This window comes from Pseudalkalibacillus sp. NRS-1564, from assembly GCF_050467905.1.
Lineage (GTDB): Bacteria > Bacillota > Bacilli > Bacillales > Guptibacillaceae > Guptibacillus > Guptibacillus hwajinpoensis_B.
The window spans coordinates 56960-114630 of record NZ_JBITPM010000026.1 but is presented as its reverse complement, the minus strand read 5'-3'; the positions used below and the strand labels follow the sequence as shown (position 1 = coordinate 114630).

The 57671-nt window shown below is 41.6% G+C and carries 61 protein-coding genes, 1 tRNA gene and 1 other RNA gene (2 of these 63 running past the window's edge); 49 read left to right on the top strand and 14 right to left on the bottom strand.

The annotated features are described in order from the left end of the window. From uvrB to ACIFPW_RS13390, 14 genes are all read left to right on the top strand, one after another. A protein-coding gene (gene uvrB / locus ACIFPW_RS13455) for an excinuclease ABC subunit UvrB (protein ID WP_430244942.1) crosses the window boundary here: on the top strand, positions 1-235 show its end. The gene continues 1742 nt to the left of window position 1, outside the view; the window shows 235 of its 1977 coding nt (coding positions 1743-1977); its start codon lies off the left edge, out of view; its stop codon occupies positions 233-235. A 7-nt stretch (positions 236-242) separates the two neighbouring features. Then, on the top strand, positions 243-3110 hold the full coding sequence (gene uvrA, locus ACIFPW_RS13450) for an excinuclease ABC subunit UvrA (RefSeq protein WP_430244940.1): 2868 nt from the start codon (positions 243-245) through the stop codon (positions 3108-3110). A 108-nt stretch (positions 3111-3218) separates the two neighbouring features. Continuing rightward, complete coding sequence (locus ACIFPW_RS13445) at positions 3219-3512, top strand: DUF4870 domain-containing protein (RefSeq protein ID WP_194218760.1); 294 nt, start codon at positions 3219-3221, stop codon at positions 3510-3512. A gap of 43 nt (positions 3513-3555) precedes the next feature. Next, on the top strand, positions 3556-4608 hold the full coding sequence (locus ACIFPW_RS13440; protein ID WP_430244938.1) for a DUF4097 family beta strand repeat-containing protein: 1053 nt from the start codon (positions 3556-3558) through the stop codon (positions 4606-4608). 63 nt (positions 4609-4671) lie between these two features. Continuing rightward, a complete protein-coding gene (locus ACIFPW_RS13435) occupies positions 4672-5034 on the top strand; it encodes a phage holin family protein (protein WP_430244936.1) in 363 nt (120 codons plus the stop codon). An 85-nt stretch (positions 5035-5119) separates the two neighbouring features. Then, positions 5120-5680 carry a glycerol-3-phosphate responsive antiterminator gene (locus tag ACIFPW_RS13430; RefSeq protein WP_430244934.1) on the top strand — a complete coding sequence of 187 codons (561 nt, stop codon included), beginning with the start codon at positions 5120-5122 and terminating at the stop codon, positions 5678-5680. 202 nt (positions 5681-5882) lie between these two features. After that, positions 5883-6710, top strand: a complete 828-nt coding sequence (locus ACIFPW_RS13425) for an MIP/aquaporin family protein (protein ID WP_430244962.1) — start codon at positions 5883-5885, stop codon at positions 6708-6710. A 31-nt stretch (positions 6711-6741) separates the two neighbouring features. Then, complete coding sequence (gene glpK / locus ACIFPW_RS13420) at positions 6742-8238, top strand: glycerol kinase GlpK (RefSeq protein ID WP_430244932.1); 1497 nt, start codon at positions 6742-6744, stop codon at positions 8236-8238. 272 nt (positions 8239-8510) lie between these two features. Next, a complete protein-coding gene (locus ACIFPW_RS13415) occupies positions 8511-10187 on the top strand; it encodes a glycerol-3-phosphate dehydrogenase/oxidase (RefSeq protein WP_430244960.1) in 1677 nt (558 codons plus the stop codon). 205 nt (positions 10188-10392) lie between these two features. Continuing rightward, positions 10393-11331 (top strand): HPr(Ser) kinase/phosphatase, encoded by a 939-nt coding sequence (gene hprK, locus ACIFPW_RS13410; RefSeq protein WP_194218766.1) that lies wholly within the window; start codon positions 10393-10395, stop codon positions 11329-11331. 36 nt (positions 11332-11367) lie between these two features. Beyond that, positions 11368-12180, top strand: a complete 813-nt coding sequence (lgt, locus tag ACIFPW_RS13405) for a prolipoprotein diacylglyceryl transferase (protein ID WP_430244929.1) — start codon at positions 11368-11370, stop codon at positions 12178-12180. A 10-nt stretch (positions 12181-12190) separates the two neighbouring features. Beyond that, positions 12191-13141: a nucleoside recognition domain-containing protein gene (locus ACIFPW_RS13400; protein ID WP_430244958.1), complete on the top strand. Its 951-nt coding sequence runs from the start codon at positions 12191-12193 to the stop codon at positions 13139-13141. Beyond that, positions 13131-13775 carry a pyrophosphatase PpaX gene (ppaX, locus tag ACIFPW_RS13395; RefSeq protein ID WP_226615267.1) on the top strand — a complete coding sequence of 215 codons (645 nt, stop codon included), beginning with the start codon at positions 13131-13133 and terminating at the stop codon, positions 13773-13775. The genes ACIFPW_RS13400 and ppaX overlap by 11 nt, the downstream gene beginning before the upstream one ends. Next, positions 13772-14278: an acyltransferase gene (locus ACIFPW_RS13390; RefSeq protein ID WP_430244926.1), complete on the top strand. Its 507-nt coding sequence runs from the start codon at positions 13772-13774 to the stop codon at positions 14276-14278. The genes ppaX and ACIFPW_RS13390 overlap by 4 nt, the downstream gene beginning before the upstream one ends. Before the next feature lie 36 nt (positions 14279-14314). Here the strand turns inward: ACIFPW_RS13390 and map are convergent, their stop codons facing one another. Then, positions 14315-15070 carry a type I methionyl aminopeptidase gene (map, locus tag ACIFPW_RS13385; RefSeq protein ID WP_194219587.1) on the bottom strand — a complete coding sequence of 252 codons (756 nt, stop codon included), beginning with the start codon at positions 15068-15070 and terminating at the stop codon, positions 14315-14317. A gap of 212 nt (positions 15071-15282) precedes the next feature. After that, positions 15283-16356, bottom strand: coding sequence for a calcium/proton exchanger (gene cax, locus ACIFPW_RS13380; protein WP_430244923.1), 1074 nt, complete (start codon positions 16354-16356; stop codon positions 15283-15285). 305 nt (positions 16357-16661) lie between these two features. On the opposite strand from cax, the gene ACIFPW_RS13375 reads away from it, so the two are divergent. From ACIFPW_RS13375 to ACIFPW_RS13300, 16 genes are all read left to right on the top strand, one after another. Beyond that, entirely contained in the window at positions 16662-17843 is a 1182-nt protein-coding gene (locus tag ACIFPW_RS13375) for an ATP phosphoribosyltransferase regulatory subunit (protein WP_430244921.1), read from the top strand. Further along, positions 17843-18484: an ATP phosphoribosyltransferase gene (gene hisG, locus ACIFPW_RS13370; protein WP_427391271.1), complete on the top strand. Its 642-nt coding sequence runs from the start codon at positions 17843-17845 to the stop codon at positions 18482-18484. The genes ACIFPW_RS13375 and hisG overlap by 1 nt, the downstream gene beginning before the upstream one ends. Then, entirely contained in the window at positions 18471-19742 is a 1272-nt protein-coding gene (gene hisD, locus ACIFPW_RS13365) for a histidinol dehydrogenase (RefSeq protein WP_430244919.1), read from the top strand. Before hisG ends, hisD begins: the two co-directional genes overlap by 14 nt. After that, on the top strand, positions 19742-20335 hold the full coding sequence (gene hisB, locus ACIFPW_RS13360) for an imidazoleglycerol-phosphate dehydratase HisB (RefSeq protein WP_430244917.1): 594 nt from the start codon (positions 19742-19744) through the stop codon (positions 20333-20335). The genes hisD and hisB overlap by 1 nt, the downstream gene beginning before the upstream one ends. Further along, complete coding sequence (gene hisH / locus ACIFPW_RS13355) at positions 20336-20971, top strand: imidazole glycerol phosphate synthase subunit HisH (protein ID WP_404683306.1); 636 nt, start codon at positions 20336-20338, stop codon at positions 20969-20971. Between the two features lies 1 nt (position 20972). Then, complete coding sequence (hisA, locus tag ACIFPW_RS13350) at positions 20973-21692, top strand: 1-(5-phosphoribosyl)-5-[(5-phosphoribosylamino)methylideneamino]imidazole-4-carboxamide isomerase (RefSeq protein ID WP_430244914.1); 720 nt, start codon at positions 20973-20975, stop codon at positions 21690-21692. A gap of 2 nt (positions 21693-21694) precedes the next feature. Then, complete coding sequence (gene hisF / locus ACIFPW_RS13345) at positions 21695-22453, top strand: imidazole glycerol phosphate synthase subunit HisF (RefSeq protein WP_430244910.1); 759 nt, start codon at positions 21695-21697, stop codon at positions 22451-22453. After that, positions 22450-23079 (top strand): bifunctional phosphoribosyl-AMP cyclohydrolase/phosphoribosyl-ATP diphosphatase HisIE, encoded by a 630-nt coding sequence (gene hisIE / locus ACIFPW_RS13340; RefSeq protein WP_430244908.1) that lies wholly within the window; start codon positions 22450-22452, stop codon positions 23077-23079. The genes hisF and hisIE overlap by 4 nt, the downstream gene beginning before the upstream one ends. 67 nt (positions 23080-23146) lie before the next feature. Further along, complete coding sequence (locus ACIFPW_RS13335) at positions 23147-23284, top strand: hypothetical protein (protein WP_165994973.1); 138 nt, start codon at positions 23147-23149, stop codon at positions 23282-23284. Between the two features lie 191 nt (positions 23285-23475). Beyond that, positions 23476-25056 carry a tetratricopeptide repeat protein gene (locus ACIFPW_RS13330; protein ID WP_430244906.1) on the top strand — a complete coding sequence of 527 codons (1581 nt, stop codon included), beginning with the start codon at positions 23476-23478 and terminating at the stop codon, positions 25054-25056. A 112-nt stretch (positions 25057-25168) separates the two neighbouring features. Further along, complete coding sequence (gene trxB, locus ACIFPW_RS13325) at positions 25169-26137, top strand: thioredoxin-disulfide reductase (protein WP_303535194.1); 969 nt, start codon at positions 25169-25171, stop codon at positions 26135-26137. 368 nt (positions 26138-26505) lie between these two features. After that, entirely contained in the window at positions 26506-26979 is a 474-nt protein-coding gene (locus ACIFPW_RS13320; protein ID WP_303535196.1) for an 8-oxo-dGTP diphosphatase, read from the top strand. A gap of 45 nt (positions 26980-27024) precedes the next feature. Further along, positions 27025-27915 (top strand): RNase adapter RapZ, encoded by an 891-nt coding sequence (gene rapZ, locus ACIFPW_RS13315; RefSeq protein WP_430244903.1) that lies wholly within the window; start codon positions 27025-27027, stop codon positions 27913-27915. Between the two features lies 1 nt (position 27916). Next, positions 27917-28885, top strand: coding sequence for a gluconeogenesis factor YvcK family protein (locus tag ACIFPW_RS13310; protein ID WP_226615241.1), 969 nt, complete (start codon positions 27917-27919; stop codon positions 28883-28885). Between the two features lie 40 nt (positions 28886-28925). After that, complete coding sequence (whiA, locus tag ACIFPW_RS13305; protein WP_194218784.1) at positions 28926-29867, top strand: DNA-binding protein WhiA; 942 nt, start codon at positions 28926-28928, stop codon at positions 29865-29867. A 322-nt stretch (positions 29868-30189) separates the two neighbouring features. Further along, a complete protein-coding gene (locus tag ACIFPW_RS13300) occupies positions 30190-30444 on the top strand; it encodes an HPr family phosphocarrier protein (RefSeq protein ID WP_430244900.1) in 255 nt (84 codons plus the stop codon). A 206-nt stretch (positions 30445-30650) separates the two neighbouring features. Here ACIFPW_RS13300 and clpP read toward each other — a convergent pair whose 3' ends face one another. Together clpP and ACIFPW_RS13290 are read right to left on the bottom strand one after the other, a co-directional pair. Continuing rightward, a complete protein-coding gene (clpP, locus tag ACIFPW_RS13295; protein ID WP_098445023.1) occupies positions 30651-31235 on the bottom strand; it encodes an ATP-dependent Clp endopeptidase proteolytic subunit ClpP in 585 nt (194 codons plus the stop codon). 159 nt (positions 31236-31394) lie between these two features. Next, positions 31395-31787, bottom strand: coding sequence for a hypothetical protein (locus tag ACIFPW_RS13290; protein WP_430244898.1), 393 nt, complete (start codon positions 31785-31787; stop codon positions 31395-31397). A gap of 302 nt (positions 31788-32089) precedes the next feature. On the opposite strand from ACIFPW_RS13290, the gene ACIFPW_RS13285 reads away from it, so the two are divergent. Continuing rightward, positions 32090-32168, top strand: a tRNA-Arg gene (locus ACIFPW_RS13285). Between the two features lie 161 nt (positions 32169-32329). Here the strand turns inward: ACIFPW_RS13285 and ACIFPW_RS13280 are convergent. Further along, positions 32330-32611 (bottom strand): hypothetical protein, encoded by a 282-nt coding sequence (locus ACIFPW_RS13280; protein ID WP_283153603.1) that lies wholly within the window; start codon positions 32609-32611, stop codon positions 32330-32332. 192 nt (positions 32612-32803) lie between these two features. Between ACIFPW_RS13280 and rpoN the strand changes: the two genes are divergently transcribed. The 13 genes from rpoN to ssrA all read left to right on the top strand — a co-directional run bounded on the left by rpoN (position 32804) and on the right by ssrA (position 46645). Then, entirely contained in the window at positions 32804-34099 is a 1296-nt protein-coding gene (rpoN, locus tag ACIFPW_RS13275) for an RNA polymerase factor sigma-54 (protein WP_430244896.1), read from the top strand. Between the two features lie 81 nt (positions 34100-34180). After that, on the top strand, positions 34181-34417 hold the full coding sequence (locus ACIFPW_RS13270; protein ID WP_430244894.1) for a glutaredoxin family protein: 237 nt from the start codon (positions 34181-34183) through the stop codon (positions 34415-34417). Between the two features lie 149 nt (positions 34418-34566). Then, positions 34567-35598: a sugar-binding transcriptional regulator gene (locus tag ACIFPW_RS13265; RefSeq protein ID WP_430244892.1), complete on the top strand. Its 1032-nt coding sequence runs from the start codon at positions 34567-34569 to the stop codon at positions 35596-35598. A 47-nt stretch (positions 35599-35645) separates the two neighbouring features. Beyond that, positions 35646-36653 carry a type I glyceraldehyde-3-phosphate dehydrogenase gene (gene gap, locus ACIFPW_RS13260; protein WP_404683297.1) on the top strand — a complete coding sequence of 336 codons (1008 nt, stop codon included), beginning with the start codon at positions 35646-35648 and terminating at the stop codon, positions 36651-36653. Between the two features lie 133 nt (positions 36654-36786). Next, entirely contained in the window at positions 36787-37971 is a 1185-nt protein-coding gene (locus ACIFPW_RS13255) for a phosphoglycerate kinase (RefSeq protein ID WP_430244889.1), read from the top strand. 41 nt (positions 37972-38012) lie between these two features. Then, positions 38013-38774, top strand: coding sequence for a triose-phosphate isomerase (gene tpiA, locus ACIFPW_RS13250; protein ID WP_194218792.1), 762 nt, complete (start codon positions 38013-38015; stop codon positions 38772-38774). Then, on the top strand, positions 38767-40299 hold the full coding sequence (gpmI, locus tag ACIFPW_RS13245; protein WP_194218793.1) for a 2,3-bisphosphoglycerate-independent phosphoglycerate mutase: 1533 nt from the start codon (positions 38767-38769) through the stop codon (positions 40297-40299). The genes tpiA and gpmI overlap by 8 nt, the downstream gene beginning before the upstream one ends. A gap of 26 nt (positions 40300-40325) precedes the next feature. Next, complete coding sequence (eno, locus tag ACIFPW_RS13240; protein WP_224882172.1) at positions 40326-41615, top strand: phosphopyruvate hydratase; 1290 nt, start codon at positions 40326-40328, stop codon at positions 41613-41615. A 299-nt stretch (positions 41616-41914) separates the two neighbouring features. Then, positions 41915-42145 carry a preprotein translocase subunit SecG gene (gene secG, locus ACIFPW_RS13235; protein WP_098445013.1) on the top strand — a complete coding sequence of 77 codons (231 nt, stop codon included), beginning with the start codon at positions 41915-41917 and terminating at the stop codon, positions 42143-42145. 362 nt (positions 42146-42507) lie between these two features. Next, complete coding sequence (locus tag ACIFPW_RS13230; protein ID WP_430244886.1) at positions 42508-43254, top strand: alpha/beta hydrolase; 747 nt, start codon at positions 42508-42510, stop codon at positions 43252-43254. A 38-nt stretch (positions 43255-43292) separates the two neighbouring features. Beyond that, complete coding sequence (gene rnr, locus ACIFPW_RS13225; RefSeq protein WP_430244884.1) at positions 43293-45620, top strand: ribonuclease R; 2328 nt, start codon at positions 43293-43295, stop codon at positions 45618-45620. 98 nt (positions 45621-45718) lie between these two features. Continuing rightward, positions 45719-46186 carry an SsrA-binding protein SmpB gene (gene smpB / locus ACIFPW_RS13220; protein ID WP_194218797.1) on the top strand — a complete coding sequence of 156 codons (468 nt, stop codon included), beginning with the start codon at positions 45719-45721 and terminating at the stop codon, positions 46184-46186. Between the two features lie 100 nt (positions 46187-46286). Beyond that, positions 46287-46645, top strand: a transfer-messenger RNA (tmRNA) gene (ssrA, locus tag ACIFPW_RS13215). An 85-nt stretch (positions 46646-46730) separates the two neighbouring features. On the opposite strand, the gene ACIFPW_RS13210 is transcribed toward ssrA, so the two are convergent. From ACIFPW_RS13210 to ACIFPW_RS13195, 4 genes are all read right to left on the bottom strand, one after another. Beyond that, the gene (locus tag ACIFPW_RS13210; RefSeq protein WP_430244882.1) at positions 46731-47216 is read right to left on the bottom strand and encodes a DUF4188 domain-containing protein; all 486 of its coding nucleotides are present in this window, start codon (positions 47214-47216) and stop codon (positions 46731-46733) included. Positions 47217-47230: 14 nt separating this feature from the next. Next, on the bottom strand, positions 47231-47770 hold the full coding sequence (locus tag ACIFPW_RS13205; RefSeq protein ID WP_430244880.1) for a PadR family transcriptional regulator: 540 nt from the start codon (positions 47768-47770) through the stop codon (positions 47231-47233). Between the two features lie 174 nt (positions 47771-47944). Next, on the bottom strand, positions 47945-48376 hold the full coding sequence (locus ACIFPW_RS13200; RefSeq protein ID WP_430244878.1) for a carboxymuconolactone decarboxylase family protein: 432 nt from the start codon (positions 48374-48376) through the stop codon (positions 47945-47947). 116 nt (positions 48377-48492) lie between these two features. Then, on the bottom strand, positions 48493-49371 hold the full coding sequence (locus ACIFPW_RS13195) for a LysR family transcriptional regulator (protein WP_430244876.1): 879 nt from the start codon (positions 49369-49371) through the stop codon (positions 48493-48495). A 184-nt stretch (positions 49372-49555) separates the two neighbouring features. On the opposite strand from ACIFPW_RS13195, the gene ACIFPW_RS13190 reads away from it, so the two are divergent. Next, on the top strand, positions 49556-50107 hold the full coding sequence (locus ACIFPW_RS13190) for a DJ-1/PfpI family protein (protein ID WP_430244874.1): 552 nt from the start codon (positions 49556-49558) through the stop codon (positions 50105-50107). A 40-nt stretch (positions 50108-50147) separates the two neighbouring features. Here ACIFPW_RS13190 and ACIFPW_RS13185 read toward each other — a convergent pair whose 3' ends face one another. Together ACIFPW_RS13185 and ACIFPW_RS13180 are read right to left on the bottom strand one after the other, a co-directional pair. Then, a complete protein-coding gene (locus ACIFPW_RS13185) occupies positions 50148-50690 on the bottom strand; it encodes a DUF6944 family repetitive protein (RefSeq protein ID WP_194218806.1) in 543 nt (180 codons plus the stop codon). An 89-nt stretch (positions 50691-50779) separates the two neighbouring features. Further along, a complete protein-coding gene (locus ACIFPW_RS13180) occupies positions 50780-51979 on the bottom strand; it encodes an MFS transporter (RefSeq protein WP_430244872.1) in 1200 nt (399 codons plus the stop codon). A gap of 171 nt (positions 51980-52150) precedes the next feature. Between ACIFPW_RS13180 and ACIFPW_RS13175 the strand changes: the two genes are divergently transcribed. Beyond that, entirely contained in the window at positions 52151-52309 is a 159-nt protein-coding gene (locus ACIFPW_RS13175) for a DUF1540 domain-containing protein (protein WP_194218808.1), read from the top strand. Between the two features lie 57 nt (positions 52310-52366). On the opposite strand, the gene ACIFPW_RS13170 is transcribed toward ACIFPW_RS13175, so the two are convergent. Both ACIFPW_RS13170 and ACIFPW_RS13165 read right to left on the bottom strand, forming a co-directional pair. Beyond that, positions 52367-52807, bottom strand: a complete 441-nt coding sequence (locus ACIFPW_RS13170; RefSeq protein ID WP_430244871.1) for an SRPBCC family protein — start codon at positions 52805-52807, stop codon at positions 52367-52369. Further along, entirely contained in the window at positions 52797-53447 is a 651-nt protein-coding gene (locus ACIFPW_RS13165) for an SRPBCC domain-containing protein (RefSeq protein WP_430244869.1), read from the bottom strand. The genes ACIFPW_RS13170 and ACIFPW_RS13165 overlap by 11 nt, the downstream gene beginning before the upstream one ends. Before the next feature lie 387 nt (positions 53448-53834). Here ACIFPW_RS13165 and ilvD point away from each other — a divergent pair, with 387 nt between their 5' ends. After that, positions 53835-55529, top strand: coding sequence for a dihydroxy-acid dehydratase (gene ilvD, locus ACIFPW_RS13160; RefSeq protein ID WP_430244867.1), 1695 nt, complete (start codon positions 53835-53837; stop codon positions 55527-55529). Between the two features lie 139 nt (positions 55530-55668). Further along, on the top strand, positions 55669-56649 hold the full coding sequence (locus ACIFPW_RS13155; RefSeq protein ID WP_430244956.1) for an NERD domain-containing protein: 981 nt from the start codon (positions 55669-55671) through the stop codon (positions 56647-56649). A gap of 144 nt (positions 56650-56793) precedes the next feature. Here ACIFPW_RS13155 and ACIFPW_RS13150 read toward each other — a convergent pair whose 3' ends face one another. Further along, on the bottom strand, positions 56794-57216 hold the full coding sequence (locus tag ACIFPW_RS13150) for a VOC family protein (protein WP_430244865.1): 423 nt from the start codon (positions 57214-57216) through the stop codon (positions 56794-56796). Positions 57217-57425: 209 nt separating this feature from the next. On the opposite strand from ACIFPW_RS13150, the gene ACIFPW_RS13145 reads away from it, so the two are divergent. After that, positions 57426-57671: the 5' portion of an acyl-CoA thioesterase gene (locus ACIFPW_RS13145; RefSeq protein ID WP_430244862.1), read on the top strand. The gene runs 168 nt beyond the window's last position; the window shows 246 of its 414 coding nt (coding positions 1-246); the start codon lies at positions 57426-57428; the stop codon falls past the right edge of the window.

The window sequence follows — 57671 nt, the reverse complement described above, 5'->3', positions numbered from 1 at the left end:
CGGCATTACGCCTACAACAATTCAAAAGAAAGTGCGTGAAGGTATAAGAGCAACGGTTGCAGCTGAAGATGGAGAAGAATACAAGATTCCTAAGCAAGGTAAGATGACGAAGCAAGAGCGTGCTAAAGTGATTGAAAATGTGGAAACTGAAATGAAGGAAGCTGCACGAGAACTGAATTTCGAACGTGCTGCAGAACTTCGTGACCTACTATTAGAGCTTAAAGCGGAAGGATGACGAACAGATGGCAAACGATGAGATCGTCGTCAAAGGGGCCAGAGCCCATAATTTAAAAAATATAGATGTATCGATCCCAAGAGATAAGCTTGTTGTTGTAACAGGCTTGTCAGGATCAGGGAAATCATCTCTAGCATTTGATACGATTTATGCAGAAGGACAGAGACGGTATGTTGAATCGTTATCAGCATATGCAAGACAATTCCTTGGACAGATGGATAAGCCGGATGTAGATGCTATTGAAGGTCTGTCTCCCGCCATTTCCATTGATCAAAAGACAACGAGTCGTAACCCTCGTTCAACGGTTGGAACGGTAACCGAGATTTATGACTACCTCCGTCTCCTATTTGCAAGAATCGGACGTCCTGTTTGTCCACGTCATGGCGTAGAAATTACGTCACAGACGATCGAGCAAATGGTTGATCGGATACTGACTTATGAAGAGCGAACTAAGCTCCAAATTCTATCCCCAGTCGTTTCAGGTCGTAAAGGCGAACATGTGAAAGTATTAGAAGATATTAAGAAGCAAGGCTATGTTCGCGTACGAGTAGATGGAGAGATGATGGAAGTTGCGGATGAGATCTCGCTAGAAAAAAACAAGAAACATTCCATTGAAGTTGTGATTGATCGTATTGTAGTGAAAGAAGGCGTTCAATCAAGATTAGCAGATTCACTTGAAACCGCCCTTAATCTTGGTGGTGGCCAGGTGATCGTAGATGTGATGGGGCAGGAAGAGCTTCTTTTCAATCAGCATCATTCCTGTCCGTACTGTGGTTTTTCAATCGGGGAATTGGAGCCGAGATTATTTTCTTTTAACAGTCCATTTGGTGCTTGTCCTTCTTGTGACGGCTTAGGACTGAAACTTGAAGTGGATCTTGACCTAGTCATACCGGATTGGGACAAATCCCTTCGAGAACATGCCATTGCACCTTGGGAGCCGGTAAGTTCCAATTACTACCCGCAGCTACTTCAAAGTGTTTGTAATCATTTTGGAATTGATATGGATACCCCAGTAGACAAAATTCCTAGAGCACAGCTCGATAAAGTGCTTTATGGTAGCGATGGGGAAAAAGTTTACTTCCGTTATGAAAATGATTTTGGGCAGGTTCGTGAAAATAACGTTCCTTTTGAAGGAGTTATTCCAAACGTTGAACGACGCTATCGTGAAACTAGTTCTGATTATATCCGTGAGCAAATGGAAGCCTATATGGCACAAAAACCTTGTCCAACTTGTAAAGGTTATCGATTAAAGAAAGAAGCTCGCTCTGTCTTAATTAATGGGAAGCATATTGGCGAAGCAACGGAGTATGCGATTAAAGATGCTGCTGGCTTTTTTGATCAGTTAGATTTAACTGCAAAAGAAGCTACAATCGGGAAAATGATTTTACGAGAAATCCAGGATCGACTTGGCTTCCTTGTCAATGTTGGTTTGGATTATTTAACGCTTAACCGATCAGCTGGTACATTATCCGGTGGTGAAGCGCAGCGGATTAGACTTGCAACACAGGTTGGATCAAGATTAATGGGTGTACTGTATATATTGGATGAACCGTCTATCGGACTACATCAGCGTGATAACGATCGTTTAATATCAACGCTTCAGAACATGAGGGATCTTGGAAATACACTTATCGTTGTGGAGCATGATGAAGATACGATGTTAGCGGCAGATCATATTATTGATATAGGACCTGGTGCAGGAGCCCATGGTGGATACATTACGTCAGAAGGCTCGCCTGCTGAAATAATGGATGACCAGGATTCTTTAACAGGGGAATATTTATCAGGCAAGAAATTTATCCCTGTTCCGAGTGAGCGTCGAAAACCAGACGGTCGATATATTGAAATAGTAGGGGCAAAAGAAAATAATCTAAAAAACACTAAGGCGAAGATTCCAATTGGATTATTCACCTGTGTAACGGGTGTATCTGGCTCTGGTAAAAGTACACTTATTAATGAAATTTTATATAAGGCACTTGCTCAGAAACTCCATAAAGCAAAGGATAAACCAGGTGAGCATAAGAAAATAAATGGACTCGAGAATGTGGATAAAGTCATTGATATCGATCAGTCTCCAATTGGCCGCACGCCACGTTCAAATCCTGCAACATATACAGGAGTTTTTGATGACATTCGTGATGTTTTTGCACAAACAAATGAAGCGAAAGTTCGCGGGTATAAGAAGGGACGATTCAGCTTTAACGTCAAAGGTGGACGTTGTGAAGCCTGTCGTGGTGATGGGATTATTAAAATTGAAATGCACTTCTTGCCAGACGTTTATGTGCCGTGTGAAGTATGTCATGGCAAACGCTATAATCGTGAAACGCTTGAAATTGAATACAAGGGTATGAATATTGCCGATATTCTTGAGATGACGGTAGAAGATGGTCTAGATTTCTTTAAAAACATTCCAAAGATTAATCGTAAGCTACAAACGCTTTATGATGTCGGGTTAAGCTATATTAAATTAGGTCAGCCTGCAACAACCGTATCCGGTGGTGAAGCACAGCGTGTGAAGCTAGCTTCACAACTTTACAAACGTTCAACGGGTAAAACCCTATATATTCTTGATGAACCGACTACGGGATTACATGTAGACGATATTTCAAGGTTACTGGAAGTTTTACAGAGACTTGTTGAAAACGGTGATTCTGTCCTCATTATTGAGCATAATCTAGATGTCATCAAAACCGCTGATTACCTCATTGATCTTGGACCTGAAGGTGGCGACGGTGGTGGTGAAATCATTGCAACCGGCACACCAGAAAAAATTGTAAAAGAAGAGCGTTCCTATACGGGAAGTTACCTTGCCCCAATTCTAGAGCGTGATAAGAATCGGATGAAGAAAAGATTAGAACAAACACAGTCAGTATAATTGGAAAAGACAGCGATCGCTGTCTTTTCGTTTTTCTTTTTCATTTTTGAAACTTTCTTTTTGACGAATCGTATAGATAGTTAGAGAATATTGAAAGGGGAAGCAATTATGTCTGTTGAGAAAGTGATGTCCTCCCTTTGTTATTTTAGCGTTTTTTTCGCACCGTTTCTTTTCCCAATCATCGTTTATTTTGTGGTGAAGGATGAAGAAGTTTCTTACCATGCGAAGCGCTCGATTGTTTCTCATCTCCTTCCATTCCTCACTATCCTTCTTGCGTTAGTGGCTGTTTTTATGATGGATATAGGAGTTGTGATCATTTTAGGTTTTCTATTGTTTAGTTTACTAAATGTCATTGTGTTTGTTTGGAACATTGTCAAAGGTATTCAGGTTCTCCGCTGGTAATCGTACAGGGGTTCACACGAATTTAAAAAAGGAGATGTTTTGAATGAATGAAGAACGTAGAATGATTTTGAAAATGATTGAAGACGGTAAAATATCAGCTGATGAGGGTGCGAAACTGTTAAAAGCTCTTGGCACAAACGAAAAATCCGAAGAAACGAAGCAAGAGAAGTCTTCAGATTCTAACGCAGATCGGTCGGCTCCAGCATATAGAGTAGGTCAATTCGTTGAGTCGCTCATTCAAAAAGTAAAGGATATGGATCTTGATTTCAACTTTGGTTCTTCTGAAGAGGTTTCCCATGTTTTTGAACAATCAGAGGTTTCGACGGATACACTTGATGTTCATGTTCGAAATGGGGAAATTTCATTTCAGACTTGGGACCGCAACGAAGTAAAAATTGATTGTCGCGCTAATGTTTACAGAGTGTCTAATCAGAAAGATGCCATGGATAAGCTTCTCCGTGAAACGTACTTTTCCGTTGATAATGATAAAGTAACTTTTAAATCAGAACGTGCCGATGTGAAAGTGAATTTAGTTATTTATGTTCCTGCAAAAGAATATCAAGGTGTATGGATAACGACCTTCAATGGTGACGTTACCGGTGAAGGAATGAACTCTGCGAAAGCGAAGTTAAAAACAGGGAATGGGAAAATTGGCATTCGAAAATCTACGGTGAAAGTGCTTGAAGCTGAGACCGGAAACGGCGCAATTTCTGTAGAAGATACAAATGGAGAAGTTTGTGAGCTCGAGACAGCAAACGGCCCAATTACAATTGATGGGACATTTGTTGAAGCGGATGCACAATCCATGAACGGAGCTATTCGTCATACTCTTACCAATCCAGTAAGCGGAAGTGCAGACCTTAAAACAGTAAACGGTACGATTCAAATTGTTGTGCCAAAGGGTATAAATATTAAAGGTGATCTAAAATCGACGATTGGAGCGATTACGACTGACCTTGATCATATGAGTATTATTCGCGAGAAGAAAGAAATTTCTCACCGATTGAAGAAGTTTAGAACAGAAGAAGAATCAGAACATAACTATCGAATTGAAGCCAATTCGACTGCTGGTTCGATTTCAGTGTCGTATCTTTAATGGCTCGAATAAGGTGTAATTAACAGTTTATACTATTAAGGTCAATTGTAAGGAGGAATCGTGATGCGTCACTGGATTGTAAGCTTACTCGTCAACAGTATAGTATTAATGGTCGTAGCAGGATATTTTGAAGGTTTTTACCTTCAAGGAATCGGGTCGGCTATACTGGCAAGCGTGCTCCTTGCAATTGTGAATGTTTTTGTGAAGCCAATATTAATTTTACTTACGCTTCCCGTTACGATTGTCACTCTGGGTCTGTTTCTCATTGTCATTAATGCTATTACGCTTATGATAACGGCCTTTTTAATGGGAGAAGCTTTCGTAATTAATGGTTTTATGATGGCCATTCTTGCTGCGCTTATTATAGGTTTGTTGAACTTGTTAATTGATAAAGTGATTATCGAACCTATTCGTAATAAAGCCTAAAAGCACGCCCTCTTGTGAGGGCGTGTTTTTCGTCGCATTCGGAAGTGCTTTTTCTGGTAAGATAATAAGAAAAGGAGGGGTGTGCATGTCATTTCATAACCAGAGCATTTTGCCTGCTGTTAGGAAGATGCGTGATTTTGAAACATTATTGAACAGTAAGTATACATATATCGTGCTTTTAGATACGCACATTGGTCAGTTGAAATCGGTGATAAAGGAAGGGAATCGAGCAGGGAAAAAGATTCTTCTTCATGCTGATTTAGTTCAAGGGTTAAGGAATGATGAACACGGTGCAGAATTTCTCTGTCAGGAAGTAAAGCCTGCTGGATTAATTTCTACAAGATCGAGCGTTCTTTCCGTAGCTAAACGTAGAGGCATTCTTTCTGTACAGCGTTTATTTATGCTTGATTCAATGGCTCTTGATACTAGTTACAGTATGGTTAGGAATACGAAGCCAGACTGTGTCGAGGTATTGCCTGGTATCATTCCACAGGTTTTTGAAGAGCTACATGAACAAATTAAAGTACCCATTTTCGCAGGAGGATTTATTCGTTCAGTAGAGGATGTGGAAGCGGCGTTAAGTGGTGGTGCTGCTGCTGTAACGACCTCGAAGAAAGACTTATGGAAACATTTTCAACCTGATTAAACAACTTGACATCGCTTACATTGTTTTGGTTTAATAGTAGATAAGTTAATAGCTCGTGCCTGAGATGAGGAGAACCACACGCATATCTTATCAATTGATAAGATCGATTGTTGTGGTTTTTTTAATTTCCCTTTTAGAACGACAGAAAGAGGGAATAGACTCAAAGAAGAGTTTTAGCTAAAATCAAAGGAAGGTGATTAAATTGACCCCATTTATTGGTGAAATATTAGGAACTATGATTTTAATTATTTTTGGTGGTGGCGTTGTTGCAAACGTTAACTTAAAAGATTCTAAAGCTCAGGGAGGTGGATGGATCGTTGTAGCCCTCGGTTGGGGACTTGGTGTTGCGATGGGTGTTTATGCTGTTGGACAAGTTAGTGGGGCTCACCTCAATCCAGCTGCAACATTAGGACTAGCTTCCGTTGGCGATTTTCCATGGAGCGATGTACCGAGCTACATAGCGGCGCAAATGATTGGTGCATTTCTCGGTGGATGTATTGTGTATTTTCATTTTCTACCTCATTTTCGTAGAGAAGATGATAAAGCGCTTAAATTAGCTGTATTTTCTACTGACCCTGCTATACCGCATACGTTCAGCAACTTTTTAAGTGAGTTTATTGGGACGGCTATGCTGTTAATTGGGTTACTAGCGATTGGTTCTAATGAATTTACAGATGGACTAAATCCATTCATCGTTGGTTTTCTCATTGTAGCGATTGGTCTATCACTAGGCGGTACGACTGGTTACGCCATTAACCCTGCTCGTGATCTTGGTCCAAGAATCGCACACTTTTTCTTACCTATTCCAGGTAAAGGTGATTCGAATTGGCAATATGCATGGATTCCAGTTATAGGGCCAGTGTGTGGGGGAATGTATGGAGCCATTCTTTTTAAAGCGGTAACAGAAGCAAGTTATGGTATGATTTTCTGGATAGCTACAGTGATTACAGCCATTTTATTTATTGTGCTGTATCAGCTTAGTGATAAACTTCAAGATTCTGTTCACTCTTCTTCAGAGGCTAAAAATTAATCTTCATAACTATATTTAGGGAGGAATTATTATGTCAGAGAAGTTCATTCTATCATTAGACCAAGGAACTACGAGTTCACGTGCCATTTTGTTTAATAAGAAAGGTGAAATTGTAAACGTTGCTCAAAAAGAATTTAAGCAGTATTTTCCTAAGGCTGGTTGGGTTGAGCACGATGCTCAAGAAATCTGGAGCTCAATTCTTTCGGTAATGGCTCAAGTACTTTCGTCCACTTCTGAGTTGTCTGCGAAAGATATTGAAGCCATCGGGATTACAAATCAACGTGAAACAACAGTAGTTTGGGATAAGAATACTGGTAAGCCAATTTATCATGCAGTTGTATGGCAGTCTCGCCAAACAGCCGGAATCGTCAATGAATTAAAAGAACAGGGTTATGGAGAGATGGTTCGAGATAAAACTGGTCTTCTAATCGATGCTTACTTTTCTGGAACGAAAGTTAAATGGATTCTGGATAATGTTGATGGTGCACGCGAGAAGGCTGAGAATGGGGATCTTCTCTTTGGTACAATCGATTCCTGGTTGATCTGGAAACTATCAGGCGGAAAAGCACACGTGACGGATTATACAAATGCTTCTCGTACGATGATGTATAACATTTATGACTTGAAATGGGACGATGAGTTGCTTGAAATGCTGAATGTTCCTAAGTCAATGCTTCCTGAAGTTCGCCCATCTTCTGAAGTATATGCTAATACAGTTGATTACCACTTCTTCGGTCAGAATGTCCCAATTGCTGGGGTGGCCGGAGACCAGCAAGCAGCATTATTTGGCCAGGCATGTTATGAAAAAGGAATGGCTAAGAACACATATGGTACAGGTTGTTTCATGCTTATGAATACAGGTGAAAAAGCGGTTAAGTCAGATAATGGACTTCTCACGACAATCGCATGGGGCGTTGATGGAAAAGTGGAATATGCTCTTGAAGGAAGTATTTTCGTCGCGGGATCAGCGATTCAATGGTTAAGAGACGGATTACGCATGTTTAACGAAGCGCCAGAAAGTGAGCGTTATGCAGAACGCGTTGAGTCGACAGACGGTGTGTATATGGTACCTGCCTTCGTTGGTCTTGGTACACCTTATTGGGATAGCGATGTAAAAGGTGCTGTATTTGGATTAACAAGAGGAACGAGTAAGGAGCACTTTGTTCGTGCAACTCTTGAATCACTTGCTTATCAAACAAGAGATGTTCTTGATGCGATGACAGCTGATTCTGGCATCGATTTGAAAACACTTCGCGTCGATGGAGGCGTAGTAAACAATAGCTTCTTGATGCAATTCCAAAGCGATATCATTGGTGTACCTGTTGAGCGCCCGACTGTTAGTGAGACGACTGCACTTGGTGCAGCTTATCTTGCAGGACTTGCGACAGGATATTGGAAGAATAAAGAAGAGATCAAAAAGCAGTGGATGATTGACCATACATTTGATCCTGAAATGAAAGAAGATCAGAGAGAAGAGCTTTATGGAGGATGGAAGAAAGCTGTAAATGCTACAATGGCTTTTAAATAATCCTTTTTTGTAGGCACAGTCTTCTAACTGTGCTACAATGGAGACAAGTTAATATAGTTCTGGTCGGAGAATAGGAGAAGACCACAGCGCCCAAGCATAGTTTGTTATGCTCTGGTGTGTTGTGGTCTTTTTTTGTCCTTTAAACCAGTTTTCTTAGTAGGAATGTTCAATCTTATGCTTAAGAAGCCCTACATTAGGGGTAAAGTACTGAAGAGGTATTAATTAATCATTTTAAAAATGTAAGTGTTTATATAACAAAAGGGAGTGTGTTCATCTTGGTTAAACCATTTTCAGGATTACAAAGAAGCGTTGTGCTTGATCAAATTGTATCAGAGGAGTTAGATGTACTCGTTGTTGGAGGCGGAATTACAGGGGCAGGTATCTTGCTTGATTCTGCATCTCGTGGAATGAACTCGGCTGTTATCGAAATGCAGGATTTTGCTGCTGGTACGTCAAGTCGTTCAACGAAACTTGTTCACGGTGGATTGCGTTATTTGAAAAATCTCGAAATTGGATTAGTCGCTGAAGTTGGGAAAGAGCGAGCGATCGTTTATGAAAATGCTCCTCACGTTACAACACCTGAATGGATGCTACTACCAATTATTAAAGGCGGTACATTCGGCAAATTTTCTACTGGAGCTGGTCTTGCACTTTATGACAGACTGGCTGGTGTTAAACGGAAAGAAAGAAGAAGCATGCTTTCTAAGAAGGAAGCGCTAGACAAAGAGCCACTTCTTCGTAAAAGTGATGTAAAGGGCGGCGGATATTATGTTGAATATCGCACAGATGACGCTCGTCTCACGCTTGAAATTATGAAAGAAGCCGTTCATCGCGGTGGAAAAGCTGTAAACTATGTGAAAGCAGAACAGCTTTTATATGAAGATGGTAAGATTGTTGGTGTACGAGCTAAAGACGTAGTAACAGGTGAAACACGTGAAATTAGAGCGAAAAAAGTTGTGAATGCAGCTGGCCCATGGGTCGATGAAATTCGTGATCTTGATCAATCAAAAAAAGGTAAGCACATGTTCCTGACTAAAGGGGTTCATTTAGTATTTGATCAATCTAAATTCCCACTTCAACAAGCCGTTTATTTCGACACGCCTTTTAATGACGGGCGAATGATGTTTGCAATCCCACGCGCCGGCAAAACGTATATCGGTACAACGGATACGCATTATACGAAAAATCCTGTACATCCTCAGATGACAGTAGAAGACAGAGATTATATTGTTGATGCAGCGAACTATATGTTCCCAAGCATTAATGTAACAAAAGAAGATGTGGAATCAAGCTGGTCAGGTGTACGTCCGTTGATTCACGAAGAAGGAAAAGACCCATCTGAAATTTCTCGTAAAGATGAGATTTTCCTATCAGATTCCGGTTTGATTACCATTGCTGGTGGTAAATTAACGGGCTATCGCAAAATGGCTGAAAAAGTCGTTAGTCTGATTGCGGATCAATTTAAAGAAGAAAAATATAAGAAATTCCCTGCTTCTACTACAAAGAATATGGTTCTCTCTGGTGGCTATGTAGGAGGAAGCAAAGGCTTTAAGGAATATGCAACAGAACAAGTTCGTAGAGGTACAACACTTGGTCTTAGTGTTAATGAAGCAGAAACCCTCGTGCAGCGATATGGTTCTAACATTGAACGAATTTATCAAATCATTGAAACGGTCGGAACGGAAGCGAATTTCCATAACTTAAGTCTTGAAGTATTCGCTACCCTTATCTATGGTATTGAAGAAGAAATGGTGGCAACTCCACTTGATTACTTCAATCGTAGAACAAGTGCCCTTTACTTTGACATTGATTGGGTTCGTCGCTGGAAAGAGCCAGTTATCGAGTATATGGCTAAGCGACTTAACTGGTCAAATGACATGAAACAAGCACACATTCAAGAGCTAGATAAGCAAATGCATGATGCTGTTGTGCCATTAAAAGTAAAATAAGCTTTTCAAACCGAAGCATTCGCTTCGGTTTTTTTGTATTTTAAGGAGTGTTAATCTTTTGGAGAGTGAGAGTGGGGTCAGGTACGTACCTGACCCCACTCACAAAAAGGGCTTTAAATCTGTATGTGCTTTGAAATAGGAAATGGTACAATAGGGGAAGTTGAAATGGAACCGTCTTTTTGGTTCTTACATAGGAGGTTTACGAATGGTTAAAGTTCGTATGAAAGATGTCATTGAGAAGTTCAGTCTTGAGCTTGTGAGTGGGGAGGAAGGGATTCATCGTCCGATCACAACGAGTGATATTTCACGACCGGGACTAGAAATGGCTGGTTTTTTCACTTATTATCCAGCAGAACGTTTGCAGCTACTCGGAAAGACAGAGATGTCCTTCTTTCATGGTTTAACAGATGAGCAGAAAGTAGAGCGGATGCAGAAGCTCTGTACAGACGAAACACCTGGGATAGTTCTTTCTAGAGATATGGAAGTTCCTGAGGAATTGATCGCGTCATCTAAAGAAAAAGATGTTCCTATTTTACGATCGAATATGACAACGACTCGCTTAAGCAGCCGCTTAACGAATTATCTTGAGAGTCAGCTTGCGCCGAACACTGCAATTCACGGTGTTCTTGTGGATATTTATGGCGTAGGTGTACTCATTACAGGCTCGAGTGGCGTAGGGAAAAGTGAAACAGCTCTTGAGCTTGTGAAGCGTGGTCATCGTCTTGTAGCAGATGATTCCGTGGAAATCCGTCAGGAAGCGGAAAATACGCTAGTCGGTAGCGCTCCTGAATTAATTCAACATTTACTTGAAATAAGAGGCCTCGGCATCATTAACGTCATGACATTGTTTGGTGCAGGTGCGATTCGAAACTACAAAAAGATCTCCCTAGTGATGAATCTAGAACTTTGGGATTCGAAAAAGGTTTATGATCGTCTTGGTCTTGAAGAGGAGTATATGAAAATCATTGATTCGAATGTGCCAAGACTTGTTGTGCCAGTTCGTCCAGGACGAAACCTTGCAATCATTATAGAAGTAGCAGCGATGAATTTCCGTCTGAAAAATATGGGGATGAATGCAGCAAAGCAATTTTCAGAAAGACTGACAAGAGAGATAGAAGATGGAGACGAGCACGACAGCATCTAATCTTGATCAAGATATGGATAAAGGAGAGACAACGACATGCTAGCCTCAATACAGCCTCTTGATCGCGTCGCGCTAGAGCTGGGACCGATCTCGATTTACTGGTACGGCATTATCATTGCTTTTGGAGCTTACCTTGGCTTGCTTCTAGCTATGAGAGAAACAAAGCGCCAGGGCCTGCCAAAAGAAACCTTTGTTGATCTAATTTTATGGGCTGTCCCCATAGCCATTATTTCAGCGCGTATTTACTATGTTATTTTCCAGTGGAGCTACTACAAGGATAATCCTGGTGACATCTTTGCCATTTGGGAAGGTGGTATCGCCATTCACGGTGCATTAATTGGTTCTGTTATTACAGCTATTATTTTCACTAGAAAGCGTGGACTATCTTTCTGGAAAATTGCTGACATCGCTGCTCCGAGTATTATACTAGGGCAAGCGATCGGACGTTGGGGTAACTTTATGAACCAGGAAGCGCATGGGGGACCTGTCACAAGAGCATTTCTCGAGAACCTGATGCTTCCGGATTTTATTATTAATCAAATGTATATTGACGGGACTTATTATCACCCGACATTTCTTTACGAATCACTTTGGAACATAGCTGGAGTCGTGCTGCTTGTAATTCTTCAAAGAACGGGCGTTAAGCGAGGAGAAGTTTTCCTTACTTACGTAACATGGTATTCTATTGGTCGCCTTTATATTGAGGGACTACGTACAGATAGTCTAATGTTAACGGAATCTTTAAGGGTAGCACAGGTGATTTCAGTCGTATTAATTATTGTGTCGATTGCCTTAATCATTTATCGACGCAAAGTAATGAAAGCAAAGCCATATAACGAAAAAGGATAGGAGGAGTTTCATTGTGGGCATTTTGCGACGGGGCTTAAAAGCAGGGCTCATGACAACGTGGGACCTTGGGAAAATTATTTTTCCAATCACCTTAGTAATGACCCTCCTTCGTTATACACCTGTTCTCGAATGGATCGTTACGTTAATCGCTCCTGTCATGAAATGGATTGGCTTGTCTGGAGACACAGCTATTCCTCTTGTGGTAGGGAATTTCTTGAATCTTTATGCGGGGATCGGAGCCATTCTTACACTCGATTTAACGGTCAAAGAGGTGTTTATTTTGGCTGTTATGCTTTCCTTCTCACACAATTTGCTAATTGAGTCAGGCGTAGCTGCAAGAGTAGGTGTAAAGTTATGGGTTATTCTTGCCGTTAGACTGGGGCTTGCTGTCCTCTCTGCTTTTATAATCAATATTGTCTGGCAAGGAGGAAGCGAACAGGCAGCGTATGGTTTTGTTTCTCAAACGAATGAAATGGTTACCGGTTGGGGCTCTATTATTCTTCAAGGATTAGAAAAAGCATCGTTAGGTGTTCTTCAGCTCGCTCTGATCGTGATTCCACTTATGATTTTCATACAGGTTATGAAAGATTTATCCTGGCTTTCGACGTTTTCACGCTGGATGGCTCCAGTGACGAAGGGGTTAGGTATGAAAGAAAATACATCGACAACGCTTGCTGCAGGTCTTGTTTTTGGGCTGGCTTATGGAGCAGGAGTAATGATTCAAGCTGTAAAAGAAGATGGCGTGGAGAAGAAAGACCTTTACTTAGCGTTTATTTTTCTTGTGGCGTGTCATGCTGTCATTGAGGATACCCTTATTTTCATTCCTCTTGGAATTCCTGTTATCTGGCTTCTTCTCGTAAGACTTGTAACAGCCATTCTTTTAACGATTATCGTCTCAGTAATATGGAAGCGACGTGAATTGAACGCTTCAGAAAGAAAGGAACCATCGTATGAGCATTAACACAATTTTATTTGATTTAGACGGAACACTGATTAATACGAATGATTTAATTATGGCTTCATTTAGACATACGTTTGAACACTTTTATCCAGGTCGTTATGAGGATGAAGAGTTGAAGCAGTTTATTGGAGAGCCACTTTATCTGACATTTGCTAAGCATGATGAAAGTCGAGCGGAAGAAATGGTCGCTTTTTATCGTGAACATAATATCGCAAATCACGATAAGCTTGTAACGGAATTCGATGGTGTTTTTGAAACGGTTAAGACGCTATCTGAAAACGGATATAAGCTTGCGATTGTGACGTCGAAAATGAGAAACACAGTTGAAATGGGGCTAAAGCTAACTGAGCTTGATCAGTTCTTCCCAGTTGTCATCACAGTTGATGAAGTTGAGAATCCTAAACCGCATCCAGAACAGCTTGAAACAGCAATGAAGAAGCTTCGTTCAGTTCGAGAAGAAACGATTATGGTTGGAGATAGCCAATACGATATTCTTGCTGGACAAAATGCAGGTGTTACGACTGTAGGTGTTTCGTGGACGATTAAAGGGAGCGACTTCCTGGCGTCGTTTAAGCCAGATTACCTTGTTGACCATATGGAAGAACTTCTTGCGATTGCTGGAGTCGAAAAGTGAGAAACACGGAGCGGTACCCCGTTACTGGTAGCAACGCTCTCTGGCAAATTTATAAAACAGTTCCCTTTTGGAAGGTAGTTAAGAATTTTATTATTATTCAGCTTGCTCGGTACACCCCTTTTATTCCGATGAAAAATTGGTTATATAAGACATTTCTTGGAGTGAAAATCGGCGACCAAACCGCATTTGCCCTAATGGTGATGCTCGACATAATGTTTCCGGAGAAAATTTCAGTCGGTAAGAATTCGATTGTTGGTTACAATACGACCATTCTTGCTCATGAATATTTGATTGATGAGTATCGACTTGGAGATGTTGTGATTGGCGATCGCGTAATGATCGGAGCAAATAGTACTTTGCTTCCTGGCATTACGATTGGTGACGGAGCGATTGTTTCAGCTGGAACGCTTGTTCATAAAAGTGTGCCAGCAGGGGCTTTTGTTGGTGGGAATCCGATGCAGGTGATTTATACGAAAGAAGAACGAGCAAAGCATGATATATAAAAATCCCGTAGCAATATGCTACGGGATTTTTATTAGTTATTCGTCACCTTGATCAGTTAAAATTACTGGACCGTCTTTTGTAATCGCAAGCGTATGCTCATACTGAGCTGATGTAGAACCATCTACTGTGCGAGCTGTCCAGCCGTCTTCGTCAATTGTGCTATATGGTTTACCGATGTTGAGCATCGGTTCAATTGTAATTACCATTCCTTCTTTCAATCGTGCTCCTGTACCAGGTTGACCAAAGTGTGGAATCATTGGTTCTTCGTGAAGCGTTGGTCCAATGCCGTGTCCTGTGAAGTCACGGACAACGCCAAAGCCTTCTGCTTCTGCGTATTTTTGAATTGCATGGCCAATATCGCCAATACGATTGCCAATGACTGCCTGCTCGATGCCAAGGTAGAGGGACTTTTTTGTAGCTTCAAGCAAATGCTGTTTTTCCTCTGAAATTTCTCCAACTGCATACGTCCATGCAGAATCAGCGAGTGCGCCATTCAAATTGACAACCATATCAATTGTAACGATGTCGCCTTCTTTTAATTTTTTTGAACCTGGGAATCCGTGGCAAATGACATCATTAACTGAAGCACACGTTGCGTAAGGATAGTCCTGGTATCCCTTTTGCTCAGGTGTCGCGCCGCGTTCTTCTAGAAAGAGTTCAACGAAGTCATCGATTTGTTTAGTTGTTACACCAGGCTTGATAATGCTTCGTAATTCTTTGTGACAATCGGCAAGTACTTCGCCTGCTTCTTTCATTAATTGAATCTCTCGATTAGTTTTACGGTGAATCATATTTTCGCCTACTTTCTGCGTATTCATTTGTTCTATTAGGTGTTTCTTCCACCTGCTATTGGCTATTATCGTTTATTTTCTAACACGTTATGCGGAAGAACTTCCCTCAGTTACTGTAACAAAAAAACCCGCAAATTGCAGGTTTATTGTTTAGCTTATATTAATGAACCAAAAATAAAGATATTAACAATATAAGCCAACATAGCTATTGATTAAAGTAAATAAAATCCTATCCCCATGATTAAGTAAGCAGCAAGTAATGTTGCTCCTTCAAACCAGTTTGTTTCTCCATCATTACTAATCACAATCATAAGTAAGACAGCTGTTACCATAGTGACAAGCTCTGGTAATGTAAAGACGAGTGGCATTTGTACTGGGAAGAAAAGAGAGATTAGGACGAGTAGCGGTGCAACAAACATCGCAACTTGAAGCGTTGAGCCTACTGCAATTTCCACAGCAACATCCATTTTGTTTTTGTAGGCCATAATAATAGCTGAAGCATGTTCAGCGGCATTTCCTACAATCGCTACAATAATCACCCCGATGAATAACTCGCTCCATCCAAACGTTTCTCCAACTGTTTCAAACGTATGAACAAGGCTTTCTGACACGTATGCAACGGCGGCTGTGGAGAGTGCTAGAACGAGCATTGCTTTTTTTCTGCTCCATTCAGGCTCTTCATGTGCATGATCGCCATCTTCTTGGTCTGAGACGTGCTGATATACGCCGCGGTGAGTGACGAGCTTGAAGAAGAGAGCGGCAAGATAAAGAATGATGAGGATAATGGAAATGCCGGTACTCAATGAAATGGCTTCAGCATCACTCATACCCATTGAAAAAACTTCAGGAATAACAAACGCTACGATGACACCAAACATAAGTAATCCTGAGTTGTGCCTTGCATCATATACATTGAATTTTTGCCTTTTGAATTTTAAGCCCCCAACGAAAAAGGATAATCCAGCAACAAGGAGTAGATTCCCTAGTACTGATCCTGTTAGCGAAGCGAGCACAATTTCAATTAAGCCTTCTCTTAGTGCAAAGATAGAAATGATCAGTTCGACAGCATTGCCAAATGTGGCGTTTAATAACCCGCCAATTCTAGGACCAGAGATAACAGCAAGGCTTTCCGTTGCTCTTCCCATAAAAGCAGCTAGAGAAATGATTGTTAAGCAATAGACAATAAACATTAGTGTTTGCGACCAGTGAAGAAGACTTCCCGCAACGGACAATGGTACGCCAATAATAACTAAGAAGAAGAAGATTTTATTGACCACATGACACATCCTCTCTTTTCATTATCTACTCTTTTCCTCATTATAGATTTCCTAAATTGGAAAAGAAAGTTTCTTTCAAAGCTATTACCCTAATTTATCAATAAGTGATCCTGATGAAGACGAGGAGAGTCATAAATCGACATCATTCCTTAAGATTACCTAAAAAATAAAGGGGATTCATATTGGAGTACAGAAAAGGAGTAAAGGGAATAATGCCCCTTATCGGTTGACGAAAAAAATAAAGGCGTGTAAACTACAAATAACTTCATCTTGTTAGTATATTAGCGAACTAAAGGAAATGTGAGGTGCACAAAATGACAAGACCATTCGTATTTGAGAAGCCGCTCGGTATGCGCGATACGCTACCGGTACTATATGACTTGAAAACAAGCATTCGTGAAAGAATTCAGCGTGTAACAGAGGGATGGGGCTATCGTTTTATGAACACCCCTACGCTAGAGTACTATGAAACGGTCGGAGAAGCTTCTGCTATCCTTGATCAGCAGCTTTTCAAACTACTTGACCAGCGTGGCAATACGCTTGTCTTAAGACCCGACATGACCGCGCCAATCGCTCGTGTCGCGGCGTCTAGTCTAAAGAATGAGCCTTTTCCACTGCGCCTTGCTTATGATTCTAATGTGTTTCGAGCGCAGGAAGACGAAGGTGGAAAACCGGCAGAGTTTGAACAAATAGGTGTTGAGTTAATTGGTGATCGCACGACGAGCGCTGATGCAGAAGTGATCGCATTAATGGCAGCCGTTTTAAAAGAAGCCGGTCTTGAAGATTTCCAAATTGCGATTGGCCATGTTGGATTTATTCAGGAGCTGTTTCTTTCGATCGTTGGTAACGAAGACAGAGCTGCCGTTCTACGCCGCTATTTATATGAAAAAAACTATGTAGGGTATCGCCAACATGTAAGAGAAATGCCGCTCTCTACAATTGATCAAAAAAGACTTATGGCTCTTTTAACGCTCAGAGGAGATGGTTCAAAACTAGAAGAAGCCATTGACTTGCTACCGACTGACGCTGGTGAAAGAGTTCTTGATGAACTTCGTACACTTCTACATACGCTTGAAGCATATGGGGTAGCTAAGCAGGTGAAATTTGATTTCACTCTTGTAAGTCATATGAGTTATTACACGGGAGTTGTGTTTGAGGGATATGCCAATAACCTTGGTGTACCGTTAAGCAATGGAGGACGCTACGATGAACTGCTGTCGCGTTTTGATCGTCCGGCACAGGCAACAGGGTTCGGTATTCGTTTGGATCATCTTGCTGAAGCACTTGGTGTAACGAGTGAGGAAAAGCTCCCATATGCGATTATTTTTAGTCCTGAACGAAGAGAAGAAGCGATTCAACAGGCGTCAGAACGAAGGGCTACTGGTGAAAAAGTTGTGGTGCAGGAGTTAAGTGGTGTCACAAACCTTGATGCTTACTCGGAACGTTTTGATGACGTCACGTATTTAATCGGTAAGAACGGAAAGGGGATGTTGTAATGCTGACGATGGCAATGCCAAAAGGGCGTATTTTTGAAGAGGCGGTAGAATTGCTTCGAAACGCGGGTTATCAACTTCCCCCTGAGTTTGATGATTCAAGAAAATTAATTCTCGATATAGAAGAAGAAAATCTTCGTTTCATTCTAGCAAAACCAATGGATGTTCCGACATACGTGGAGCACGGTGTAGCGGATGTTGGAATTGCTGGGAAAGATGTCATGCTAGAAGAAGAGCGCAATGTATACGAAGTACTAGATTTAAAAATTAGTGGCTGCTATTTAGCTGTTGCAGGTCTTTCTGATGGACCAATTAAAGGCGTTGCACCAAAGATTGCTACAAAGTATCCGAACGTAGCTTCTAACTATTTTCGTCAGCAGGGTGAACAGGTTGAGATTATTAAGTTAAACGGATCGATTGAGCTTGCTCCGCTAATCGGCCTTGCTGATCGTATCGTCGATATTGTTTCAACAGGAAGAACGTTAACGGAAAACGGTTTAATGGAAACGGCGTTTATTGAGCCAATCACATCTCGCTTTATTGTGAATCCAGTTAGCTATCGAACGAAGGATGCAATCATTGACGATATGGTCGAGCGTCTTTCAGCGGTTGTGGAAGGAGAGAGCGCAGATGAAAATCGTTAATAGGAGCGAAGGGGTATCTATCAAACGATCGATTGAGCAGGGAACAGAAGAGCAGCGTCAGGCTGTTCTTTCTATTCTTTCGCAAGTTAAAGCAACTGGCGATGAAGCCGTTAAGGAAAATACAAAGAAGTTTGATGGAGCAGATTTGAAAGAACTTCGCGTGTCAAATGAAGAAATCGAACGGGCATATCTCGATTTATCTGATGAACTCATTACGACGATTAGAAAGGCGGCTGGCAATATTCAATCATTTCACGAACGCCAGCGTCGTCAATCATGGTTTACAACTTCTGAAGACGGTACAATGCTTGGACAAAAAGTAACACCGCTTGATTCTGTCGGTGTTTATGTTCCGGGTGGCAAAGCTGCATATCCTTCTTCCGTATTAATGAATGTTATTCCTGCTGTCGCTGCAGGTGTGAAGCGAATTGCGATGGTAACGCCACCTGACTCAGACGGAAATGTTCCTTCAGGTGTACTTGTTGCAGCGAATGAAGTGGGTGTATCGGAAATCTTTAAAGTAGGTGGAGCGCAGGCTGTTGGCGCGCTTGCTTACGGGACGGAATCGATCGCACCCGTAGATAAAATCGTTGGTCCAGGCAATATTTTTGTGGCCCTTGCGAAACGAGAAGTATTTGGGATTGTTGATATTGATATGATCGCTGGTCCAAGTGAAATCGTTGTTCTCGCCGATGAAAAGGCTAATCCAGCTTATGTGGCAGCAGACTTATTATCGCAGGCCGAACACGATGAGCGAGCTAGCGCTGTTCTAGTGACAACCTCAGAGACACTAGCTGAGCGTGTTCAAGAAGAGGTGAAGCAACAGCTTGTCGAGCTTCCACGAGCTGAAATTGCATCTAAGTCAATTGATGATTACGGAATGATTTATGTCGTGAATCATCTTACCGAAGCGGTAGATGCCGTCAATGAACTCGCTCCTGAGCACCTTGAAATTATGGTAGAGGAACCAATGACGCTTCTTGGGAAAATTCGTCACGCAGGAGCTATTTTCCTTGGTCCATATAGCTCAGAGCCTGTTGGTGATTATTTTGCCGGCCCGAACCACGTACTACCTACGAACGGAACAGCTCGTTTTTCAAGTCCGCTATCAGTAGACGATTTCATTAAAAAATCAAGCGTTATTTCTTATAGTAAAGAAGCAATGAGAACAAACGGTAGCAGCATCGCAGCGCTCGCAAAGCTTGAAGGTCTGGATGCACACGCAAGAGCCGTTGAACTTCGATTGGAGGATTTATGATGGGTGAAGAGAGAAAAAGTTCGATTTCAAGAGAAACATCTGAAACATCGATTAACCTTTCGTTTGGGGTAGATGGAAGCGGGAAAACAGATTTACAAACCGGCGTTCCTTTTCTTACTCATATGCTTGATCTGTTCACGAAGCACGGAAAGTTTGATTTAGCCATTGCTGCGAACGGAGATACCGAAGTAGATGATCACCACACAACGGAAGACATTGGTATTTGTCTAGGGGAAGCGTTGAAACAAGCACTTGGTACGAAAGAAGGCATTAAGCGGTATGGAAATACGTTTGTGCCGATGGATGACGCGCTTGCGCAGGTAGTAGTTGATCTAAGCAACCGTCCTCATCTTGAATACCGTGTTGAATTGCCATCGAATCGCGTAGGGACATTTGATACCGAATTGGTTCATGAGTTTTTATGGAAGCTTGCTATTGAAGCAAGAATGAACTTACACGTAATTGTTCACTATGGCCACAATACGCACCACATCATTGAAGCCATTTTTAAAGCGCTAGGACGTGCGTTAGACGAAGCAACACTTATTGATCCTCGTGTAAAAGGCGTGCCATCAACGAAAGGAATGCTGTAAATGATCGGAATTATTGATTATGGAATGGGGAATTTATACAGCGTTAGTAAGGCACTAGAACGTCTCGGTTATGATTATTTCGTTTCCGAAGATGAACAGGAGCTTTCAAAAGCAACGGGGCTCCTTCTTCCTGGAGTCGGCTCCTTTCGAGACGCAATGGCGATTTTGACTGAAACAGGATTAAAGGCTTTTATTGAAAAAGAAGTGGAGGCAGGAAAGCCACTTCTTGGGATTTGTCTTGGCATGCAGCTTCTATTTGAAGAAAGCGATGAGAATGGGTATGCGGAAGGCTTTTCTTTTTTGCCAGGAAAAGTAAAGAAGTTCCCCGGACAAGATTCTTTAGGTAACGCTTATAAAGTGCCACATATGGGGTGGAACAAGCTAGTGATCGAGCAGCCAGAATCGTTTTTAATGAATGATGTCGGTGAGGAACACGTGTATTTTGTTCACTCCTATTATGTTGATACGAACGATCGGGATGTTCTTATTGCCACGGCAGATTACGCTGAGGAAGTTCCAGCGGTTGTTGGTAAGGGGAAGGTGTTTGGCACCCAGTTTCACCCGGAGAAAAGTAGCCATGCTGGCCTTGAGATATTAAAGAATTATGCTCAATACATAGAAGGGAATGACGCATAAGATGCCAATTACGATCTATCCTGCTATTGATATGAGAGGCGGCAAATGTGTACGCCTTTTGCAAGGTGACTATAACAAAGAAACGGTTTACGGCGATTCACCATTTGATATGGCAAAGCAATTTGCAGATGATGGGGCCGAGTGGATTCACATGGTTGATCTTGACGGTGCGAGAGAAGGAAAGCGCGTGAATGATCGTCACGTTCTTGAGGTCGCAAATGGGTTATCGGCGCGAGTCCAGGTTGGCGGCGGGATTCGAACTGAAGAAGATGTCGCTTATTATCTTGAGAACGGTGTTGATCGTATTATTCTCGGTAGTAGCGCCATTTCAGATCCTGACTTCGTGAAAAGAATGCTTGAGCGTTATAAAGAAAAAATCGCGATTGGTATAGATGCAAGAGATGGGTATGTCGCTGTCGAAGGATGGTTGAAAACCTCTGAAATCAAAGCGGTGGATCTTGGCAAAGAACTCGCTGAACACGGAGCGGAAGTTTTCATTTTCACGGATATTTCAAAGGACGGCACGCTGTCTGGGCCAAACGTTGAGGCAATTGCTGAACTTGGTGAGGCTACAGGGAAAGAAGTGATCGCTTCAGGTGGGATAAGTAATCTTGACGATGTAATTAGTCTTCAGCAAAGAAGTGATTCGATTAGCGGTGCGATCATCGGGAAAGCTCTTTATACAAATCAATTTACATTAAAACAGGCGTTGGAGGTCTAGACATGCTAACAAAGCGAATTATTCCATGTCTTGATGTAAAAGACGGTCGCGTTGTGAAAGGTATCCAATTTGTTGGTCTGAGAGACGCCGGTGATCCAGTTGAATTAGCAAGAGTGTATGATGAGGAAGGCGCTGATGAACTCGTTTTTCTAGATATATCAGCTTCTCATGAAGGAAGAGAAACGATGGTTGATGTGGTAAGACAAGTTGCAGCAGAGCTTGCTATTCCTTTCACCGTTGGTGGAGGCATTAATAAGCTTGAGGATATGAAGCGTGTACTTCGTGCCGGAGCGGATAAAGTATCCATGAATACTGCAGCAGTTCTTCGTCCGGAATTGATCCGTGAAGGCGCCGATTATTTTGGAACGCAGTGCATGGTTGTGGCGATTGACGCGAAGTGGGAAGATGAGACGAAATCATGGCGTGTGTATACGCACGGTGGTCGGACTGCGACGGATTGGGATGCAGTTGAATGGGCAATCAAAGCACAGGAAATGGGAGCAGGAGAAATATTACTAACTAGTATGAATGCGGATGGCAGTAAAGATGGTTTTGATGTTCCTTTAACGAAAGCAATTGGTGATGCCGTCTCAATTCCAGTGATTGCATCAGGAGGAGCAGGGTCATCAGAAGATTTTCTTGAAGTCTTCCATGATGCTTCAGCAGATGCTGCTCTTGCGGCGTCCATCTTCCATTATAAAGAAACCTCTCTATCACATGTGAAAGATTACTTAAAACAAAACGGGGTGGCGATTCGATGAATACCGAAATGATCCAATTTGATGAAAAAGGTCTAGTGCCAGCGATTGTACAGGATGCAGCAAGTAAAGAAGTTCTCACACTTGCTTATATGAACAAAGAGTCCCTTACGAAAACGATTGAAACAAAAGAAACGTGGTTTTACAGTCGCTCTCGTGAAGAACTCTGGCATAAAGGAGAGACTTCAGGTAATACGCAACAGGTATTGGATCTACGTTATGACTGCGATCAAGACGCCGTCCTTGTACTTGTGAACCCTGTGGGACCTGCCTGTCATAAAGGAACCTATTCTTGCTTCAATGATTCCTTACTTTCAGAAGAAGTAAAGCCAGACGCTGATCGCTTCGCCATACTCAATACGCTTGAAGAAGTGATTGCAAAAAGAGAAGCAGAGCGTCCTGAAGGGGCGTATACTACGTATCTCTTTAAGGAAGGTGTCGATAAAATACTGAAGAAGGTAGGAGAAGAGGCTTCTGAAGTTATTATTGCAGCGAAAAACCGCGACCACGAAGAACTTACGTGGGAATCAGCGGATCTCATTTTCCACTGGATGGTTCTATTAAGAGAGCAGGAATGTTCGCTTGATGACGTCCTTCAAGTACTTGAGGAACGACACGCTTCGAAGTAATGAAACTTTATTCTCTTTTGATCGTAGATAAGAGTAAATTCAATTACGAGAAATGGAGAGAGGTCGTATGTTTGTAGGGTTTATGTTTGTGGGACTTGCTATTGGGCTTTTTCTCGGACAGCCAGGACCTGGTGTACTGCTTGGAATGGGAATTGGTTTTATTGCGCAAGAAATTTCAAAGCGCAAAAAAGATATGTGGAAATAAAAGCGAGCCGCGGAGCTCGTTTTTATTTTGGGCAATTGGGACAGAAAGAAACAATTTAGTTAGCTTGAGTGTGCCGCTAGCCAGGTTTTACTACTTATTTTATTTTATGACTTCACCCTGATGTATGTTATACTTTTGAACGGATATGACTGGTAATAGAATTATTCGAAGCGAAATTATTGGGGGGAAACATGAGGAAAGAACTTCATGCTTCTTCGGAAATGAAAGGCCGACTGATTCCGTTCGTTCAGGATGGAGATTATTTTTATAAAAAGGCTATGAGAGCCTATCAGCAACGGAATTTGGATAAAGCAAAACAGCATCTTGAACGTGCGGTTAAACTTGTCCCCGAAGAAGTCGATTATATATGTCAACTTGCAGCGGTCCTGTCGGAATTAGGCGAATATGAAGCATCAAATGAATGGCTCAAATTTGTACTTGACGATCTTGATCCTGAATACTATGATTGCTACTTTTTTCTTGCGAACAATTACGCACATATGGGTCTGTTTAAACAAACGGAAGAGAATGCGCGAACATACCTTGAACACGAACCTGACGGAGAATTTATTGAAGACGCAGAAGAGCTCGTAGATCTTATTTTATTCGAGCAGTCGGAAGATTTACCTCAGGAGATTGGTGAAGAAGAGCAGCTGATTCAAGAACATGAAGCTGCACGTAAAGCCATTGAATCCGGCCAATTTCTTGATGCCATAGATTTACTGGAGCGGATGACGGAGGTTTACTCTGAATTCTGGCCTGCCTATAACAATCTTGCGCTAGCTTATTTTTATAGCGAGCAATATGAGGAAGCTATTCAAGTACTAGATGATGTTCTGACGAAAAATGAAGGAAACTTGAATGCGGTTTGTAATCTCACGCTTTTCTATGATTTCCTTGGGCAACATGTCAAACGTGATGTCATGCTTGAACGGTTGAAGAATGTTTATCCGATTCATCCTGATCATTCATATAAGCTAGGGAGTACATTTGGATTCCTTGGTCAACATGAGCTAGCATATCACTGGCTACGTAAAGCGGAAGTAACACGACACACATGGGATGCACCATTCTATCATTGGCTGGCTGTCTCTGCTTTTCACCTCGATCGTCCTGATCTTGCGAGACGTAATTGGAAAAAAATGCAGCAAGTGGAATCATCTAATGAAATGGCGAGCCGCTATCTTGCTGAACTAGAGCAAGAGACGCTTGATAAAAATCGGCTAAGCTATCGATCCCAGATGTCGGTCGCAGAGGAGCATGAAGCGAAACACGATTATTATTCGAGAATGACGCATCTTATGCTGCTCTATACAAGACGTGATCCTGAAGGCGCATCAATTCTGCAATCGTATTGCAGACGTAAAGATGAGCCCCTTATTGTAAAAGAACTGTCAGCTTATATTGCGCTTACGCTTTCTGATGAACCAGTTCAAATTGTAAATGAAAAAGATGAATATATGGTTTACACACAGACAGACTTCCCTGATCATGTTCTTTCAGGTATGCGTGTGATTGCTGAGCTCGAGCAGGCAGACATCAGTGACTCTGATTTGCATGAGCTAATTGCGATGATCTGGTTACCTTGTTATGTTAAGCTTTCAGAAAGTGGCAAAGCATTTCAGAATCAGAAAGCCACTGCTGCAGCCATGCTCTACATGTGGCATAAAGTTAACCAAACGGATGTGACTCAAATCGACGTAGCAAATGCGTTCGGTGTATCTGGGTCTACGGTGTATGCCTATCGTAAAAAGTTAACCCGATTACTATAGAAAACGGGGTATGTTGAGCATCCTATTAGACTTTTTTCTACTAATCGGATATGATTCTAAATAAGAAATATTACTTTTTAATAATGAATATAATTAAATTACTAATAGAAACGTGAAGGAAGTGAAACAGATGAGTGAAAAAATTTATGATGTCATTATTGTCGGTGCCGGTCCTGCAGGTATGACTGCAGCTGTATACACTTCTCGTGCTAATCTCGATGTTCTTATGATTGAACGCGGGATTCCGGGCGGACAAATGGCAAATACAGAAGATGTAGAAAACTATCCAGGATTTGATAGTATTCTTGGTCCAGATCTATCTACGAAAATGTTTGAGCACGCGAAGAAATTTGGTGCTCAATATCAATATGGTGATGTAAAAGAAATACGAGATAACGGTGATTACAAAACAGTTGTCTCCGGAAATCAAGAATTCCATGCGAAAGCTATTATTGTAACAAGCGGAGCTGAATACAAGAAAATCGGTGTACCTGGTGAAGCTGAGTATAGTGGCCGTGGCGTATCTTATTGCGCAGTTTGTGACGGGGCTTTCTTTAAAAACAAAGAACTCGTGGTTGTAGGTGGAGGAGACTCTGCTGTTGAGGAAGGTGTGTATCTTACTCGATTTGCATCTAAAGTAACGATTGTACACAGACGTGATCAGCTAAGAGCGCAGAAGATTCTTCAGCAACGTGCGTTTGATAATGAAAAAATCGACTTTATTTGGAATCATACAATCAAAGAAATTCTAGGTGAAAATGGTAAAGTGAGCAAAACGCTTCTTGTGAACACTGTAACGGGCGAAGAGCGTGAATTCAGTGCGGATGGCGTCTTTATCTACATCGGTATGCTTCCATTAAATCAGGCCGTTAGCGGACTTGAGATTACAAATGAAGAAGGTTATATCGTAACAGATGAAAACATGGCGACGAAGGTTCCTGGCATCTATGCAGCTGGTGACATTCGCGACAAAATGCTTCGTCAAATCGTAACAGCTACTGGTGATGGAAGTATTGCGGCACAATCTGTTCAGCACTACATTGAATCACTAGAAGACGCAGGAAAAGAAGCGTTAGTTTAATACAAAAACGAAGCCGGGAATTTCATGACTCCCGGCTTTACGTTTGCCTCATAAACCTTATTTCGACAGCTTTCGAGCAGCATCGGGTGGTGCCTGTCACCGCGTCATTCGCTTTTAATTTTGCTGTAACAGCGGTGAAATACAAATGGGGTACACTATAAATAGATTTAACCCCCTTTAAATAGATTCATTCATTGGCACGGGCATATGCTCCGTGCTCTTTTTTTTGTGGAGTTGAGACGTTTCGTAACAGCTTCTCCAAACCGATCTCATTGTTCATGATAAGCAATCATAGTATACTATGTATAGAAAATCTTGAAGTCTGAGCACATAAGGCTTTCATATAAAAATCGGATAATTGAATTGAGGTGACAATTGTGCAACGTGTAACAAACTGTATTTTAAATGACGAAGCAAATGATCGAGTACTTTTACTACAAAAGCCAAGACGCGGATGGTGGGTTGCACCAGGTGGAAAAATGGAATCGGAAGAATCAATCCGTGATTCAGTGATCCGAGAGTTTCGAGAAGAGACTGGTGTCTATTTGAAGAACCCAAAACTAAAAGGCATTTTCACATTCATTATTAAAGAAAATGAAGTAACAAAATCAGAATGGATGATGTTTACGTTTCTTGCAACGGAGTACGATGGCGAGCCAGTTGAGAAATCAGATGAAGGAAAAGTCTCCTGGGTAAATACAGATGATGTTAGTGAGCTTCCAATGGCTCCAGGTGATTATCATATACTTGATTATATGATGAAAGGTCACGGCATTATTTACGGTACATTTACTTATACACCTGACTTTAAACTTCTTTCATATCGATTAGACCCGTCTTAAATAGAAGTGTCACAATTAGAGAAATTGAGAAACGGAGTGGGGAAAATGACCGATTCGATTGATAAACGCATTCATATGGTCATTATTACAGGAATGAGTGGTGCTGGTAAGACAGTGGCAATGCAGTGCTTTGAAGATATCGGCTATTTCTGTATTGATAATCTGCCACCCGCGCTCTTACCGAAGTTCGTTGAAATGGTTGACGGTTCGGAAGGGAAATTAAATAAGGTAGCACTCGTGATGGATTTGCGTGGTGGGGATTTCTTTGACCATCTCGTGGAAGCTGTTGATCACCTCGATTCACATGAGCGTCTTGATGCGGAGATTCTTTTCCTTGATTCAAAGGACTCAACACTTGTCAGACGCTATAAAGAAACAAGACGTTCTCATCCGCTTGCACCAGAAGGTTTGCCGCTTGAAGGCATTAGGAAAGAAAGAGAAATGCTTGAAGAGCTAAAAGGGCGCTCTCAGCAAATTATTGATACGAGCGACATTAAGCCAGTTCAGCTAAGAGAAAAAATCATGGACCGATTCTCGAACAATGAGAAAGAGAACTTTGGTGTCAATGTGATGTCATTTGGATTTAAATACGGTATTCCGATCGATGCTGATCTAGTCTTTGACATTCGTTTTCTACCAAACCCACACTATGTGGAGCATTTGCGTCCAAAAACAGGTGTGGAAGAAGAAGTCGCGAACTATGTATTTAAGTGGAAAGAAACACAAACATTTCTAGCTAAATTAATTGATATGCTTGCGTATATGCTTCCTCAATATAAACGAGAAGGGAAGAGCCAGCTCGTCATTGGGATTGGATGTACGGGTGGAAAGCATCGATCTGTTGCATTTGCAGAACACATTGGTCACCATTTCGAAACAGAGTATCGCACGAATATTACGCACAGGGATATCGAAAAAGGGAAGGGTCATAAATAATATGGATGACACTAATCTGCCAAAGGCTGTCGTCATTGGTGGAGGAACAGGCCTATCGGTACTTCTTCGTGGACTTAAAAAGTTTCCTGTCGACATTACTGCGATTGTCACTGTAGCTGACGACGGAGGAAGTTCAGGTCGATTACGTGATGAGTTTGATATACCTCCTCCAGGTGATGTACGAAATGTTATTACAGCGCTATCAGAGGTTGAACCTTTGTTAGAAGGACTTATGCAACATCGGTTTAAAAATGGGAATGGGCTATCAGGTCATTCCCTTGGCAACCTAATGCTAGCTGCCATGACGGACATTACTGGTGATTTTGTAACAGGAGTTAGAGAAATGTGCCGCGTTCTTAACGTACGTGGCGAAGTTCTTCCTGCATCAAATCGAAGTATTGTTTTACATGCTGAAATGCGTGATGGTACTTTTGTTCAAGGTGAATCACAAATTCCAAAGGTAAATAAAGCAATTAAGAGGGTATTTCTTTCACCACCAGGCATCAAAGCGCTCCCCGAATCTCTACAAGCTATTCGTGAAGCTGATTTGATTGTTCTTGGGCCAGGTAGTCTATATACAAGTATTCTACCGAATTTACTTGTTCCGGGCATTGCTGAGGAAATTCAGCAGTCTAAGGCAAGGAAAGTGTATGTTTGTAACGTTATGACTCAGCTAGGTGAAACGGAAAACTATACGGCGAGTGACCACGTGCAGGCACTCATTGATCACATCGGCTATAAACTTATGGATACGATTATTGTAAATGAGGAAATGATTCCATCTTTCTATGCAAAACGTTATGCACAAGAACGAGCAGAGGTTGTGCAATATGACGAAAATCGTCTAAAGAGCTTTGGTTTTCATGTAATCAGTGATAAAATTATTCAATACGATGAGAAATATGTACGCCATGATGCGAAGGAAATATCATCGATTCTTTTATCCTTATTAGACGATAAAAGATCATGATGGGTCAGTGGGGCCCCTGCATGAAAAAGGGGGGATGGCAATGTCATTTGCTGCTGATACAAAGAAAGAATTGACGCAGTTAGAAAGTAAACCTTGCTGTGCAAGATCAGAACTAGCAGCACTTATTCGAATGAATGGATCGATCTCGTTTGGTAACAGACAGCTGATTCTAAACATTCCGACTGAACATGCTGCCATTGCAAGAAGAATTTATACGCTCATTAAGCGGATATACAACTTCGATGTTGAACTACTTGTCCGTAAAAAAATGAGGCTGAAGAAAAACAATGTATACATTGTCCGTGTCTCAGCCAAAGCAAGAGATCTCCTTGAAGATCTCGGTATAATGGATAACGCCTTTACGTTCACTAGAGTAATCTCAAAGGATTTTACCAAGAAGTCTTGTTGCAAACGTTCTTATCTAAGAGGAGCATTTCTTGCGGGGGGATCAATCAATCATCCTGAAACCTCTTATCATCTTGAGATCTTCTCAATGTACGAAGAGCATACGGAATCGCTTTGTAACTTAATGAATGAATTTGGATTAAATGCGAAAATGCTTGAGCGAAAGAAAGGGTATATCGTTTATATCAAAGAAGGCGAGAAGATTACGGAGTTCTTAAGTGTTGTCGGTGCCCATCAGGCGCTGCTCTATTTTGAGGATGTACGCATTATGAAAGACATGCGGAATTCTGTTAATCGAATCGTGAATTGCGAAACGGCTAATTTGAATAAAACGGTAGGCGCGGCTTTTCGACAGGTTGAGAATATTCGCTTCATCCAAAAGGAAGTTGGTTTAGAAATTCTTCCTGATAAGTTAAGAGAGATCGCTGAACTTCGCGTGAAGCATCAAGATGTTACACTGAAAGAACTCGGTGAGATGGTTACTGGAGGAGCTATTAGTAAATCAGGAATCAATCATAGATTACGAAAGATTGACCAGATTGCTGATAAGCTTCGTGATGGTAAACCGATCTCCTAAGCCTTTCGGACAAGTTAGAAAAAAGCTTCCACCTATAATGGTGGAAGGTTGTTTTCTAGCAGTACAATAGATAGCATGAATCTTCAAAGAAAAACCCTATTTTTCTTAATGAAAGCATTGGAAATAGCGTTTTTCTAAATTTTTCACCTTTCGAGATAGCGCTTACTTTTTTAGGTAAATTAACACTTTAGTAAATTTAAAATCGAGAGGCCACAAAATGAGCTATCATAGCTTTAGTTTGAAAGTGGCGAGTGCAAGGGAAACTGGTATAGCGCTTCTGGTGTTCTGATCGACTGTTTTAAATAAGGGGAGGAATGAACAAGTGATTCAAAAAGAAGTTGTGGTTACTTTGGATACAGGATTACAGGCACGTCCAGCAGCTCTGTTTGTACAGGAAGCAAACCGATTTAACTCGGATATCTTCCTTGAGAAGGACGGTAAAAAAGTTAATGCCAAAAGCATCATGGGCATCATGAGCCTTGCTGTTGGTACTGGTTCTTCTGTTATTTTAACTGTTGATGGTAATGATGAAGAAGATGCGATGTCTTCATTAATTGATTTTATTCAAAAAGATTAGCAAAACCTGGCTGTGTGCCAGGTTTTTGTTTTGCATTAAATTGTTAACGTTGCGAAACATTCTTAAGAGAATAGAGTTATAGAGAGTGGGATCATCCATTGTGGTTCATTGGCTGCTCAAATAGCAGATGGTTCAAAAACAACGCCTATTCTAAGAAAGAAAAAGCCTTTCCCTACAATGTAGGGAAAGGCTTTTTAGGGTCTATCTTATGCTTTCTTTTCCATTACTTCATCAATCAAGCCGTATTCTTTCGCTTCAGTCGCTTCCATGAAACGGTCACGATCTGTGTCGCGATCGATTGTTTCAAGTGGTTGACCTGTGCGCTCAGAAAGAATTTTGTTTAGCTTCTCGCGCATTTGGATGATGCGTTTTGCGTGAATTTCAATGTCAGAAGCCTGACCTTGAGTACCACCGAGCGGTTGGTGAATCATTACTTCACTGTTTGGTAGAGCATAGCGCTTACCAGGTTCACCAGCAGCAAGTAGGAAGGCACCCATTGAAGCAGCCATACCGATGCAGATTGTTGATACTTTTGGCTTAATGAATTGCATAGTATCGTAAATCGCCATACCTGCAGTGATTGAACCACCAGGGCTGTTGATATAAAGTGAGATGTCTTTATCTGGGTCTTCAGCAGCAAGGAAAAGAAGTTGTGCAACGACTGCGTTTGATACGTTGTCGTCAATTGCTGTTCCTAGCATAATAATACGGTCCTTAAGAAGACGAGAATAAATGTCGTACGCTCTCTCACCGCGGTTTGTTTGTTCAATTACCGTTGGAATTAAAACCATTTTAAATTCCTCCCTTATATTTGTGGAATATGTAGTTGCTGTATGTTCATCATACCTAAAAGGTCAATATAGGTCAAATAAAGTGCTGTCCTATTTTTTAATCGATGAAAAGGGTTTGATTTTTCTTTAACCACATACACCCATTTTCCCCGCATCCCTTTATTTTAAACAGAGCGAATGTTCCTTTTTTTTTAATCGATCGTCTGCTAAAAAGTAGGCTAAAATTCGTCTTTCTACCTGATTACGTATTTGAATGGAAGAATAGCGGTATGTTTGATTGTAACCTCGACAATATACTTTGCAAATCACAACATCTTCTTTCGTATCTTCTATATAGACGTGGATTCCTCTATCATGAAGCATTGCTTTTGCCCATTTTAAGTCAGAGGAGGCTAACGTTATAGCGGCATGAATTAGTTCCAGATAAGGGCGCGGAAGTTTCATTTTCGAATGGTTCACCCATTTCGTGTCAATTTCCAGCACTCTTTTCAGGTAAGGAAGTAAGAGGTAGTTTCTTAATGCCTTCGTTTCTTCTTTACTTAATTGGAACATGATCATCCCCACCTAACAGAACATATGTTTGGTATAACTTTACTATGAGACAGGTGAGACGTCAAGAACTGAAGCGATACCTTTTCTATGATATGAATGAAATGTTTGGATAATAGCTTTGGCCAATATTGTTAATATCTCACCGTTCACCAGAGCAAAAAAGCAACAGCGTTCATTAACATGGTATAGATAAAATGCTCTTATACACTATTGATTACTCATTGATCGTCACTTGGAAGCTATGAAATTCACCTTGCAAAAAAAGGGGGCATATCGTATAATAATCCTTGCGCTAATGAAGCGCGCCCGTAGCTCAGTCGGATAGAGCGGTGGTTTCCGGTACCGCGTCAGTCGGGGGTTCGAATCCCTCCGGGCGCACCAATTACATAATTCCAATCCCTTTCGCTAGTGTGAAGGGGATTTTTTTATGATAAATGTCATCTTTGTTCGCTTAGATCCAGGGAATGAATAATATCCTTCATTTTGAACAGAAAAAAAGAAGAGTAGAACTCGTCCACTCTTCTTGCGATCAGTCTTACCTTCTAACAGGGCTTATCTTTGTCATCGTCATGTCCTTTGCTGATTGCTCCACTCATCGTGTGTTTGAAGCCTGAGTGCATTCCAGTAGCGCATAGTCCAAGCCATAATCCTATAAAGAAGGCTTTTTTGAAGTCTTCCGGTTCAACATAAATGTGGCTCATTACAATTCCGATTCCAATGGAAAGAATCGGTAAGAACCTTACCGGAAAACCAAACACCTTAAAAAGGTGTACAACTCCAATGATGACTGGAAGCAAAGCAATTCCATATACAGCTAAATCCATGGCATTTGCCTCCTTTTTCTCTCTCTATAAGACAGTTTATGTAGAAATTTGACTAAGGGACGGGCTATTTCATCATTTTCTTTAAAAATGGTGTCAAAATCCCCTTTTAAAAAACAGAAAATTCTGGTCATTTTCATTTTTTTCATACCATAAAATGAAGCGATATAGTATGATGAAGGTGGAGGGATTGCGATGGAATTAGGATTGATACAAAAACAGACAACGAAATTAGTCATGACAACCCAGTTGCATCAAGCGATTTCTATACTCCAATATTCTACGGTCGAATTACTGGAGTACGTGAAAGAACAGGCTCTTGAAAATCCATTAATTGAATTACACTCCCCTTCATGGGATGGTGGCGTTCGTTCTTCAAAACGCTCTTATGATACGGGGCTTAAAAAAGATCCACTCGAATACGCTGAAACAAGAAAAAGTTTGCATGATGAGTTACACGATCAGGCGAGGTGTCTACACTTTCCACGTAAAAGGGAAGCCGTTGTGCATTATTTAATTGATAATATTGATGAAAGTGGTTACTTAAGAATAAATGAGACGGAGGTAATGAATTACTTTGATGTCGAGCACTTTGAGATCACTGAAGCCATTAGAGAGATTCAATTACTTGACCCACCAGGTATAGGGGCGCGCTCTCTTTCCGAATGTCTCTTTTTACAGTTAAATGAGTCGGGAGAAATTTTCGAGCTTGCTCGAGATCTTGTTTCCTATCATTTGAAAGCGCTAGCAGAAAAGAAATATCGTGAACTCTCGAGAGAATTTCATGTTCCTGTGGAGCAGATACAGCGGGCTGCGGATATAGTAGCTGATCTCGATCCTCATCCAGGATCAAAGTGGGGTATTGATAAACCATCCTACATTGTTCCAGATGTCATGATAGAAGAGAAAAATGGTAGATTCTCTATTGCATTACTTGATGACGATTTACCAGCAATGAAAGTGAGCAACGCCTACCGTTCTTTTAAAAATAACGAAGCGGAAGAGTATCTAAAGGATAAATATCAGCAAGTCAGCTGGTTATTAAAAAGTATTGAGCAAAGAAAGCAAACGCTTCGAGCAATAATGGGCGTTTTTATTGTTCACCAACAAAATTTTTTGAGAAATGGGATTAGTGAGCTTTCTCCAATAACCTTGAGGGAAGTAGCGATGGAAGCAGATGTCCACGAGTCCACGGTAAGTCGAGCGATTAAAAGCAAATACGTTCAAACGCCACATGGTCTTTTCGCCTTAAAGGACTTATTTACTTCCAAGCTGTCTAGTGAGTCTGGAGAAGCTGCTTCTTCCTCTAGTGTAAAGCTATTCATTAAGGAACTTGTGGAGAATGAGAATAAGATGAAACCATTATCAGATCAAAAGATTGTAGAAGCTCTTCATATCCAGAAAGGGATTGAAGTATCGAGGCGTACGATTGCAAAGTATCGAGATGAGTTAAAGATCTTAAGCTCATCGAAACGAAAACGATTTTCGTAGCGGCTACACTAGTCGCTTTTTTTTTTGCGTTCGAAAGGCTGTCTGAGTAAACTAGTAAAGTAATGAAGGGAGGTTTAACGTGTGGAAAAATCGGTTATTTTATATTCGAAAGAGACATGCCCACTTTGTGATGAAGCATATGAACTACTTCTTGAGCTTCAGGAAGAGGAAATGTTCTCTCTTCAGATAGTTGATATTTATAAGGATGAGGCACTGTTAGAAAAGTTTATGCTGATGATCCCCGTCGTTGAAATCGATGAGGAAGTAGTGGATTATGGTCGAATTTCAAAAAAATCGATAAGAAAACGCTTACTTTAAAAATTTCAGTATAACATAGTTGCCCATACTTTTGGCAACTGCTACAATGAAAATTGTAAGAAGTTCTTTTTGATCCAGGTGGGACTAAAAATGTCTAAGCGGGACATAATACGTCTCGAGGAAAAGAAGAACAGCAGGGGAGACGAATTATGCGCTCATTATTGTCACTTCAACAAAAATTATTGCCGGACATGTTAGATGTTATGAATAAGCGCTATCGGGTATTAAGACAGTTGAGGCTAATGCAGCCAATTGGCCGTAGAAGTCTTGCGAACAGTCTGGGTATAACCGAACGAGTTCTCAGAAGCGAAGTCACTTTCTTTAAAGATCAGGGGCTCCTACATATGTCTGTACAAGGTATGCAACTGACGGAGGAAGGCGAACAGCTACTTCTTGAGCTTGAACCGGTTATGGATGAAGTTTCCGGGCTCGATAATCTCGAGAAACGCTTGAAAGATAAACTTGGCATTCCGGAAGTATTTATTGTCCCTGGTGATAGTGATGTGACCCCCTGGGTAAAGAAAGAAATGGGCAGAGCCGCTGTGGGACGCTTGAAAAAGTTTCAGCTAAAAGATAGAGTGATTGCTGTAACAGGCGGTACCACGCTCGCAGGTGTGGCTGATATGATGATTCCTTCCTCAGATATGGAAGGGACGCTGTTTGTTCCGGCTCGAGGGGGCCTAGGAGAACAGGTTGAAAATCAGGCCAACACAATTTGTGCGAAAATGGCAAGAAAAGCCCATACTGACTACCGTTTGCTTCATGTTCCAGATCAATTGAGCGAAGAAGCATACCAATCCCTTATTGAAGAGCCTGGCGTGAAAGATATCCTTGAGATTATCAAGTCTGCCGGTATTGTGGTTCATGGGATTGGGGAAGCTAGAACGATGGCGCAAAGGCGTAAATCCACGCTTGATGTTATTAATAAGATTGAGCGTGAGGATGCTGTCGCTGAAGCGTTCGGGTATTACTTCAATCAGTCTGGTGAAGTCGTTCATAAAGTGAAAACGATCGGACTGCAGCTCGAAGATTTAGAGCGAAGTGAACTAGTCATTGCAGTAGCCGGCGGCCGTTCGAAAGCAAAAGCCATCGAAGCCTATCTTAAGACGGGGATTCAAAGTATCCTTGTGACTGATGAAGGCGCCGCTAAAGCGTTATTAGAGGGAGATTCCCTTTATTAAATAAACCACACCTCGGGAAACGAGGAAATTCAAGGAGGAACTACACAATGGCAACAAAAGTAGGTATTAACGGTTTTGGACGTATTGGACGTAACGTATTCCGTGCAGCATTAAACAACCCTGGTGTTGATATTGTAGCTGTAAACGATCTTACAGATGCAAACATGCTTGCACACCTTCTAAAATACGATTCCGTACATGGAGAACTTAATGTTGAAGTAGAAGTTAACGGCGAGAACCTTGTAGTTAACGGAACTGAAATCACTGTTCTTTCTGAGCGCGACCCAGCACAACTTGGATGGGGAGATCTTGGTGTTGAAGTGGTAATCGAATCCACTGGACGTTTCACAAACCGTGACGATGCTGCGAAGCACCTTGAAGCAGGCGCTAAGAAAGTTGTCATCTCCGCACCAGCTAAAGACGAAGATATTACAGTTGTTCTAGGTGTTAACGAAGACAAGTACGATGCAGCTAGCCACCACGTAATCTCAAACGCATCTTGTACGACAAACTGTCTTGCACCAGTTGCTAAAGTATTGAACGACAAGTTCGGTATTAAGCGTGGTCTAATGACTACAACTCACTCTTATACAAACGATCAGCAAATTCTTGATCTTCCACATAAAGACTACCGTCGTGCTCGTGCGGCAGCTGAAAATATCATCCCAACATCTACAGGCGCTGCTAAAGCAGTATCTCTTGTACTTCCAGAGCTTGATGGTAAGTTGAATGGTATGGCTATGCGCGTACCTACACCTAACGTATCAATCGTTGACCTTGTAGCTGAACTTGATCAAGACGTTTCAGTTGACGAAGTAAACGCTGCTCTTAAAGAAGCTGCTGAAGGCGACCTTAAAGGATACCTTGGTTATAGCGACGAGCCACTAGTATCAAAAGACTACAACGGTAACCCGAACTCTTCAATCGTAGATGGTCTTTCTACAATGGGTATCGATGGAAACATGGTTAAAGTTATCTCTTGGTACGACAACGAGTGGGGCTATTCTAACCGTGTAGTAGATCTAGTCGACTACATCGCTGCAAAAGGGCTATAATAAGAATTGTTAATAGAGGAGGAGGAAGTCTTGAGCCTTCCTCCTTTTCCATTGTCATTACTAACGATATAGCTATATTTAAAAGGTGGTATAAACGACCTTTTAAAACTTTATGCAGAGGAGGACATGCGTGATGAACAAAAAGTCAATTCGTGATGTCGAGTTAAAAGGCAAAAAGGTATTTTGTCGCGTTGATTTCAATGTACCTATGGATAACGGAAAGGTAACAGATGAAACGCGCATTAAAGCAGCACTTCCAACGATTCAGCATTTGGCTGATCAAGGAGCAAAAGTCATCCTTGCGAGCCATCTTGGTCGTCCTAAAGGTGAAGCTGTTGATGAGTTACGTCTTGATCCGGTTGCAGACCGTTTAAGCGACCTCATTGGCAAAACAGTAACAAAAACTGATGCAGTCTATGGTGAAGAAGTAGACCGTGCGATTGCAGGTCTTGAAGATGGCGACCTTCTTCTTATTGAGAATGTTCGTTTTGAAGCTGGAGAAGAGAAGAATGATGAAGAACTTGCGAAGAAATTTGCTGCAATGGCAGATCTTTACGTAAATGATGCTTTTGGAGCTGCACACCGTGCTCACGCTTCAACAGAAGGCATCGCTCATCATATTCCTGCTGTAGCTGGTTTTCTTATGGAAAAAGAACTTGAAGTTCTCGGAAGCGCGCTAACTGAGCCTTCTCGTCCATTTACTGCAATTATCGGTGGAGCGAAAGTAAAAGACAAAATCGGTGTGATTGATCATCTACTAGATAAAGTGGACAACTTGATCATCGGTGGTGGACTTGCTTATACATTCGTAAAAGCGCTTGGCCATGAAATCGGTCTTTCTCTTCTTGAAGAAGACAAAATTGAGCTTGCGAAAACATTCATGGATAAAGCGAAAGAAAAAGGCGTTAATTTCTATATGCCAGAAGACGTTGTTATTGGCGACGATTTCTCAAATGATGCAAACACGAAAATTGTAAGCATCGAAGACATTCCTTCTGACTGGGAAGCGCTTGATATTGGACCAAAAACAAGAGAAACGTACAGCAAAGTTGTTGTTGATTCCAAGCTAGTTATCTGGAACGGCCCTATGGGTGTATTCGAACTAGATGTTTACGCTAATGGAACAAAAGCAGTAGCAGAAGCACTTGCTAATGCAAATGATACCTATTCTGTTATTGGTGGCGGTGACTCTGCAGCAGCGGTTGAGAAATTCGGCTATGCTGATCAAATGAGCCATATCTCTACTGGTGGCGGTGCTTCACTTGAGTTTATGGAAGGTAAAGAACTTCCTGGCGTTGTCGCACTTAACGACAAATAAAATACTTATGACTTAAATTTATAAAGGGATGGTGAGTGAACATGCGCAAACCAATCATCGCAGGTAACTGGAAGATGAACAAAACACTTACGGAAACAAAAAGCTTTGTTGACGAAGTGAAAGGACTTATTCCTAATGGCGATCGCGTAGATTCCGTTGTCTGTGCTCCTGCTCTTTTCCTTGATTATTTAACGGATGAGCTAGAAGGAACAGCACTTCAAGTAGGTGCTCAAAACATGCACTTTGAAGAAAATGGCGCGTTTACAGGTGAAATCAGCCCTGTCGCACTTAACGATCTTGGAGTAGGCTATGTTATTCTTGGTCACTCTGAACGCCGTGAGCTATTTGGTGAAACGGACGAAATCGTTAACCAGAAAACTCATTCAGCGTTTAAACATAACCTAACACCGATCATCTGTGTTGGTGAAACGCTTGAACAGCGTGAAAGCAACGTAACAGAAGATGTCGTTAAAGGACAAGTTCAAAAGGCAATCGCTGGTCTTACAAATGAACAGGTAGCTCAATCTGTCATCGCATATGAGCCGATCTGGGCAATTGGAACTGGCAAAACAGCAACAAGCGATCAAGCAAATGATGTATGTGCATTTATCCGCGGCGTCCTTAAAGACGAAACGTCTGACGAAACAGCTAATGCGGTCCGTATCCAATATGGCGGCAGTGTGAAACCTGGTAACATTGACGAGCTTATGGGTAAATCCGACATAGATGGAGCTTTAGTCGGCGGCGCGAGTCTTGATGCGAAATCTTTCCTTCAGCTTTTGGAGGCTGGTCAGAATGCCTAAAAAGCCAGAAGCTTTAATCATCTTAGATGGTTTCGGCCTTAGAGATGAAGAAAAAGGAAATGCCGTAGCTCATGCGAAAAAACCGAATTTTGACCGTTACTGGAACCAATATCCACACGCTACCCTACAAGCGAGTGGTAAAGCAGTTGGACTTCCAGACGGACAAATGGGTAACTCAGAAGTTGGCCACTTGAATATCGGTGCAGGACGCATTGTTTATCAAAGCTTAACTAGAGTAAATCTTGCAATTGAAGAAGGCGACTTCTTCGAGAACGAAACATTTCTAGAGGCTATTGACCATGCGAAGAAAAAAGGGACAAGCCTACACTTGTTCGGACTTCTTTCTGACGGTGGTATTCATAGTCACATTAAACATCTTTTCGCTCTTCTTGAACTTGCTGCTAAGCAAGGTTTAGAAGATGTCTATGTTCACGGTTTCCTTGATGGTCGTGATGTTGGCCAACAATCTGCGAAAACCTACATTCAGCAGTTAGAGGAAAAAATGGAAGAAGTCGGAGTAGGTCGTCTTGCGACTCTCTCAGGACGTTATTATTCCATGGACCGCGACAAGCGTTGGGATCGCGTAGAGAAGTCTTACCGTGCCCTGGCATACGGTGAAGGCCCTTCTTACAAAGATCCAAATGAGTTAATTGATGATAATTACAAGAATGAAATCTATGATGAATTCGTTCTTCCTTCCGTTATGACAGAAGAAGACGGTTCACCGATTGCGACGGTAGATGATGAGGATGCAGTAATCTTCTTTAACTTCCGTCCTGACCGAGCAATCCAGATTTCACAAGTCTTTACGAATGATGATTTCCGCGGTTTCGATCGTGGGGAAGAACGTCCGAAAGATCTTCACTTTGTCTCACTCACTCGTTTTAGTGAAACAGTTGGAGGCGACGTTGCTTTCAAACCAACAAACCTTGATAACACGCTTGGTGAAGTACTAGCTCAGCAGGACTACAAGCAGCTGCGTATTGCTGAGACAGAGAAATACCCACACGTTACTTTCTTCTTTAGCGGTGGACGCGAAGAAGAGTTTCCTGGGGAAGAGCGCATTCTTATCGACTCTCCGAAGGTTGCAACCTATGACTTGAAGCCGGAGATGAGTGCCTACGAAGTAACGGACGCGTTACTGAAAGAGCTCGATGCCGATAAGCACGATGCGATTATCTTGAACTTTGCTAACCCTGACATGGTAGGGCATTCCGGAATGCTTGAACCGACAGTCAAAGCGATTGAAGCTGTTGACGAATGTCTTGGTAAGATCGTTGATAAAATTTTAGAAAAAGGCGGAAATGCGATCATTACCGCTGACCACGGGAACTCTGATGAAGTCACGACTCTTGATGGCGATGCGATGACTGCTCATACAACGAATCCTGTACCTGTTATTGTTACTAAAGACGGTGCTGAGCTTCGTACAGACGGAATTCTTGCGGACCTTTCACCAACCCTTCTTGATTTGCTTGGCGGCAAGCAACCGAAAGAAATGACAGGGAAATCATTAATTAAATAACTTACATTTAAAGGAGATGACACGTTATGCCAATCATTACTGACGTTTATGCACGCGAGGTCCTTGACTCCCGCGGCAATCCAACAGTTGAAGTAGAAGTATTTACAGACGCAGGCGTTAAAGCACGCGCAATGGTACCATCTGGCGCATCCACTGGTGAATACGAAGCAGTTGAACTTCGTGACGGTGACAAAGATCGCTACCTTGGTAAAGGCGTAGAAAAAGCAGTAGCTAACATTAACGAAACAATCGCTCCAGAGCTAGTAGGAATGAGCGTTTATGACCAACTTGGAATCGACCACATGATGATTGACCTTGATGGTACTGATAATAAAGGCAAGCTAGGTGCTAACGCTATTCTTGGCGTATCTATGGCTGTTGCACGTGCAGCTGCTGAAGAGCTTGAACTTCCACTTTACGTTTACCTTGGTGGTTTCAATGCAAAAACTCTTCCAACACCAATGATGAACATTCTTAATGGTGGAGAGCACGCTGATAACAACGTAGACATTCAAGAATTTATGGTTATGCCTGTTGGAGCACCTTCTTTCAAAGAAGCACTTCGCACTGGCGCTGAAATTTTCCACAGCCTTAAAGGTGTTTTGAAAGAAAAAGGCCTTAACACTTCTGTAGGTGACGAAGGCGGATTCGCTCCTAACCTTGGTTCAAACGAAGAAGCGATCCAAACAATTATCGAAGCAATCGAAAAAGCTGGCTACAAGCCTGGTGAAGAAGTAATGCTCGCTCTAGACGTAGCATCTTCTGAAATTTACAGCGACGGTAAATACAACCTTGCTGGTGAAGGCGTAGTGAAGACATCTGAAGAAATGATCGAATTCTACAGCCAGCTATGTGAAAAATATCCGATCATCTCAATTGAAGATGGTCTTGACGAAAACGACTGGGAAGGCTGGGAGAAACTTACTCAAGCTCTTGGTGAGAAAGTTCAACTTGTTGGTGACGATCTTTTCGTTACAAATACAAACAAACTTTCTGAAGGAATCGAGCGCAGTGTAGGTAACTCTATCCTAATCAAAGTGAACCAAATTGGTACACTAACTGAAACGTTTGATGCTGTTGAAATGGCGAAGCGCGCTGGATACACAGCTGTTATCTCTCACCGTTCTGGTGAAACAGAAGATACAACAATTGCTGACATCGCTGTTGCGACTAACGCTGGACAAATTAAGACAGGCGCACCGTCTCGTACGGACCGCGTAGCTAAATACAACCAGCTTCTTCGTATCGAAGATGAGCTTGAACACCTTGCAATCTACGGTGGCCGTAAAAGCTTCTACAACTTAGATAAGAAGTAAGTTGAACAAACCCCCGCGTGAAAACGCGGGGGTTTTTGATGGGTTCTTTTCTTTTTTAACCTATGTTAATGAACAGTGTTGATTTCTGGCTGATTTGCGTGAAGTTGAGATTTCACGCAAATCAGCCACCACTCTTATCGGAACAACGTCTACAAAAACAGTCGTTACCGTTCAAGAAGTGTTAACACATTGTTAAGAAGGTATGAGAATGTCCTGTATTACCGAAATAGATTGCTTTTACTGAAAAATTTATGGTAAATTGATAGTATTGGAAAGGCTATAGTCCGGGAGGTGGAATCATGCATCTTGCAGCTACAATTGCATTAGTTATCGTTTCAATCTTACTTATTACTGTCGTATTGCTTCAGTCTGGTAAAAGCGCCGGGTTATCAGGAGCCATTACAGGTGGAGCTGAGCAATTATTCGGAAAGCAAAAGGCCCGCGGCTTTGAAGCGGTTTTAAATAAAGTAACGGTAGTACTTGCCGTATTGTTCTTTGTTCTTTCAATTCTCGTTGCGTATCTCGTGTAATGTGATAAAGGAAGCAGCAGGTGTTGAACCACTTGCTGCTTTTTTCATTGGAGGAAATGAAAGTATCAAATTCAGTGAAGTCGAAATCTGGCGCCGCCAAGCTCCATTGTGGCAAAAAGCGCTACATTGAGGCTCGTATTAAGCATGTCGCGTGTGAAATAGGCGCTTGTGCTTTTTTAAAGAAGAAAGAAAAGCAAGTTTTTTGTCGAATGAAACAGGGAAATAAGCTAGAAGAACACATTCCTTTTTACTGAGGACGGAAACCATTAAAATGCATATAAGGACTTCAATAGACAGGATAAATCGTTTTTTGAAGGTCAAACTAATGAGTAGGACTGGATTATTTAGAGGAGGATCACATCATGAAAGTAGTAGCACCCAAGCTATTTACATTTGAAGGAGGTAATCGCGCGGTACTAATGTTGCATGGCTTTACTGGTAATACAGCAGATGTCCGAATGATGGGACGTTATTTGCAGGAACAGGGGTATACGTGTCATGCCCCACAATATGAAGGACATGGCGTTCCCCCAGAAGAGTTAGTACATACAGGTCCTCAAGACTGGTGGAAAAACGTCAAAGAGGGGTATGAATTGCTTAAAAGCATGGGGCATGAGGAAATAGCTGTTGTGGGATTATCGCTTGGAGGCGTATTTTCTTTAAAGCTCGGTTATACTGTTCCTGTAAAGGGAATCGTACCCATGTGCGCCCCAATGGATATGAAGGATGAAGAAACGATGTATCAGGGTGTTCTTTCTTACGCAAGAGAATATAAGAAATTTGAACGGAAGTCTCCTGAACAAATTGAAGAAGAAATGGAAGCGTTCAAAGAAACCCCAATGAACACGCTCGGAGAACTTCGAGACCTGATCTATGATGTGCGTGATAACATTGATATGATTTATGCTCCGACATTTGTCGCTCAGGCAAGACACGATGAGATGATTAATACGGAAAGTGCGAATGTTATTCATGATCATGTAGAATCAGATGAGAAGAGTTTAAAATGGTATGAGAATTCAACACACGCCATTACGCTTGGAAAAGAGAAAGAGGAACTTCATAAGGACGTGCACGCATTTCTTGATGGACTTGATTGGTCTGAATAATCTACGGATATATTTTACTAGAAAGAAGGTGGAAGACAATGGCAGAAGAACATGAACAGAGAATATTGAGCTTCATGAAAGAGGAAGCATATAAACCACTAACTGTACAAGAACTTGAAGAAGTTTTTGGAGTGAAAGATTCCAGTGAGTTTAAGGAGTTTGTGAAAACCCTAAACGGGATGGAAGAAGAAGGTTTAATTGTAAGAACAAGAAGTAACCGCTATGGCATTCCTGAGAAAATGAATCTTGTAAGAGGAAAGCTACAGGTTCATGCAAAAGGCTTTGCATTCCTGATTTCAGATAGCGACACTGGCGAGAAGGATGTTTATATTAACCAGAGTGACCTTGAGGGAGCGATGAATGGAGACCGTGTCATCGCACGACTACATCAAAAATCATCAGGGACACGTCCAGAGGGGACCGTTATTCGTATCATTGAGCGTGGTGTTAAGCGCACAGTTGGTACATACTCTGACAGCAAGCATTTTGGTTTTGTGATTGCGGATGATAAACGAATCCCACATGACATTTTTATTCCAAAAGGGTCTACTGGTGGTGCGGTTGACGGCCACAAAGTCGTTGTTGAAATTACGAAGTATCCTGAAGGACGTATGAGTGCTGAAGGACGAATTACAGAAATACTAGGACACAAGAATGATCCTGGAGTAGATATTCTTTCCATTATTTATAAACATGAATTACCAGGTGAATTTCCGGATGCAACGATGAAACAGGCCAATGACACGCCTGATCAAATTGATGAGAAGGAAATTGAAGGTAGACGTGATTTGCGTGAAGAAACGATTGTCACGATTGATGGTGCTGATGCAAAAGACCTTGATGATGCGGTTAACGTTGTTAAACTTCCAAACGGGAACTATAAATTAGGTGTTCATATTGCAGACGTCACGTATTATGTCACTGAGAACTCTCCAATCGATCAAGAAGCGCTTGATCGTGGTACAAGTGTCTATCTTGTCGATCGTGTAATCCCGATGATTCCCCACCGATTATCAAACGGTATTTGTAGTTTAAATCCTCAAGTGGATCGTTTAACGATTTCGTGTGAAATGGAAATTACAACGCAGGGTGAAGTTGTGAATCATGAAATTTTCCCAAGCGTTATTCGTACAAATGAGCGAATGACATATACGGATGTACGTAAAATTCTTAAACGTGAAGACGATGAAGTACTTGAGCGCTATAAATCTCTAGTTCCATTCTTCGATGGCATGGGAGAACTAGCTGAAATCTTAAGAAAAGGTCGCTTTGAACGAGGGGCTATTGATTTTGATTTTGCGGAAGCGAAAGTTCTTGTAGATGAAGAAGGGGCACCACAGGAGATTGTTCAACGAGAACGCTCGGTAGCTGAACGCTTAATTGAAGAATTTATGCTTGTAGCGAACGAAACAGTTGCACAACATTTCCACTTCATGGAAGTTCCGTTTATGTACCGTATTCACGAAGATCCGGATTCAGACAAACTCAATACATTCTTTGAGTTTATTACAAACTTCGGTTATGTCGTACGAGGTAATGCTAACACGGTGCACCCGCGTGCGCTTCAAAAGCTTTTAGAAGAAGTGAAAGGTGAGCCAGAAGAAGCGGTCATCAGTAAGGTTATGCTTCGCTCTATGCAACAGGCGAAATACTTCCCTGAAAGTCTCGGCCACTTCGGTTTATCGACAGATTTCTATACGCATTTCACATCGCCAATTCGTCGTTATCCTGACTTAATTGTGCATCGTTTAATTCGTACGTACCTGTTTGAGAAAAAAGTCGACAATCAGACAACTTCTAAGTGGGGCGAAGCGCTTGGTGAAATCGCTCAGCACGCTTCAGCGATGGAACGACGTGCAGTTGACGCTGAACGTGAAACCGATGATCTGAAAAAAGCTGAGTTTATGAAAGATAAAATTGGGGAAGAGTTCGAAGGCGTGATTAGCGGCGTAACAAACTTTGGCTTATTTGTTGAATTGCCAAATACGATCGAAGGGCTTGTCCACGTTAGCTATTTAACCGATGACTATTACCATTATGACGAAGGTGCTTATGCGATGATCGGCGAACGTACCGGTAACGTATACCGCATCGGTGACGAAATCGCCATTCGCGTCTTAAATGTTAACATTGACGAACGAGCGATCGACTTCGAAATTGTTGGCATGAAGCCACCGAAAGAACGTCGTCGTAGAGAAAGTCCTAAAGTTATTGAAGGCGGAAAGCGTAAAAAACGTGGGAAGTCATCGAATAAAACAACTGATGCAGGACAGAAAAAAAGAAAGTTCTCTCCACCTAAAGATGGTCAGGGAACGAAAAAGAAAGCAAAAAACAAAAAGAAAAAACGTCGAAATAATAATGCTTAACTAGGGATATTTCAATCATGTCGGTCGGAGTAAGTCATCTTGACTTATTCTGACCAAATTGATATACTGGAATTCGACGTTTGAGAGGGGGGACGGTCATGCCAAAAGGTGATGGTGGACTCATTGCACAAAATAAGAAAGCAAGACACGATTATTCTGTTATTGAAACATATGAAGCAGGTCTAGTTCTACAAGGAACTGAAATTAAATCCATCAGGGCAAGACGCGTAAACCTGAAAGACTCTCACGCCATTATTCGTAAAGGCGAAATTTTTCTTATCAATATGCACGTCAATGAATATGAGCAGGGAAATCGTTTTAATCACGATCCAACCCGTACTCGTAAGCTATTGATGAAAAGGAAAGAGATTGATAAGCTCCTTGGCTTAACGAAAGAACAGGGCTATACAATTATTCCACTTAAAGTATATATTAAGAATGGTTATGCGAAAGTACTTCTAGGTCTTGCCAAAGGTAAGAAAAAGTACGATAAGCGCCAAGATCTGAAAGATAAAACGATGAAGCGTGAAGTGGATAAAGCGTTGAAAGAGCGTCAGCGGATATAGTTTCCATTTGATTGGAAGCTGATCTGTGTTATACTAACTATTACCGAAACAACATATGAAGCTTAAGTGCTTTCCCGTTTTCGGTTCTCATTTCTTATATGGGGACGTTACGGATTCGACAGGGATAGGTCGAGCTTAAGTCGCGAGTCGAGTTGGCGAGCTACGTTAAAAACGCCATGCCTATAACTGGCAAAGAAAACAACAACTTCGCACTAGCAGCGTAAGCTGTTTTGCGGTTCCTCCCTCCATCGCCCATGTGGTAGGGTAAGGGACTCAACTTAAGTGGGATACGCCAACAATCCACCGTCTGAGGAAAGTTGGAAGAGATTAACCAGACTAGCTACAAGGACGCCTGTCGTTGGGCAGAATTGTAGTGAAACACTAATATAACGACTACACTCGTAGAAGCTTAAGTGCCGATATCTCTGGACGTGGGTTCGACTCCCACCGTCTCCACCAAATACATATTTGGTGGTTTTTTATTTGCAAAAAATCACTTCACTAAAAAAGCGGAGAATGTGAACTTTCACGTTCTCCGCTTTTTTTAGTGACTAATTTGTTTCCCCTGGAAACGTTTAGTAAAAGAATCAGCTTGAGGGGTGACCGCAACATGGCCGAGTGCTTTACCTAATCCAAAAGAAGGCATATTTCCATAAAGGGTTTCATAGTGAGAGCTCGGAAGGACGTATGTTTCATGATAAATACCGACAGCACGGTTATTTCCGATCTTTTGATTGAAGTTTTTCCATGCTTTTAAATGAGCTTGACCATGCGCATAATGGCGTAGGTCATCAGATGAGCGCCAGTATTGAAGAAGTAGCGTTGTACGAAAACTAAAGAAGTTTTCCATAGAAAGGCACCCTAACTGTTTATTGGTGCTAAGTTCACGAATCATGCCAGGCATCGCAAGAAAGACTGGAAGCCATTTATGCACAGCCCACCACTGATTGATTCGCATGCCAATGAGAAATACTACAACGTCCTGTCCTTTATCCACCGTGTAGCGCCCGCTAAAGACCTGATTTGCCATCTGAATTTCCTCCTCTAGAGCTTTATTTTCGCATCCTTTGCCCATTCAATAGCAGCTTTTGTCGTTCGTTTCCTATAGTCAAGAGTCATAAGCCAGAACTTAGCATCCCCTTGATCACCATACGTTTGTACAATCATCTCCTCGATGGCTTCATAAGTCTTGAAGCGATCGAGTAGTTTGGCGAGGTAGCTTTCCAATTGCTTTTCGACTGCTTCATCACTTTGATGCTGACTAAAAAATAGCTTAAGCAATAACTCATTTTTCTCTAAAGCTACTTCCTCAACAGGCGTTTCCATCCACTTTTTGAGCGCATCCCAGCCAAATTGTGTTAATTCATATTCCTTTTTGTCTGGCTTACCGGATTCGCTTTGTTTTTGGACCGTAATAAGTTCTTCATCCAGAAGATTTTTCAGCGTCGGATAAATTTGACCGTAGCTGATTTTCCAAAAATGATTCAAGCTACCATCCATCATTTGCTTCATTGAATAGCCAGTGCGACAACCGGTAGTTAGTAAGCCTAAAATAGCAAATTTCGTATTTGACTGTTTTTCCATATTTCTCACCCTATATCTAAAAGATATGTATCAATTAGATATATATAATAGCACGTTTTTTAACAATATGGAAATTGAATAATGGATTTTATTTACAGTTGGCATTATGTCTATCCGCTTTTTTTAATACGATCTAAAAAACAAGCCGCCCTTTTGGACGACTTGATTGGAATTCTATTCAGATACTAATTTAGTTTCTTCGTTGTATGAAACTTCCAGGTTGCGTTGAGTAAACACTTTTTTGGCAAGCGTAAGCGCATTAAGAACTCGTGGAAAGCCTGTATAGGGAATGAGTTGTATGATAGCTTCCACAACCTCTGATGCCGTCAGCCAGGAGGTGAGTGTGGTATTGATGTGGAGTTCAAGCTGAGGTTCTGTTCCTTGAGTCACAAGTGATGAAAGGGTAATGAGCGCTCTTTGCTGATTCGTTAACCCATCACGAGAGTAGATGTCTCTGTAAGCAAATTCGATAATATATTTACCAACATCAGGAGCAATTTCCTCCAGATTATCTGAAATTTTCAAATGAGTTGATATGTCCTCATTTGACGATAATGTGTATTCCATTAATTTATCTAGAACTTGCTGCAGGAGATCTTTTTCCATTGTAAAAGCCTCCTATAATATATCCTTTAGTAGGATCAGGTGTCCTACTATACCGCGCGGAAGCTTTTGTGTGAAATACCTATATTGATTAGACTCTATTCGAATGAGGTATACAACTAGATAGAAGACTTAATGTAGTTTATAAAAGCACGGGATGCGTAAGAGATATATTTTTCTTTTCGGAGGATAATCCCCAGGTCCCATGGGATTGAAGGATTTACAATCGGGACAGAGACCACATTATCTTGATTGATTTTTCTTAGAATAGATTTAGGAAAGAACGTAATTCCTAAATTGTGACTAACCATATCGCTTATGAAATCCCATTGAGAACTAACATACGATATTTGAGGCTCAAAACCTGCTTGGCGACACTGTTCAATCATCTGATCATGGAGCATGAAGTCTTCACTAAATAGAATGATCTGCTCATTTCGTAAATCACTGATTGAGACCTCACTTTTTTCGGCGATTGGATGCGAACTGTGCACAAAAAGCATTAATTCTTCCTTTGTAAACGGAAGTGTTTCAAATCTTGTATCATTGACAGGTAAGAGGCCGACTGCAAAATCTAGTTCTCCATCAAGGATTTTTTGTTGAGCAATGTTAGCTCCGTGCTCCATTAGTTCAATCGTAATGTCGGGGTAGAGTTCTTGAAATCCTTTCAAAATACCTGGGAAGTAGAGGGCGCCGATGAGTGGCGGGAGACCAACTTTAATGTGCCCTTTCTTTAAGTTCATCATGTCATATAAGTGAGAAGAAAGATCGTCTACCATATTCAGTATTTTTTCACCTTGAAGATACACGATTTTTCCTGCATCGGTTAGTTCGCTCGATCGTGCCGAGCGATCGAGTAGTTCAACATCTAACTCGGCTTCTAAACTTTTCACCATTTTACTTAAAGTTGGCTGTGAGATGTAGAGCGAGTGTGAGGCTTTCGTAAAGCTTTTTTGCTTCGCAACTTCAACGAAATAGGCTAACTGCTTAATGTCCATATGAAAGCTCCTGTCTCTATTCCCATCAGAATGAGAAATGCATTATGGTTTATTGTAGTCGCAAATCATATGCGAATTCAACCATAGACGGGGATTCTAGACCTATTTTTTACGAGAGCTGTTACATATGTAAAAAAGAGGGGTAATGAAGAAGGCAATCAAATATCTTATGGAGGTGCTCGTTTTGAGTAAAAAAGTATTAATCATTTCCGGTGATGCTGTTGAAGCGCTTGAGATTTTCTACCCTTACTATCGCTGTCTAGAGGAAGGTTTTGACGTGACGATCGCATCCCCTACCGCTAAAAAACTACAAACGGTATGCCACGACTTTACAGATGAAATGGAAACGTTTGTTGAGAAGCAAGCCTATGGAATTGAATCACACGCAGCGTTTGCAGAAATTAATCCGGCAGAGTACGATGGTTTAATTATTCCAGGCGGACGAGCACCAGAATACATTCGAATGGATGAGAGCGTACCTGGCATCGTAAGACATTTCTTTGAAGAAAATAAACCAGTAGGTGCAATTTGTCATGCGGCACAGGTTCTTAATGTGGTTCCTGATATTATGAAAGATCGCGAATATACCGCGTATCCAGCATGTAAACCAGATGTAACCGCATGTGGCGCTACATACATTGATGAAAAGGTTCATACGCGCGATAACCTCGTCTCGGGGCAGGCCTGGCCAGATTTACCAGGCTTCATGAAAGAATTTCTCCGTTTATTAAAATAATGACACACGAAACCCCCTGATTGATCGATCAGGGGGTTCTTTAAGAGGAAGGATATTTCGTTTGGCCAATAGCTGAAATGACAGAGCCAACCGCCTGAATCCAGCTTCCTACGACATTAATATTTGTTGCTTCTTCATTATTGAGTTCTTTAATTCCTGAAATTGCTTGTAGTGAATTACCGACCGCCTGAAGGAAGTTCCCATAAATGCTATACAACGCTGAAGCAGAGACTTCTCCGTCTAATGCATCTGCAAGAGATACCCCTCCACCAAGAGCTTGGAGCCAGTTTCCGTCAATATTCAGTATTTGCTTCACTCGATCATCAAAATCAATCAGAATCCCTGTCACAACCGTCGAATTCCCAATTGCCTGAAGCTGATTGCCAATCTTGTCTAATGAAGGGGGAGTAATCGTATCAGCGATTAGAGCGTTTCCTGTTCCCTGCATCACATTTCCAATAAGATTTAAACTATCAAGTATTGAGGAGGGGATTTCTTTTATAGGTGTACTTCCAATAGCGGCTAAGATCGTTCCAATTGCCTGTACCCATGATCCAAATACACCTTTTATTTCATTGTTCATGATGTGATCGCCTTCTTCAAAAGTCGCCCTATTGTATTCTATACAAAATAGGAAAATCGGTTAATCAAACGGGGGGATTTGATTGGAAACTAACTCACATCAACATTCAAAGGCTTAATATAGACGTTCTGGCGATATTTAAAGAAGAAAATAGCTGTGATTGCCATCGACATTATTCCAAAGATGACAGACATCATTTGAAGTCCGATCAAATCAAGCATCAATCCCGTTAATAAGAGCACAACTTGAAAAATGATGCGATCAAGCATGTTGCGGAATGAGAAGAAACGACCGTGATATTCTTTAGGTACCCTCGTTTGGAAAATGGTAGCAGCTGTTGGAAAGAAGCAGCCGACTGAGAAACCGAATACCGCAAATGCTACAACGGAAAGCATCGGGCTGTTTGCGAAAAAGAGCAGCAGTTGAGAGAGGCCAATAATAAATGAAAAAAGAAATAAAATTGTGTATGGTGATTGTTTCCTAGAAAGCCTTTTGACTGCGAAAGCACCGATCATGAAGGAAAGACCTTCAGCGGTGTAAATCCAACTTTTGATGAGAGGATTTTGAAGTTCACTAATACTAATAACAAGCAAATTAAAACCACCAATAAACAAAAGAGGAACCATCGTCATAATTAGTGTCATTGTCACAATTGGCAGCTGTTTGATAATAGGGAACAAATGCTTGAAGCCACTTTCTGCTTTTGATCGATGCGAAACAGAGACGGTCGGTTCATCGATCGCAAGAAAAAGCGTAAAAATCACAAGTATAAGGTAGGCTCCTAAAGAAAGAATATACATAGTCGATAAAGACATAATCACAAGAAAGATTCCGGCAATAGCTGTACCCAGTACTCTTGAAAGTGTAGCGACATTCATATGAATCCCGTTCATTTGCAGGAGCTCTTTTTCTTTCACGACAAGTGGAATGGCGGCTTGGAGAGCAGGAAAGTAAAAAGCCGCAGCGGTCTGAATAAGAATGAGAAAAACAACCATCCAGAGAACGGACCCCGTTTGAAGAGCCACTAACATAAAGATCACGCTAATGGCTCGTGCAAGTCCAGCTACGATCATCACCGTCTTCTTTTTCACTTGATCGGTCACTCGTCCTGCATAGGGGCCAATCGCTACACCAGCAAGAAGTCCGATCGCAAGTATGACAGCTTTCATAAAATCAGAAGGCACTTTCTCTTGCATAAATTCTAAGTTACCAATAATACCGAGCCATAAGCCGAGTCCAGCTACAAATTCACCGGTTAATAAAATCCAGACATTTTTGTTCTGCCACATCATTTTGACCTCGATCTTCTTTAGTTTCTAATATCATACCATGAGCGGTAAATATAAATTACGGAATTCGAAGAAAGTTTTAATGCTAACGAATGGTAAAGGACCTAATATAATCCGACCGGTATGCCTTCAGCTTATTTTGTTTATGCTAGAAAGAAGGAGGTGAAGGGAATGGCTATGGATGTATTATGCGAGGTATCAAATTGTGTCCACAACCGAAATGGTAAGCAGTGTGGAGCAGACGAAATCTACGTTGTCAGTCATAAAGGAAATCAAGCAAGCAATAGTGAAGAAACGGATTGTAAAACATTTGAGCCTGGTACCCTTTAAACTCTCTGAGGCGTTACCATTAAAAAAAGCCGTCCTCAAGCGAGGGCGGCTTCTCGTTTACGCTTCCAATAGTTGTTTTAAATGAGCATAGTCTTTCTCAATGGAGCGCTGCACCAATTTACTCAGAACAGGACGAGCAAGTGAAAAGAGTCTTCCTGGATTTCCTTCAACGACAGCCTTAACGACACAACCTTCACCTGCAACTTGTACTTCTCTTGTGACTTTAATCGGAAACGTACTATCAACGCTTTCGATTTGAATTTTGTGGTACGGATTGTATTGGCGAACAATAAAAGTGGTTTTGATTTCTTTTCCGAGAAATTTAGCTACTTGATCGTATGTCGCCCCTTCTCTCAACACCCCATTGATAAACTTAGCCGAAACCATACCGCTTTGCCAATCTGGATTGTTCTCGAAATTTGTGATGTAGTTAAAAACAACTTCAGGTGGCCGCTCAATCAAAATACTTGTTTTCACTTCGATTTTTTTAGTTTGCATTGTATCTTTTCCCTTGTTCTACATAATTTTTAAGGAATGTCCCAAGCAGCTCTTTCCACCCTTCCTCATAAGCGGAATGCCAGTTAGGATCAAGTAGACCTGATGCTTGATGAGAAAGGGAGAGGAGCGTTGCCCCACGATCTTCTTTTAGTGTATATGCGTAGCCACTCGTAACTGCCCCTGTCATGCCAAGAAGGCCATTTAAGCGAATTTCATATGGTGCATGTAGATAAGTGATGGTACCCCAAAGAGCCTGACTGTTTTTTCCCTTTTCTATAAATCGACCACCTATTTCATTTTCAAATGAAAGTGTTGAGTCTTCTCCACATAAGCGATAAGCCCACCAGGAGTTAATGTCTTCTGTCAATGAAGCAAAGACTTTTTCGATCGGAGCTTCAATGCGCACTTCCTGTTCAATTTGAAACGTATCTAGCTTAAATTCGTTCTCCATTTGAGTAACGCCCCTTTCAATAGTTGATTGTAATGTTAATAAAGAGGAAGCAACGTTTGATTGAACATGACTCATCCACCGATCAGCCATTTTTTGTAGCGAGACAGCGTTTAAAAAATTCAGCCGCTGTCTTCCTTTACGGCGAACAAGCACAAGGTTGGCTTCTTCAAGTATTGTGAGATGCTTCATAACTGCATAGCAACGTATATTAGCGAAAGCCTCACTTATTTCACCCGTTGTTTTGGACCGTTATTTAGCAAGTCCAATATCTCTCTTCGAATGGGGTGCGTTAATGCTCTGAATGTGATCGATAGTTCTTCTTCTTTGTTCATCTCATCACTCCGAAATGTGACTATAAGGTAACATAATAAGTGGCCCAATCGTAAGCTATTCTAACCAAACCAACAAGTGAGAATGACAGGTAATGAATGGAATATTTACTTGGCTATCAAATGTTTATAAGAAATTTCTGATATTTGTTTGCGTTAAAGCATGAAAACTAGTATCATCAAAGAATATAAATTTGGAATTGAATCAATTATCTAATTTTATAGGTGATGTGGAAGGGTGATTGGAATGGAAGGCAAAAAAGATCTTCGAATCAGAAGTAAAGTAATCAGTGAAGGTGTAAATCGAGTACCTAACCGCTCCATGCTTCGAGCAGTCGGTTTTACCGATGAAGATTTCAAAAAACCAATGATTGGTGTAGCGAGTACGTGGAGTGAAGTTACGCCGTGTAACGTACATATTGATTCTCTTGCGCGTGAGGCGAAAGCGGGCGCTAAGGATAACGGCGGCGCGCCAATGATTTTTAATACGATTACCGTTTCTGATGGTATTGCGATGGGTCATGAAGGAATGTTTTATTCTCTCCCAAGTCGTGAGATTATCGCTGACTCGATTGAAACGGTCACAAATGCAGAACGTCTTGATGGCATTGTAGCGATTGGCGGCTGTGACAAAACAACGCCAGGTTGCTTAATCGCAATTGGTCGTATGAACATTCCGTCCGTATACGTGTACGGTGGTACGATTCAGCCAGGTAAACTGAATGGAAATGATATCGACATTGTTTCATCATTTGAAGCGGTTGGACAATATCAAGCTGGAACAATTAACGAAGAAGAGCTACACAAAGTTGAATGCTCTGCATGTCCTGGAGCAGGAGCGTGTGGTGGAATGTATACCGCAAACACAATGGCCTCTGCGGTTGAAGCTCTAGGGATGAGTATCCCAGGATCATCCTCAACACCTGCAGTGAATGATTATAAAGAATCTGAATGTCGTCAGGCTGGAGAACTAGTGGTTTCTCTTCTTGAAAAAGACATCTACCCTCGTGACATTATGACAAAAGAAGCATTTGAGAATGCGATCACAGTCGTAATGGCCCTTGGTGGTTCAACTAATGCCTTCTTGCATCTAACGGCAATGGCTCACTCAGCTGGTGTCGACTTATCATTGGATGATTTCGAACGCGTTCGCGAACGTGTTCCATACATCGCAGACATGAAGCCGAGCGGTAAATATGTGATGCAAGATCTATATGAAATTGGTGGCGTACCTGCTGTCATGAAGCTTCTTCATGAGCATGGCTTGCTTCACGGAGATTGCCTCACAGTGACTGGAAAAACGGTCGCAGAAAACTTGGCCGAAGCCCCATCGCTAAAAGAAGGACAAGAAATTATCCGTTCTCTTAATGATCCGATTAAAGCAAGCGGACCACTTGTTGTACTTCGAGGTAATCTAGCTCCTGAAGGTTCTGTTGCAAAAATGTCCGGTCAAAAGATTAGCCACTTTGCAGGACCAGCTCGCGTTTATAATAACGAAGCAGAAGCAACTGCAGCAATCGAAGCGGATGATATTAAAGAAGGTGACGTTCTCGTTATTCGTAATGTAGGTCCTAAAGGCGGACCAGGAATGCCGGAAATGCTATCCATTACTTCCATGATTGTTGGGAAAGGATTGAATGGGAAGGTAGCGCTTATGACAGACGGTCGCTTCTCAGGTGGATCGCACGGTTTCGTTATCGGCCACGTATCTCCGGAGGCATTTGTTGGTGGACCGATTGGCCTCTTAAAAGAAGGCGACACCATCACCATCGATAGTGATAAGCAACAAATTAATTTTGACGTGACAGATGAAGAACTACAGCGTCGCCGTGCAGAATGGGTACGACCTGAGCTTAGATACAAAACAGGAATTTTAGGTAAGTACGCAAGACTTGTTTCCTCATCCGCAAAAGGCGCCGTAACGGATTTGGATATTGAATAAATTTTCGTCCAAAAGCCAGCTTTCTTCTGTATGAAGAAGCTGGCTTTTTCATTTTATTCAGCAAAGGAAATGATTGAGCGGCGGAGAATGAATTTGTATAGGTAAAATAAAAGCTAGAGGAGTGAGTACCCATTTGATAATGAAAGAACACGATCCCCCGCTACATCTCCACAAATTAAGTACCTTATTGGATCGCCTCCCTTCTCATCATCTACGCTTTGAAGAAGTGAAGGAGCAACTTTCCATGTACCAAGCAGGAATATCAGGTGAGAAATCCATGGATTTCCCTCTAAGTTTTTTAGACGATAAGCTGTTTTCAATCTATCATGACTTGCGTATTTCTGACGGTGTTCATCATTTTCAAATAGATACGCTTGTAATCAGCCAGCACTATCTTCTGATTCTTGAAGTGAAAAACATTTCAGGCATTCTCAATTTTGATCCTACATTCAATCAATTAATACGCATTTCTGACACGAAAGAAGAAGCCTTCCCAAATCCCCTCACTCAGGTGGAACGTCAGCGTTCCCAACTTCGCGCTTTACTTCAAAAAATGAAAATACCTGAAGTACCTATTGAAACGCTTATTGTCATCGCTAACCGAAGAGCAGTTATAAAAGCGACCGAGGCGGTTCAATTCATTTCTTCAAAAGTTATTCGAAGTGAGTACCTGCCTACAAAAGTGAAGTCACTGGATCAACGATATGGGGAATTATGGTTAACGATGAAGGAAGTAAGAAAGCTGGGGCGTACTCTTGTTAAGCTACATGAGCCGCTTGACCGAGATGTACTGAAGCGATTTTCAATTTCTCGGAATGACTTGCTAGTTGGTGTAGCTTGTCCAGAGTGTGCTCGCCTGGCTATGAGGAGGCTGCATGGTAGGTGGTATTGCGAGAGGTGTGGTGCCTATTCGCGTGATGCCCACTTAAGAGCGCTTCAAGATTATGCGTTGCTTGTGTCTAGAGAGATTACGAATCAGGAGGCGAGACGGTTTTTGAAGATGGATTCCGGAGATGCTGCTACTCGTTTATTAAAATCTTTAAAAATGGAGTCAACTGGATCCACAAAAGGAAGACGCTATAAGTTAGATTTTCGGTTTTTTGATGTTTCGCGGAATTAATTGAATTTCCGCGGAAATAATACGTGTTTTCGCGGAATAAAATCGAATTTCGCGGAATTATCCAGAAAATCGCGGAATTAACTGGATTTCCTCCACCAAGCAACCACAAAAAAAGCCCCCCACACGCGTGGAGGACCCCCATTACTATTTAGACGACCCGGATTTCTCAAAGTTAAGATCCCAAATCACTCCATAGGCATCCTTAACCTTCGCAATTGTCGCTCCCCAGAAGGTATCCTGAAGCTCCATATAAACGGTGCCTTTTTCTTTCAAATGCACATAGAGCGACTCAATTTCTTCAGCGCTATCCAGTTCGAGGGCAAGAGAGATGTTATTACCTACAGTTACGTTTTGGTTCAAAAAAGTATCCGATACCATGAAAAAGAGCTCATCTTTTTTGAATCGTGCGTGCATGATGTAATTGTCCATTTCTGGTGGTGTTTCAAAGTCTGCTTCTCCGAACGTTTGGAGATCGGTTATCTCGCCTTCAAAGACTTCTTCGTAGTATGCCAAAGCCTCTCGCGCTGTGCCTTCAAATGTGAAATAAGGAATCGGATGGTGCTTCATAGCCTTCACTCTCCTTTAAATGAGGTCGCTTGTCTATCTACATCTAGTATAACGTTATGACTAGAAATACTAAAGAACATTCGTTCGTCACGAAATGTCACAATTCAGCGAGGGTTTTTCGTAGGGCATATGAAAGGAAACTCACGCTATTTTAAAGAAAGGAAGAGTGGCTTTTCAGAGCGAATTAGTAAAACAATAGGAGGTGCTCTATGTATCAGAAATTAATTGATCCAAGGGTCTCAGAAACAGATGGAGCAGGACATATTAATAATACAGTCATTCCAGTGTGGTTTGAATCTGGTCGAGATCCGATTTTTCGACTGTTTAATCCAGATTTAACCTTTCATGATTGGCACTGCGTCCTTTTAAAAATGAATGCGAGATACCTCTCCCAACTCTATTACGGAACGCCGATAACCGTATACACTTGGATCAAGAGAATTGGGCGAACGAGT

Bases quoted from the DNA above. Each gene is read 5' to 3' on its own strand.
- uvrA (WP_430244940.1), top strand. From the start codon at position 243: ATGGCAAACGATGAGATCGTCGTCAAAGGGGCCAGAGCCCATAATTTA.
- ACIFPW_RS13445 (WP_194218760.1), top strand. From the start codon at position 3,219: ATGTCTGTTGAGAAAGTGATGTCCTCCCTTTGTTATTTTAGCGTTTTT.
- ACIFPW_RS13440 (WP_430244938.1), top strand. From the start codon at position 3,556: ATGAATGAAGAACGTAGAATGATTTTGAAAATGATTGAAGACGGTAAA.
- ACIFPW_RS13435 (WP_430244936.1), top strand. From the start codon at position 4,672: ATGCGTCACTGGATTGTAAGCTTACTCGTCAACAGTATAGTATTAATG.
- ACIFPW_RS13430 (WP_430244934.1), top strand. From the start codon at position 5,120: ATGTCATTTCATAACCAGAGCATTTTGCCTGCTGTTAGGAAGATGCGT.
- glpK (WP_430244932.1), top strand. From the start codon at position 6,742: ATGTCAGAGAAGTTCATTCTATCATTAGACCAAGGAACTACGAGTTCA.
- hprK (WP_194218766.1), top strand. From the start codon at position 10,393: ATGGTTAAAGTTCGTATGAAAGATGTCATTGAGAAGTTCAGTCTTGAG.
- lgt (WP_430244929.1), top strand. From the start codon at position 11,368: ATGCTAGCCTCAATACAGCCTCTTGATCGCGTCGCGCTAGAGCTGGGA.
- ppaX (WP_226615267.1), top strand. From the start codon at position 13,131: ATGAGCATTAACACAATTTTATTTGATTTAGACGGAACACTGATTAAT.
- map (WP_194219587.1), bottom strand. From the start codon at position 15,070: ATGATTCACCGTAAAACTAATCGAGAGATTCAATTAATGAAAGAAGCA.
- cax (WP_430244923.1), bottom strand. From the start codon at position 16,356: ATGTGTCATGTGGTCAATAAAATCTTCTTCTTCTTAGTTATTATTGGC.
- ACIFPW_RS13375 (WP_430244921.1), top strand. From the start codon at position 16,662: ATGACAAGACCATTCGTATTTGAGAAGCCGCTCGGTATGCGCGATACG.
- hisG (WP_427391271.1), top strand. From the start codon at position 17,843: ATGCTGACGATGGCAATGCCAAAAGGGCGTATTTTTGAAGAGGCGGTA.
- hisD (WP_430244919.1), top strand. From the start codon at position 18,471: ATGAAAATCGTTAATAGGAGCGAAGGGGTATCTATCAAACGATCGATT.
- hisB (WP_430244917.1), top strand. From the start codon at position 19,742: ATGGGTGAAGAGAGAAAAAGTTCGATTTCAAGAGAAACATCTGAAACA.
- hisH (WP_404683306.1), top strand. From the start codon at position 20,336: ATGATCGGAATTATTGATTATGGAATGGGGAATTTATACAGCGTTAGT.
- hisA (WP_430244914.1), top strand. From the start codon at position 20,973: ATGCCAATTACGATCTATCCTGCTATTGATATGAGAGGCGGCAAATGT.
- hisF (WP_430244910.1), top strand. From the start codon at position 21,695: ATGCTAACAAAGCGAATTATTCCATGTCTTGATGTAAAAGACGGTCGC.
- hisIE (WP_430244908.1), top strand. From the start codon at position 22,450: ATGAATACCGAAATGATCCAATTTGATGAAAAAGGTCTAGTGCCAGCG.
- ACIFPW_RS13335 (WP_165994973.1), top strand. From the start codon at position 23,147: ATGTTTGTAGGGTTTATGTTTGTGGGACTTGCTATTGGGCTTTTTCTC.
- ACIFPW_RS13330 (WP_430244906.1), top strand. From the start codon at position 23,476: ATGAGGAAAGAACTTCATGCTTCTTCGGAAATGAAAGGCCGACTGATT.
- rapZ (WP_430244903.1), top strand. From the start codon at position 27,025: ATGACCGATTCGATTGATAAACGCATTCATATGGTCATTATTACAGGA.
- ACIFPW_RS13310 (WP_226615241.1), top strand. From the start codon at position 27,917: ATGGATGACACTAATCTGCCAAAGGCTGTCGTCATTGGTGGAGGAACA.
- whiA (WP_194218784.1), top strand. From the start codon at position 28,926: ATGTCATTTGCTGCTGATACAAAGAAAGAATTGACGCAGTTAGAAAGT.
- clpP (WP_098445023.1), bottom strand. From the start codon at position 31,235: ATGGTTTTAATTCCAACGGTAATTGAACAAACAAACCGCGGTGAGAGA.
- ACIFPW_RS13290 (WP_430244898.1), bottom strand. From the start codon at position 31,787: ATGTTCCAATTAAGTAAAGAAGAAACGAAGGCATTAAGAAACTACCTC.
- ACIFPW_RS13280 (WP_283153603.1), bottom strand. From the start codon at position 32,611: ATGGATTTAGCTGTATATGGAATTGCTTTGCTTCCAGTCATCATTGGA.
- rpoN (WP_430244896.1), top strand. From the start codon at position 32,804: ATGGAATTAGGATTGATACAAAAACAGACAACGAAATTAGTCATGACA.
- ACIFPW_RS13265 (WP_430244892.1), top strand. From the start codon at position 34,567: ATGCGCTCATTATTGTCACTTCAACAAAAATTATTGCCGGACATGTTA.
- gap (WP_404683297.1), top strand. From the start codon at position 35,646: ATGGCAACAAAAGTAGGTATTAACGGTTTTGGACGTATTGGACGTAAC.
- ACIFPW_RS13255 (WP_430244889.1), top strand. From the start codon at position 36,787: ATGAACAAAAAGTCAATTCGTGATGTCGAGTTAAAAGGCAAAAAGGTA.
- tpiA (WP_194218792.1), top strand. From the start codon at position 38,013: ATGCGCAAACCAATCATCGCAGGTAACTGGAAGATGAACAAAACACTT.
- gpmI (WP_194218793.1), top strand. From the start codon at position 38,767: ATGCCTAAAAAGCCAGAAGCTTTAATCATCTTAGATGGTTTCGGCCTT.
- eno (WP_224882172.1), top strand. From the start codon at position 40,326: ATGCCAATCATTACTGACGTTTATGCACGCGAGGTCCTTGACTCCCGC.
- secG (WP_098445013.1), top strand. From the start codon at position 41,915: ATGCATCTTGCAGCTACAATTGCATTAGTTATCGTTTCAATCTTACTT.
- ACIFPW_RS13230 (WP_430244886.1), top strand. From the start codon at position 42,508: ATGAAAGTAGTAGCACCCAAGCTATTTACATTTGAAGGAGGTAATCGC.
- rnr (WP_430244884.1), top strand. From the start codon at position 43,293: ATGGCAGAAGAACATGAACAGAGAATATTGAGCTTCATGAAAGAGGAA.
- smpB (WP_194218797.1), top strand. From the start codon at position 45,719: ATGCCAAAAGGTGATGGTGGACTCATTGCACAAAATAAGAAAGCAAGA.
- ACIFPW_RS13210 (WP_430244882.1), bottom strand. From the start codon at position 47,216: ATGGCAAATCAGGTCTTTAGCGGGCGCTACACGGTGGATAAAGGACAG.
- ACIFPW_RS13205 (WP_430244880.1), bottom strand. From the start codon at position 47,770: ATGGAAAAACAGTCAAATACGAAATTTGCTATTTTAGGCTTACTAACT.
- ACIFPW_RS13200 (WP_430244878.1), bottom strand. From the start codon at position 48,376: ATGGAAAAAGATCTCCTGCAGCAAGTTCTAGATAAATTAATGGAATAC.
- ACIFPW_RS13195 (WP_430244876.1), bottom strand. From the start codon at position 49,371: ATGGACATTAAGCAGTTAGCCTATTTCGTTGAAGTTGCGAAGCAAAAA.
- ACIFPW_RS13185 (WP_194218806.1), bottom strand. From the start codon at position 50,690: ATGAACAATGAAATAAAAGGTGTATTTGGATCATGGGTACAGGCAATT.
- ACIFPW_RS13180 (WP_430244872.1), bottom strand. From the start codon at position 51,979: ATGTGGCAGAACAAAAATGTCTGGATTTTATTAACCGGTGAATTTGTA.
- ACIFPW_RS13175 (WP_194218808.1), top strand. From the start codon at position 52,151: ATGGCTATGGATGTATTATGCGAGGTATCAAATTGTGTCCACAACCGA.
- ACIFPW_RS13170 (WP_430244871.1), bottom strand. From the start codon at position 52,807: ATGCAAACTAAAAAAATCGAAGTGAAAACAAGTATTTTGATTGAGCGG.
- ACIFPW_RS13165 (WP_430244869.1), bottom strand. From the start codon at position 53,447: ATGAAGCATCTCACAATACTTGAAGAAGCCAACCTTGTGCTTGTTCGC.
- ilvD (WP_430244867.1), top strand. From the start codon at position 53,835: ATGGAAGGCAAAAAAGATCTTCGAATCAGAAGTAAAGTAATCAGTGAA.
- ACIFPW_RS13155 (WP_430244956.1), top strand. From the start codon at position 55,669: ATGAAAGAACACGATCCCCCGCTACATCTCCACAAATTAAGTACCTTA.
- ACIFPW_RS13150 (WP_430244865.1), bottom strand. From the start codon at position 57,216: ATGAAGCACCATCCGATTCCTTATTTCACATTTGAAGGCACAGCGCGA.